The organism is Sinobaca sp. TMA16-18 (genome assembly GCF_059510535.1).
The window spans coordinates 1-57,310 of the sequence record NZ_JCAKFM010000008.1; the positions used below are offsets into that span (position 1 = coordinate 1).

Annotated in this window: 55 protein-coding genes and 1 pseudogene (1 of these 56 cut by a window edge); 34 read left to right on the plus strand and 22 right to left on the minus strand. The window is 46.9% G+C overall.

What is annotated here, in order from left to right; all coding sequences use genetic code 11:
* Positions 1–155: 155 nt before the first annotated feature.
* Positions 156–1,460 carry an Nramp family divalent metal transporter gene (locus tag AC5W14_RS13610; RefSeq protein WP_496194843.1) on the minus strand — a complete coding sequence of 435 codons (1,305 nt, stop codon included), beginning with the start codon at positions 1,458–1,460 and terminating at the stop codon, positions 156–158.
* A gap of 319 nt (positions 1,461–1,779) precedes the next feature.
* Between AC5W14_RS13610 and AC5W14_RS13615 the strand changes: the two genes are divergently transcribed.
* The 8 genes and pseudogenes from AC5W14_RS13615 to AC5W14_RS13650 form a co-directional block, all read left to right on the plus strand.
* Positions 1,780–3,720, plus strand: coding sequence for a BglG family transcription antiterminator (locus tag AC5W14_RS13615; RefSeq protein ID WP_496194753.1), 1,941 nt, complete (start codon positions 1,780–1,782; stop codon positions 3,718–3,720).
* Positions 3,721–3,864: 144 nt separating this feature from the next.
* Complete coding sequence (locus tag AC5W14_RS13620) at positions 3,865–4,176, plus strand: PTS sugar transporter subunit IIB (RefSeq protein WP_496194754.1); 312 nt, start codon at positions 3,865–3,867, stop codon at positions 4,174–4,176.
* Between the two features lie 101 nt (positions 4,177–4,277).
* The gene (gene celB / locus AC5W14_RS13625; RefSeq protein ID WP_496194755.1) at positions 4,278–5,621 is read left to right on the plus strand and encodes a PTS cellobiose transporter subunit IIC; all 1,344 of its coding nucleotides are present in this window, start codon (positions 4,278–4,280) and stop codon (positions 5,619–5,621) included.
* Positions 5,622–5,658: 37 nt separating this feature from the next.
* Positions 5,659–5,967 (plus strand): PTS sugar transporter subunit IIA, encoded by a 309-nt coding sequence (locus tag AC5W14_RS13630; RefSeq protein WP_496194756.1) that lies wholly within the window; start codon positions 5,659–5,661, stop codon positions 5,965–5,967.
* 15 nt (positions 5,968–5,982) lie between these two features.
* Entirely contained in the window at positions 5,983–7,371 is a 1,389-nt protein-coding gene (locus tag AC5W14_RS13635; protein WP_496194757.1) for a glycoside hydrolase family 1 protein, read from the plus strand.
* A 78-nt stretch (positions 7,372–7,449) separates the two neighbouring features.
* Positions 7,450–7,641: a hypothetical protein gene (locus tag AC5W14_RS13640; RefSeq protein ID WP_496194758.1), complete on the plus strand. Its 192-nt coding sequence runs from the start codon at positions 7,450–7,452 to the stop codon at positions 7,639–7,641.
* A gap of 268 nt (positions 7,642–7,909) precedes the next feature.
* A complete protein-coding gene (locus AC5W14_RS13645; RefSeq protein WP_496194759.1) occupies positions 7,910–8,338 on the plus strand; it encodes a hypothetical protein in 429 nt (142 codons plus the stop codon).
* 349 nt (positions 8,339–8,687) lie between these two features.
* A pseudogene (locus tag AC5W14_RS13650) lies at positions 8,688–8,846 on the plus strand (transposase); the annotation flags it as partial.
* Between the two features lie 130 nt (positions 8,847–8,976).
* Here AC5W14_RS13650 and AC5W14_RS13655 read toward each other — a convergent pair.
* The 9 genes from AC5W14_RS13655 to AC5W14_RS13695 all read right to left on the minus strand — a co-directional run bounded on the left by AC5W14_RS13655 (position 8,977) and on the right by AC5W14_RS13695 (position 20,776).
* On the minus strand, positions 8,977–10,128 hold the full coding sequence (locus AC5W14_RS13655; protein WP_496058114.1) for a M14 family metallopeptidase: 1,152 nt from the start codon (positions 10,126–10,128) through the stop codon (positions 8,977–8,979).
* A gap of 117 nt (positions 10,129–10,245) precedes the next feature.
* Positions 10,246–12,024, minus strand: a complete 1,779-nt coding sequence (locus tag AC5W14_RS13660) for an IucA/IucC family protein (protein WP_496194760.1) — start codon at positions 12,022–12,024, stop codon at positions 10,246–10,248.
* A gap of 38 nt (positions 12,025–12,062) precedes the next feature.
* Positions 12,063–13,247, minus strand: a complete 1,185-nt coding sequence (locus tag AC5W14_RS13665) for an MFS transporter (RefSeq protein WP_496194761.1) — start codon at positions 13,245–13,247, stop codon at positions 12,063–12,065.
* Positions 13,248–13,266: 19 nt separating this feature from the next.
* Positions 13,267–14,568: a lysine N(6)-hydroxylase/L-ornithine N(5)-oxygenase family protein gene (locus AC5W14_RS13670; RefSeq protein ID WP_496058111.1), complete on the minus strand. Its 1,302-nt coding sequence runs from the start codon at positions 14,566–14,568 to the stop codon at positions 13,267–13,269.
* A complete protein-coding gene (locus AC5W14_RS13675; protein ID WP_496194762.1) occupies positions 14,555–15,130 on the minus strand; it encodes a GNAT family N-acetyltransferase in 576 nt (191 codons plus the stop codon). Before AC5W14_RS13675 ends, AC5W14_RS13670 begins: the two co-directional genes overlap by 14 nt.
* Positions 15,131–15,147: 17 nt before the next feature.
* Positions 15,148–16,896 (minus strand): IucA/IucC family protein, encoded by a 1,749-nt coding sequence (locus tag AC5W14_RS13680; RefSeq protein ID WP_496194763.1) that lies wholly within the window; start codon positions 16,894–16,896, stop codon positions 15,148–15,150.
* Positions 16,889–18,406 (minus strand): pyridoxal phosphate-dependent decarboxylase family protein, encoded by a 1,518-nt coding sequence (locus AC5W14_RS13685; RefSeq protein ID WP_496194764.1) that lies wholly within the window; start codon positions 18,404–18,406, stop codon positions 16,889–16,891. Before AC5W14_RS13685 ends, AC5W14_RS13680 begins: the two co-directional genes overlap by 8 nt.
* Before the next feature lie 285 nt (positions 18,407–18,691).
* Positions 18,692–19,525, minus strand: coding sequence for a lipoate--protein ligase family protein (locus tag AC5W14_RS13690; RefSeq protein WP_496194765.1), 834 nt, complete (start codon positions 19,523–19,525; stop codon positions 18,692–18,694).
* 120 nt (positions 19,526–19,645) lie between these two features.
* Positions 19,646–20,776: an NAD(P)/FAD-dependent oxidoreductase gene (locus tag AC5W14_RS13695; RefSeq protein WP_496058106.1), complete on the minus strand. Its 1,131-nt coding sequence runs from the start codon at positions 20,774–20,776 to the stop codon at positions 19,646–19,648.
* A 168-nt stretch (positions 20,777–20,944) separates the two neighbouring features.
* Here AC5W14_RS13695 and AC5W14_RS13700 point away from each other — a divergent pair, with 168 nt between their 5' ends.
* The 3 genes from AC5W14_RS13700 (at position 20,945) to AC5W14_RS13710 (ending at position 23,400) form a co-directional block, all read left to right on the plus strand.
* Positions 20,945–22,111 carry an FtsW/RodA/SpoVE family cell cycle protein gene (locus AC5W14_RS13700; RefSeq protein WP_496194766.1) on the plus strand — a complete coding sequence of 389 codons (1,167 nt, stop codon included), beginning with the start codon at positions 20,945–20,947 and terminating at the stop codon, positions 22,109–22,111.
* A 129-nt stretch (positions 22,112–22,240) separates the two neighbouring features.
* Positions 22,241–22,639, plus strand: coding sequence for a DoxX family protein (locus tag AC5W14_RS13705; protein WP_496194767.1), 399 nt, complete (start codon positions 22,241–22,243; stop codon positions 22,637–22,639).
* Positions 22,640–22,842: 203 nt separating this feature from the next.
* Positions 22,843–23,400, plus strand: a complete 558-nt coding sequence (locus tag AC5W14_RS13710; protein ID WP_496194768.1) for a TVP38/TMEM64 family protein — start codon at positions 22,843–22,845, stop codon at positions 23,398–23,400.
* Between the two features lie 48 nt (positions 23,401–23,448).
* Here AC5W14_RS13710 and AC5W14_RS13715 read toward each other — a convergent pair whose 3' ends face one another.
* The 3 genes from AC5W14_RS13715 to AC5W14_RS13725 all read right to left on the minus strand — a co-directional run bounded on the left by AC5W14_RS13715 (position 23,449) and on the right by AC5W14_RS13725 (position 25,309).
* A complete protein-coding gene (locus tag AC5W14_RS13715) occupies positions 23,449–24,306 on the minus strand; it encodes a YihY/virulence factor BrkB family protein (protein WP_496058102.1) in 858 nt (285 codons plus the stop codon).
* A 55-nt stretch (positions 24,307–24,361) separates the two neighbouring features.
* Positions 24,362–24,781: a DUF948 domain-containing protein gene (locus AC5W14_RS13720; protein WP_496058101.1), complete on the minus strand. Its 420-nt coding sequence runs from the start codon at positions 24,779–24,781 to the stop codon at positions 24,362–24,364.
* Between the two features lie 150 nt (positions 24,782–24,931).
* Positions 24,932–25,309 carry a thiol-disulfide oxidoreductase DCC family protein gene (locus AC5W14_RS13725; RefSeq protein ID WP_496194769.1) on the minus strand — a complete coding sequence of 126 codons (378 nt, stop codon included), beginning with the start codon at positions 25,307–25,309 and terminating at the stop codon, positions 24,932–24,934.
* Positions 25,310–25,639: 330 nt separating this feature from the next.
* Between AC5W14_RS13725 and AC5W14_RS13730 the strand changes: the two genes are divergently transcribed.
* The 3 genes from AC5W14_RS13730 to bioB all read left to right on the plus strand — a co-directional run bounded on the left by AC5W14_RS13730 (position 25,640) and on the right by bioB (position 28,621).
* Positions 25,640–26,881: a dicarboxylate/amino acid:cation symporter gene (locus tag AC5W14_RS13730; RefSeq protein ID WP_496194770.1), complete on the plus strand. Its 1,242-nt coding sequence runs from the start codon at positions 25,640–25,642 to the stop codon at positions 26,879–26,881.
* Between the two features lie 130 nt (positions 26,882–27,011).
* Positions 27,012–27,611, plus strand: a complete 600-nt coding sequence (locus AC5W14_RS13735; RefSeq protein ID WP_496194771.1) for a biotin transporter BioY — start codon at positions 27,012–27,014, stop codon at positions 27,609–27,611.
* A gap of 14 nt (positions 27,612–27,625) precedes the next feature.
* The gene (bioB, locus tag AC5W14_RS13740; RefSeq protein WP_496194844.1) at positions 27,626–28,621 is read left to right on the plus strand and encodes a biotin synthase BioB; all 996 of its coding nucleotides are present in this window, start codon (positions 27,626–27,628) and stop codon (positions 28,619–28,621) included.
* Between the two features lie 37 nt (positions 28,622–28,658).
* Here the strand turns inward: bioB and AC5W14_RS13745 are convergent, their stop codons facing one another.
* Positions 28,659–29,675 carry a peptidoglycan-binding protein gene (locus AC5W14_RS13745; protein WP_496194772.1) on the minus strand — a complete coding sequence of 339 codons (1,017 nt, stop codon included), beginning with the start codon at positions 29,673–29,675 and terminating at the stop codon, positions 28,659–28,661.
* 305 nt (positions 29,676–29,980) lie between these two features.
* Here AC5W14_RS13745 and AC5W14_RS13750 point away from each other — a divergent pair, with 305 nt between their 5' ends.
* The 6 genes from AC5W14_RS13750 (at position 29,981) to AC5W14_RS13775 (ending at position 35,291) form a co-directional block, all read left to right on the plus strand.
* A complete protein-coding gene (locus AC5W14_RS13750; protein WP_496058093.1) occupies positions 29,981–30,310 on the plus strand; it encodes a hypothetical protein in 330 nt (109 codons plus the stop codon).
* A 150-nt stretch (positions 30,311–30,460) separates the two neighbouring features.
* The gene (gene nikA / locus AC5W14_RS13755) at positions 30,461–31,948 is read left to right on the plus strand and encodes a nickel ABC transporter substrate-binding protein (RefSeq protein WP_496194773.1); all 1,488 of its coding nucleotides are present in this window, start codon (positions 30,461–30,463) and stop codon (positions 31,946–31,948) included.
* Positions 31,945–32,883 carry a nickel ABC transporter permease gene (gene nikB / locus AC5W14_RS13760; protein WP_496058091.1) on the plus strand — a complete coding sequence of 313 codons (939 nt, stop codon included), beginning with the start codon at positions 31,945–31,947 and terminating at the stop codon, positions 32,881–32,883. Before nikA ends, nikB begins: the two co-directional genes overlap by 4 nt.
* Positions 32,883–33,722 carry an ABC transporter permease gene (locus AC5W14_RS13765; protein WP_496194774.1) on the plus strand — a complete coding sequence of 280 codons (840 nt, stop codon included), beginning with the start codon at positions 32,883–32,885 and terminating at the stop codon, positions 33,720–33,722. The genes nikB and AC5W14_RS13765 overlap by 1 nt, the downstream gene beginning before the upstream one ends.
* Positions 33,715–34,500, plus strand: a complete 786-nt coding sequence (locus tag AC5W14_RS13770) for an ATP-binding cassette domain-containing protein (RefSeq protein ID WP_496194845.1) — start codon at positions 33,715–33,717, stop codon at positions 34,498–34,500. Before AC5W14_RS13765 ends, AC5W14_RS13770 begins: the two co-directional genes overlap by 8 nt.
* Positions 34,497–35,291, plus strand: a complete 795-nt coding sequence (locus tag AC5W14_RS13775) for an ABC transporter ATP-binding protein (RefSeq protein WP_496194775.1) — start codon at positions 34,497–34,499, stop codon at positions 35,289–35,291. Before AC5W14_RS13770 ends, AC5W14_RS13775 begins: the two co-directional genes overlap by 4 nt.
* A 60-nt stretch (positions 35,292–35,351) precedes the next feature.
* Here AC5W14_RS13775 and AC5W14_RS13780 read toward each other — a convergent pair whose 3' ends face one another.
* Positions 35,352–36,449, minus strand: coding sequence for a 5-methyltetrahydropteroyltriglutamate--homocysteine S-methyltransferase (locus AC5W14_RS13780; protein WP_496194776.1), 1,098 nt, complete (start codon positions 36,447–36,449; stop codon positions 35,352–35,354).
* A gap of 459 nt (positions 36,450–36,908) precedes the next feature.
* Between AC5W14_RS13780 and AC5W14_RS13785 the strand changes: the two genes are divergently transcribed.
* The 5 genes from AC5W14_RS13785 (at position 36,909) to AC5W14_RS13805 (ending at position 41,604) form a co-directional block, all read left to right on the plus strand.
* The gene (locus AC5W14_RS13785) at positions 36,909–37,133 is read left to right on the plus strand and encodes a hypothetical protein (protein WP_496058087.1); all 225 of its coding nucleotides are present in this window, start codon (positions 36,909–36,911) and stop codon (positions 37,131–37,133) included.
* Positions 37,134–37,223: 90 nt separating this feature from the next.
* Positions 37,224–38,936, plus strand: a complete 1,713-nt coding sequence (locus AC5W14_RS13790; RefSeq protein ID WP_496194777.1) for an acyl-CoA dehydrogenase family protein — start codon at positions 37,224–37,226, stop codon at positions 38,934–38,936.
* A gap of 265 nt (positions 38,937–39,201) precedes the next feature.
* Positions 39,202–39,891: a Na-translocating system protein MpsC family protein gene (locus tag AC5W14_RS13795; protein ID WP_496194778.1), complete on the plus strand. Its 690-nt coding sequence runs from the start codon at positions 39,202–39,204 to the stop codon at positions 39,889–39,891.
* A gap of 79 nt (positions 39,892–39,970) precedes the next feature.
* Positions 39,971–40,390 carry a gamma-glutamylcyclotransferase family protein gene (locus tag AC5W14_RS13800; protein WP_496194779.1) on the plus strand — a complete coding sequence of 140 codons (420 nt, stop codon included), beginning with the start codon at positions 39,971–39,973 and terminating at the stop codon, positions 40,388–40,390.
* A 47-nt stretch (positions 40,391–40,437) separates the two neighbouring features.
* Positions 40,438–41,604: an MFS transporter gene (locus tag AC5W14_RS13805; protein WP_496194780.1), complete on the plus strand. Its 1,167-nt coding sequence runs from the start codon at positions 40,438–40,440 to the stop codon at positions 41,602–41,604.
* Here AC5W14_RS13805 and AC5W14_RS13810 read toward each other — a convergent pair.
* On the minus strand, positions 41,542–41,820 hold the full coding sequence (locus AC5W14_RS13810; protein ID WP_496194846.1) for a diguanylate cyclase domain-containing protein: 279 nt from the start codon (positions 41,818–41,820) through the stop codon (positions 41,542–41,544). The genes AC5W14_RS13805 and AC5W14_RS13810 overlap by 63 nt on opposite strands.
* Positions 41,821–41,888: 68 nt before the next feature.
* Between AC5W14_RS13810 and AC5W14_RS13815 the strand changes: the two genes are divergently transcribed.
* The 6 genes from AC5W14_RS13815 (at position 41,889) to AC5W14_RS13840 (ending at position 46,854) form a co-directional block, all read left to right on the plus strand.
* Positions 41,889–43,220 carry an HD domain-containing protein gene (locus AC5W14_RS13815; RefSeq protein WP_496194781.1) on the plus strand — a complete coding sequence of 444 codons (1,332 nt, stop codon included), beginning with the start codon at positions 41,889–41,891 and terminating at the stop codon, positions 43,218–43,220.
* A gap of 66 nt (positions 43,221–43,286) precedes the next feature.
* Positions 43,287–43,802: a YwgA family protein gene (locus tag AC5W14_RS13820; RefSeq protein WP_496058081.1), complete on the plus strand. Its 516-nt coding sequence runs from the start codon at positions 43,287–43,289 to the stop codon at positions 43,800–43,802.
* Positions 43,803–43,829: 27 nt separating this feature from the next.
* Positions 43,830–44,384, plus strand: a complete 555-nt coding sequence (locus AC5W14_RS13825) for a YwhD family protein (RefSeq protein ID WP_496058080.1) — start codon at positions 43,830–43,832, stop codon at positions 44,382–44,384.
* Positions 44,385–44,477: 93 nt separating this feature from the next.
* On the plus strand, positions 44,478–45,314 hold the full coding sequence (speE, locus tag AC5W14_RS13830; RefSeq protein ID WP_496058079.1) for a polyamine aminopropyltransferase: 837 nt from the start codon (positions 44,478–44,480) through the stop codon (positions 45,312–45,314).
* A gap of 11 nt (positions 45,315–45,325) precedes the next feature.
* A complete protein-coding gene (gene speB / locus AC5W14_RS13835) occupies positions 45,326–46,204 on the plus strand; it encodes an agmatinase (protein WP_496194782.1) in 879 nt (292 codons plus the stop codon).
* A gap of 65 nt (positions 46,205–46,269) precedes the next feature.
* A complete protein-coding gene (locus tag AC5W14_RS13840) occupies positions 46,270–46,854 on the plus strand; it encodes a hypothetical protein (RefSeq protein ID WP_496058077.1) in 585 nt (194 codons plus the stop codon).
* Here AC5W14_RS13840 and eutB read toward each other — a convergent pair whose 3' ends face one another.
* On the minus strand, positions 46,855–47,814 hold the full coding sequence (gene eutB, locus AC5W14_RS13845; RefSeq protein WP_496194783.1) for a hydroxyectoine utilization dehydratase EutB: 960 nt from the start codon (positions 47,812–47,814) through the stop codon (positions 46,855–46,857). It lies immediately after the preceding gene.
* A gap of 107 nt (positions 47,815–47,921) precedes the next feature.
* The gene (locus tag AC5W14_RS13850) at positions 47,922–48,266 is read right to left on the minus strand and encodes a YolD-like family protein (protein WP_496194784.1); all 345 of its coding nucleotides are present in this window, start codon (positions 48,264–48,266) and stop codon (positions 47,922–47,924) included.
* A gap of 124 nt (positions 48,267–48,390) precedes the next feature.
* On the opposite strand from AC5W14_RS13850, the gene AC5W14_RS13855 reads away from it, so the two are divergent.
* Both AC5W14_RS13855 and aroA read left to right on the plus strand, forming a co-directional pair.
* Positions 48,391–49,251, plus strand: a complete 861-nt coding sequence (locus AC5W14_RS13855) for a VOC family protein (RefSeq protein ID WP_496194785.1) — start codon at positions 48,391–48,393, stop codon at positions 49,249–49,251.
* A 143-nt stretch (positions 49,252–49,394) separates the two neighbouring features.
* A complete protein-coding gene (aroA, locus tag AC5W14_RS13860) occupies positions 49,395–50,741 on the plus strand; it encodes a 3-phosphoshikimate 1-carboxyvinyltransferase (protein ID WP_496194786.1) in 1,347 nt (448 codons plus the stop codon).
* Here aroA and AC5W14_RS13865 read toward each other — a convergent pair.
* On the minus strand, positions 50,738–51,826 hold the full coding sequence (locus AC5W14_RS13865; RefSeq protein ID WP_496194787.1) for a nitric oxide synthase oxygenase: 1,089 nt from the start codon (positions 51,824–51,826) through the stop codon (positions 50,738–50,740). The genes aroA and AC5W14_RS13865 overlap by 4 nt on opposite strands.
* A 99-nt stretch (positions 51,827–51,925) precedes the next feature.
* Here AC5W14_RS13865 and AC5W14_RS13870 point away from each other — a divergent pair, with 99 nt between their 5' ends.
* Positions 51,926–52,087: a hypothetical protein gene (locus tag AC5W14_RS13870; RefSeq protein ID WP_496058071.1), complete on the plus strand. Its 162-nt coding sequence runs from the start codon at positions 51,926–51,928 to the stop codon at positions 52,085–52,087.
* Positions 52,088–52,143: 56 nt separating this feature from the next.
* Here AC5W14_RS13870 and AC5W14_RS13875 read toward each other — a convergent pair whose 3' ends face one another.
* From AC5W14_RS13875 to AC5W14_RS13885, 3 genes are all read right to left on the minus strand, one after another.
* Positions 52,144–53,496, minus strand: a complete 1,353-nt coding sequence (locus AC5W14_RS13875; RefSeq protein ID WP_496058070.1) for an alkaline phosphatase — start codon at positions 53,494–53,496, stop codon at positions 52,144–52,146.
* Between the two features lie 351 nt (positions 53,497–53,847).
* Positions 53,848–55,779 carry a fructose-specific PTS transporter subunit EIIC gene (locus AC5W14_RS13880; RefSeq protein WP_496058069.1) on the minus strand — a complete coding sequence of 644 codons (1,932 nt, stop codon included), beginning with the start codon at positions 55,777–55,779 and terminating at the stop codon, positions 53,848–53,850.
* Between the two features lie 107 nt (positions 55,780–55,886).
* On the minus strand, positions 55,887–57,310 hold the 3' portion of the coding sequence (locus AC5W14_RS13885; RefSeq protein WP_496194788.1) for a BglG family transcription antiterminator. 490 nt of this gene lie beyond the right edge of the window; the window shows 1,424 of its 1,914 coding nt (coding positions 491–1,914); its start codon lies beyond the right edge, outside the window; its stop codon occupies positions 55,887–55,889.

Below are 57,310 nucleotides of genomic sequence, written 5' to 3' on the forward strand. Positions count from 1 at the left end.
TCTACCTCGCCAAACGGGCGGCTTAGAGGACGATTTTCTTCGGGGAAATCGAAAAAAAACGTGGATCGAACGATCCACGAAAAAAAACAACCTTGTTTCTTTCATTTCTCAACAACCTGAAAAAGGAGAGCCATGTGGCTCTCCTTTTTTTTTCGTTAAATGATACCGAAGATATCCAAAAAGACACGTACCGCTAGAAAACAGACTATTATCATCACGATGGTATAAATAATATTTTGAGACAGGGTATTAGCGTATTCTCCAAGAAACTTACGTTTATTACAAAGTATCCATATAGAGCCTACAATAGCAGGTAATAAGAGACCGTTTATCGCCTGTGCAGCCATAATCAGCTGGATAGGTGTTTGGCCAAACAGGTACACAATCAATATAGGCGTCAGAGCTGCAAGAAGCATCATGATCCGGTTGGGCAGGGCATTCACTTTTTCCGATGTGCCAAATGCCTGACCGAACAGAGCAGGCTGGACGGAAATATTAAAAAGGCCGGATGAGAAGCCGGCAGCCCACAAGCCTAAAGCAAACAGTACTCCAGCATACTGCCCTAAAAGTGGAGTGAGTTGATAAGCCATGTCGGCTGCTCCTTCAATAACAGCTCCTGTACCGAAAATAACGCTGCCGGCACAAATTAAAATAGAAATAGAGATGGTCGCTGTAATAAGAAGGTTTACCCTTAAATCAAAATGAGAAAGCTTGATCTTCTTCCAGGTCGGTGTGATCGTATCTTTTTCATATTTGCGTTTAATAAAAGCAGATAGTCCCAGTGCCGTATTGGGAGGCAGGGTAGTGGCGATCAGAGCCAGCACAAGCCAGTAGTTGCTTTCCGGTATTTGAAAGGAAAATCCGGTAGTAAAGACATCCGCAATACTGGGACCGGAGACAAATACCGTTAAGACGAAAGCCAGGACCATCAATCCGATAAAAACCCGGTTAATGTTTTCCAGAAGCTTATAAATACCAATCCAGGAAATAATTAGAGCACCAACAGCAAGAAAACTAACCCAGGCAAGCACAGGAATGGAAGGCAGAAAAAAGTTCAAGGCCAGGGCGGCACCGGTAAAGTTTCCTGCCTGAAAAGCAATAGCACCGAGAAGAAGGGCAATATACAAAGGAATGGACCAGCCTCGTCCCATATAGGAGCGGATGCCGTCCATAGCGGCCGTTTTGGTTTGAATTGTAAATTTCACAACCGGTTTTTGAAAAAAATAAGCTGTGAAACAGGCAATAACAAGAATCCACATGACTTGGAATCCATAAGTGGCTCCAGCCACTGACACCGTAGTAACGGTTCCCGGCCCTACTATACAGGCGGCTACTATCGCTGCCGGTCCAAGTGATTGAAGTTTTTCTTTCAGGGTTATTTTTTCATTGTCTTGGTTTACATTCGAATGTTTTACAATGATTTCTTTTTCTTTTTGGATAATAATCCCTCCTTTTCTTATTCAGTTTGATGTATTAATCAAACCACAGATACATGCTCGGGTCTGTGTAGATGGAAGATTATATACGAAACAAAAAAGAAGGACGGAGAAGAGAAGAATAAAACATAACAAAAAGCTAAATCAATTTAAGATAGCGTTTACATAACGTGCATAAGATTTCCGGTAGGAAGAGGAAATAAAGTATTGCCTGTTTAATGTAAAATTATAGTAAATTTATAGAAAGACCAGTGCGTGCTCAGCAGATGACTATCAAAAATAGAGAGAGATTACAACATGATAGCTGCCGGCAGAATCAAAAGAGAAAGGGGGATAACAATTAGTGGATACGAGAAGCGTTATTATTTTAAAAGAGTTAATGGCAGCTCAGGGACCTCTTACAAGCGAATATTTCGCCCAGTTGAACCGCGTTACCTCCAGAACGGCGAGAGAAGACGTGAAGCATATAAATGATAAATTAATGCAGCATGGGGCAGAAGTGCAGTCGTTAAAAGGAAAAGGGTACATTCTTACTATTGAAGATGATGCTGCCTTTAAATCATTTTTGGAAAAAGAATTTCAAACAGCTGCTGTATCATCTTCTTCTTTCCCGGATTTTCCTGAAGAACGGGTTCGTTTCTTGATTAAACGGCTGCTCCTGGCCAGCACATTTTTAAAACTCGAAGACCTGGCGGATGAACTGTTAATTAGTAAATCAACGATTCAAAATGATATTCGCATGGTAAAAAACATCTTTAAAAAATACGATATCACGTTGGAAAAGCGTCCGAATTACGGTCTTAAAGCAGTCGGAAGCGAATTTAAGATGCGCTTTTGTATGTCTGAGTACGTGTTTGCAGAACGAGAAGGCGTTACAAAAGATATATTCGACAGCCAGCTGCCCGGGCTTATTAAAGAGAATGTAAACGACATTTGGGACATTATTCTCGAAGAAAGCCAGGCCTCCAACATTACGTTATCTGATATAGCCATGAACAATTTATTTATTCATATAGCGATCACGTACAAAAGAGTCCAGTCCGGCCACCATGTGACGTTGTACCCTCGTGAATTTAAGGATATAAAAAGCAAGGAAGAGTATAAGGTAGCCGAGCGGATTGTCAGCCAGCTTGAGGCTAAGCTTCAGGTGACGTTTCCAGAAGTGGAAGTTGCCTATATTGCTATTCATTTATTAGGAACAAAAATGATTTCACAGGCCCATTTATCGGGACAGGATGTGGAAAAAGTACTGGACGCGCCGATTTATCAGCTGGCCCATTCCATTCTGGAAGCGATTGAAAATAAAATGGGACTCGGTATCCAGCACGATAAGGAACTTCTCGTCGGGCTGGGCCTTCATTTAAAGCCGGCAATGAATCGCTATAAATACGGGATGAATATTAGAAATACGCTGTTGTCTGATATCAAAATGAATTATCCGGTCGCCTTTGAAGCCGGCATTATTGCCGGACTTGTTCTGGAAGAATATACGGGTGTGCACATCGAAGAAGGAGAAATTGGATATATTGCCCTTCATATCGGAGCGGCAATGGAACGGAAAAAAGCGTATTCCGGTCCTAAACGGTGCATGGTTGTCTGCGCTTCAGGAGCTGGAAGCGCACAACTGATTTTCTACAAGCTGCAGTCCCAGTTCGGCAGCCGTCTCGAAGTGGCCGGCACTACCGAATACTACAAACTGGATCAGATATCTTTTGCCAACATCGATTTTATTGTGAGCACCATTCCAATAGCTGAAAAGCTCCCGGTACCGGTTGTCCAGGTGAAAACCATTTTGGGAGAAGGGGACCTGGAACGGATTGAAGGACATGTCGCGGAGCAGCACAGCAGTATCGCAGACTATTTAAAACAAGATTTGTTTTATTTTCAAAAACCCTTTTCCAACCGGGAGGAGGTTCTTGTTTTTCTTACAAAAGAGCTTCAGGAAAAAAACCTTGTACAGGACGACTACCTGGAACAGCTGATGGAGCGGGAAAATATTGCCCCGACCAGCTTTTGGAACCTGGTAGCGCTCCCTCACCCGGTGGCTACCCAGACCGATGAGACATTTCTGACTGTTTGTACGCTGCAGCGGCCGATCAATTGGGGAGAAAAGCGGGTCCAGCTTATCTTTTTATTAAATGTGGAAAAAGGAGACACACAGGATCTGCAGACACTGTATAAAGCTCTCCGCTACATTGTCGATAATATAAGTTTCGTGCAGCGTATTCTAAAGTGCCGCAATTATGAGGATTTTCTTAAAGTATTAAAAAACCAGCAGCCCTGAACCGGGGCTGCTTTTAATGTGATGCAGAACATTCGGAAATCACTTGTTTCCGCTTCGTAACGGAAAAAGTATGCGTTTTCATTTAGTCGATGCTCTCATACACTAAGATTACTCTTACAAAACAAATCAAGGAGGCAATACGATATGAAAAATATACTTTTGGCGTGTTCGGCAGGAATGTCGACAAGTATGCTCGTTTCAAAAATGGAAGAGGCTGCGAAAGAACAGGGTATTGAAGCGAACATTTGGGCTGTCTCTCAGGACAAAGCAATCCCGGATATGGAAAAAGCCGATGTGCTGCTGATCGGCCCGCAGATGCGGTTTATGAAAAAGAAGTACGCAGTCAAAGCAGAAGAAGTTGGCATTCCACTGGATATTATTGACCCGATGTCTTATGGACGGGTTGACGGAAAAGCCGTTTTATCAAGAGCAATGGAGCTTATCGAAAACAGGTAGCGTAAAGATTGTTTGGGAGAGGACTACACATAGAGACCTTCTCTTCCTCCTTTTTTAGTTAAAACGTGGAGAAGCATTTACTACATTTAGGAGGAGTTAAAATGAACAGCAACAGCAAGTTTATGGATTTGCTCGAACGGGTGCTTATGCCAATAGCAGAAAAACTAAACAATAACCGGTATTTGACGGCGCTTCGGGATGGATTTCTCGTAGCCCTTCCGCTTATTATATTCGGCTCGATCTTCGTGGTCCTGGCTAACCTGCCGTTTTTGGACCAAATGATCAGTGAAAGCGCCTTTGCCGCTTATCAGGAAGCTCTCGGTCCTGCTTCTGCTGCTACATTAAGTATTATGGCACTCTTTGTTATCATCGGAATAGGGTATAAATTGGTAGAACATTCCGGCGGCGAAGGTATTTATGGCGGGGTGGTGGCGCTTGCTGCTTTCTTAATTCTTACACCACAGATGATAGAAGAGACCCCCGGTGGAATTCCGACTTCTGCGTTAGGAGCGGAAGGATTGTTTGTAGGTATTATTACCGCGTTTGTTGCAGCAGAGGTGTACCATTTCTTCGTTAGAAAAGATTGGACGATTAAGATGCCGGCAGGCGTGCCGGGAGCAGTAACCCGCTCTTTCAGTGCACTGTTTCCGATCGCTTTGTCATTAACGTTATTCCTTCTAATCCGAATCGTCTTTACATTTACGCCGTTTGGAACGGTACAGAATTTCATCTATACCGTTTTGCAGGAACCGCTGACAGTACTTGGCGGAGGACTTCCAGCAACAATTGTCGCTGTCCTGTTAATTCAGCTGTTCTGGTTTTTCGGCCTGCACGGCCAGATTCTTGTGAACTCCGTTCTGGACCCGATCTGGTATACTCTCAATAATCAGAATTTAGAAGCATTTCAAGCCGGACAGGAGCTGCCAAACGTTGTAACTAAACAATTCATTGATACATTCATTGTAGGTATCGGCGGTTCCGGTATGACGCTGGCCGTTATTCTTGGTATCTTCCTTATCGGGCGCAGCAGGCAGATGAAGCAGGTAGGAAAAGTAAGTGCGCCTCCCGGCATATTTAATGTAAACGAACCGATCATTTTTGGACTGCCCATCATTTTAAACCCACTTGTTATTATTCCATGGCTGCTTGCTCCTGTTGTCGTCTGTGTTGTGGTTTACTACTCGATGCTTACAGGGCTGGTACCAAGGCCTGCCGGTATTATTGTTCCGTGGACGACGCCTCCGTTAATCAGCGGATTTCTGGCTACAGGAAACGCATGGCAGGGAGCAGTAATGCAGCTGGTCAGTATGTTCATTGTGTTTGTAATCTGGTGGCCGTTCCTGAAAGTGATGGATAAGCAGTACTACGAGCAGGAGCAGTCAGAAGAAGCGGCGATTGCAGTAGTAACAGAAGACCAAGAAGAGACAAGAGAGTCTTCCAACTAAATACCGCCAATATGGATACGGGGAAAGGAAAGGTCGTATGGAACAAATTACAGAAGTGGCGTTTCAAATTATATTGTACGCCGGAAATGGAAAATCAAGTGCGATGGAGGCTATTCAAGAAGCAAAAGTCGATAACTTTGAAGAAGCAGACAGGCTCATTGTAGAAGCAGGAGAAGAACTTGGCAAAGCGCATAAATACCAGACGCAGCTTCTACAGCAGGAAGCAAGTGGAGAAAAATCACCTATAAATGTGATGCTGATTCACTCCCAGGACCACTTGATGACATCAATGACCGTCCGCGACCTTGCTGTTGAGATTATCGAAATTTACCGCACCAGATTATAAAGGAGGATCTCTTGTATGACACTGCAGTATACATTCCCAAAAGAATTCTGGTGGGGGAGCGCTACTTCCGCCACACAGATTGAAGGTGCTGCCTCAGAGGAAGGAAAAGGCTTAAACATTTGGGACTACTGGTACAGCCAGGAACCTAACCGCTTTTTCAACGGCGTAGGACCGGAAACGACTTCTGACTTTTATCATACGTACAAAGAAGATATTCAGCGGATGAAAGATATCGGGCATAATTCATTTCGATTTTCCATTTCCTGGTCCCGTCTGATTCCAGGCGGAGAAGGGGACGTGAATAAAGAAGCGGCAGCATTTTACCAACGTGTGATTGATGAATTGCAGGCTCAGGGTATTGAACCGTTTATCACGCTATTTCACTTTGATATGCCGCTGGAGATGCAGGAAAAAGGCGGCTGGAAAAGCCGGGACGTGGTTGAGGCATACGCAGTTTTTGCAGAAAAATGCTTCGAATTATTTGGTGGGAAAGTGAAAAAGTGGTTTACGTTCAACGAACCGATTGTGCCGGTGGAAGGCGGCTACCTGTACGATTTTCACTATCCAAATGTCGTGGATTTCAAACGTGCGGTGCAGGTCGCGTATCATACCATTATCGCTCATGCCAAGGCCGTGGCAGTTTTTAAAAAGCTCGCTGTGCCGAATGGACAGATCGGTACTATTTTAAACTTGACCCCTTCTTATCCAAGAAGCCAGAATCCAGCGGATTTACGGGCGTCCCGCATTGCCGATTTGTTCTTCAACCGCAGCTTTCTGGACCCGATGGTGAAAGGGGAATTTCCGGAAGAGCTGACAGCCATTCTGCGTGAACATGGACAGCTGCCGGAGATGCTCGAAGGCGACAAGGAACTTATTAAGCATAATACGGCCGAACTTCTCGGCGTGAACTACTATCAGCCGCGGCGCGTGAAGGCAAAAGAGCACCTGCCGAACCCATATGGCCCGTTTATGCTCGACTGGTACTTTGATCTTTATGAAATGCCGGGCAGAAAAATGAATCCTTACCGCGGCTGGGAGATATATGAAAAAGGCGTTTATGACATTATGATCAACCTCCGTGACAACTATGGAAATATCGAATCGTTTATTTCAGAAAACGGAATGGGCGTCCAGGATGAAGAGCGGTTTATCGAAAACGGCCAAATTCAGGATGACTACCGGATTGACTTTATCCGGGAACATTTAAAGTGGCTGCACCGGGCTATCGAAGAGGGGTGCAATGCCAGGGGATATCACCTCTGGTCCTTTATGGATAACTGGTCCTGGATGAATGCTTATAAAAACCGCTACGGCTTCTTTTCGGTGAATATCGAAACGCAAGAACGTACCGCCAAGAAAAGCGCCGGCTGGATCACAGACGTTTCCAACAATAATGGATTTTAATGCATACAAAAACAGGGCCGGAGTTCCGGCCCTGTTTTCCAGGTTGTTGAGAAAGTTTTCTTGCTCGGCCGTTTTTTTGTGGGCAAGGGGCTGGAATGGTCGTATACTAAAAAGAAAAAGGACGATCCTAAGATGCTTGGCAAAGCCAAAAATCATCGACGCAATCAAGTAACTGTTTCTGTAAAAGAACTGGTGTCCGCTGATCACTTTCTCCGAACTATTGATACAATGATTGATTTTCAATTTATTGAAGAAAAACTGGCTTCGTAAGTTTTCTTTTATTTAATCTCTATATTCTCTAAACAACATCTGGTACACAATGTAGAGGGACACCAAAGAAGTATCATGCTTACAATAGTAAGAAAGATACTCAAGGGAGAGGTTGGTAAGCAAAAAGCGAGCAGCGAAAGGCATACATCGCCAAGAAAATGTAGCATGACGAGCTGTATACCAGTTGCTGCCGGCGCCGTTTGCGATGCCCCGGACAGAGAGTGCCCCCATAGCTGAAAAATAATTTGGAGAGCAAGGAGGAAAACAAGTGGAAGAAGAGAGCCGTAAAACCGCTGGCTGGCTTGTTATCGTATTGCCTACAGTGATTTATGGGGGAGTTAGTCTACTGCAAATGATTGTTTCCATGGACGCAGGTTATGTAGATAATCAAATTCGGCAGGATTTGTTTCGTGCAGGTCATGCGCATGCGGGAGTGCTCCTTATCTTGGCGTTGGTCGTGCTGTTATATGTGGATCATACTTCCTACGGACCGGGACCGAAGCGCTTCATCCGGCACAGCATTCCATTATCGGCCATTCTGCTTCCGGTTGGTTTTTTCTTTTCCGTATTAGATCCGCAGGCCACAGAGCCGAATGCTTTTATTTATACTGCTTACGCTGGGGCTGTCCTTCTTGCCGCCGGTTTATTGACGCTTGGCTTTGGCTTGGTGAAAAATAAAAGTAGAAACAGAGACTAACACGTCCTTCTTGTTTTAACTCATAGAAAGTAGATGAGTATGAAGATTTAAATGGGTGTATGTATATTCCTGTTTCTTAAATGTTCCAGTATGATGCATTAGTGTCTTATCCTTGTCAGAAGTATGATTTTTGCCTGAATATACGTTTCCAGGAAAAAAGAATCCTGGTAGGGTTTTCAACACCATTTTTAGGGGGGGAGCGATACTAGAAGTAATTGCTTTCTTTAGTGCTTAAATGAAAACTATCTAAATTTTAAAAGCTGTCGAGAAAGGTTTCTTTCTCGGCAGTCTTTTTATGGGTAAGGGACTGGAATGGTCGTATACTGAAAAGAAAAGGGGCGATCCTAAGATGCTTGGCAAAGCCAAAGACCATCGACGCAATCAAGTGACTGTTTCTGTGGAAGAGCTGGTGCCCGCTGATCACTTTCTTCGAACCATTGATAGGATGATTGATTTTCAGTTTATTGAAGAAAAACTGGCTTCCTATTATTCGCCGACCACCGGTCGGCGTAAAGGATGATTTTTTTCGGAAACAGCGAAAAAAGAACGTGGATCGAACGATCCACGGAAAAAAACAACCTTGTTTCTTTCATTTCTCAACAACCTGAAAAACAGGACCGGAGTTCCGGCCCTGTTTTCTATTGGTTTTCCGGCAGAGTAAGGCCTGCTTCTTTTTCCAGCACTAAATCAAAAGCCGTTTTTCCTTTTTGCAGAACGGAATCCCGCCATTCTTCATCCTCGGGATAAAAGAGACGATCCATGTCTTGTTTAATTTTGTCAATATCGTCCCGCTTTTCAGCACCTTTCCAGTAAAAGTGGTTTTCATTGATAACGGTCTGAAGTGCTTTGATCTGGTCTTTTAACGAGTTACCGAGCGTTCCGAATTCAAACAGGGTTGAGAAGATTCGTTTCTGCGGAAAGCGCCGGCTGAATACATCCTGCACATATTCTGCATCTTCGCCCTTAATACGCTTTACATCGGTTTTCTGCACATCATTTACATTGGAAGAGGAGAACTGCTTTTTCATTACTTTTTCTTTCCTCGGCTCGGAATGGGGCACTTGAATCCAAAGCTTATTGGCTGGTCCGAGTCCGGTATGAATATCTATAAATATGACATTTTTATAGGGGCGGATCCATTCTTCCATATGGGAAAGCAATGTGGATACGGGTTCGTCATAGTCCCGGCCTCCGTAAAATATGCCGCGTGGATACTGGTACTGCCCCATGGTAGCTGCTGTTTCCATTCCGTTTTTTCCCTGGCGGAGAAAACTGCGCAGCAGCATTTTATACAGCTGCTTATTCTGTTTTTTTAAATCAGAAATCGGATGCTCAGGCAGAAAAAGGTCCTTCTCTTTCTCAAACCGTTTGTTTAAATGCGCCGGTACGTTACTCCAGTCTTTAATAAAGTTCCGGTTTAAGTCTATGTTGTTTTCGCTGAACCGGCGCCTGTGTTTCATGCCCCACGGGTTCACGGCATGAACGAGACGCAGCCCGGTTGTATTGGGGTTGAGCTGGGGCAGGTAGTGCTCGATAAAGTAGTTCAGCAGGGCGGTGCCGGCATAGCCTTCAATACCGTGAACGCCTGTCGTAATAATGATTAAGTTTTCCTTATAAAACTGGCCGTCTGCGCGAATAACATCCGTGGTGTTGTTATCTTCCAGCTTGCCAATAGGATACGAAAGCAGGTCGGCTTTCCGCCAGATTTTCTGTACAAACGGCAGTTCTCCGATAAACCGGTCCCGGGACTGTTCATATGTTTCCGAAAAATAGTGACTTTGCTGCTTCATGTAAAACGCTCCTTTTTGAGATTCTCTCTTCTTCTATTTCCAATGGGAAGCGGAGTTAAACGATAATAAAAAACCACCCTTTCCTACATAACGATAGAAAAGAATGGTTAAAGTATATTAATAAAGGACCGGCACATCCGCGAGCGCATTATTTACTGTTCCGTATTCAGAGGCGTGCGGGCGGTCATCGCTGTCTTCATAGCCGTAATCGATCATCCGGTTACGGTTGAGACACAGCTTCGTAAGTTCCGGCTGAAGCAGGTCGAACAGTTCAAAGCGTTCCTGCAGCTCAGGAAAGCGTTTCTGGTATTCGACGATCACCGTTTTCACAGAGCTCCAGAATGCGGTTTCCCCAAGCAGATTGTCTTCTTCGAACAGCTCAGCCAAGTAGCGGTAATGGCAGATAAACAGCCCGGTGAAGACGAACTGTACGAGGCCTTCCGGAGGCTCACTGCGGAGTACGGTTTTCATTCGTTTGCTGATCGAAGTAAGCTCCGGCAGCGGCTGGTCGCTGATATTAACGTCATCTACAAAATCTTTCATGATCAGGCGCTTGGGCCGGCCGTTTTCCAGCACGATAATAGTATTCTGCCCGTGCGGGGAAAAGACGGTACCGTACTGGTACAAGTAATGAAGCAGAGGAGGGAGCACGGCCTGATGAAGAGCGGCTGTCCACTCTTCGGCGTTTAATCCGGACTGCTTCATCCAGACGGAAACGAGAGACGTGCCGGCGTTGTCCCGATGGAGCAGCGAAGCTAACGTAACCGCCTGTTCGCCAGGCTTCAGTGCTTTATAAATGCTTTCCCGCCAAATGGCGCCGAGCATTTCTTTGTATTGGTAAGGGATGCCCTCGACGCTTTCATAAGCAGGGTTATCGACGTGAATGCTTACTTCTTCTCCCAATAGATAAAGCCCGCATGTCGTGTGCAAAAACTCGTCTTTTTCCCAGATGTTTTTAATAAAAGTGGTGACTTCCGGTGCGATACGCGTTCTTTCGCCGGGAAGTCCCCGGTAAACGAGCGTATTTAAAATACTCATAGGAAGTTTCACATGGTATTTTTCTTTGTCTGATTGATTAACAAACGTACGGACGGACTGCTGGGGCAGGTAAAGGTCTTCCCCGTCGCCGAGAGGGACAATCTGCCGCATGGCAATTTCCTCGGCAAATGCCGTAATCAACACGTTTTCCCACTGCCAAGGATGAACGGGCAGAAAGACATAATCTGCCGGCTCAAGCTCATAGGAATAAAGCTTGTGTTCAAACTCTTTCCATTTGGCAGGACCGCATTCTTCTTCTAAAAAAGAAGAGGCTTGAATATGCTCGAGCTGCTGCACGTGGGCCAGTTCGGACTTTACAGCAATCCAGTGCAGGCGGACCGTCTGCTTTTGTTCCGGTGCATACTGCAGGTAGTCTTCGTAGTTGAAGCCGATGCGTCCTTTGTTATAAGTAATCCACGGGTGGCCGGCCATTTCGCCTTCCAGGTCGCTGTAATCCATGTCCGCCATTGTTTCTGCTGTAACTGGACGGGCGAGTAAGTGGCAGTCCGCCAAAAGAGTATGCTGGTACTCTTTGATTAAATGCCCGACAGTCGTGCTGCTCATCGGCAGCATCTGCTGAAGTTCGAGCAGAAAGCTGACCGCACGAATCGGTTCGGCGGCTGGTTCTTTGGACAGGGAATCAGGCTTTACAGTATAGCTGTCGAAAAGACGCGGAACAGCCTGGAACCAGTAGGTGGACGTTCCTGCCGAAAGCTTCCGCCAGTGTCCTTCCCCGGCTTCAGGCTGGATCATGTCTTCGTACATAAATTCCTGAAGCATTTTGGCAGTAAGACGCCGATTCGCTTCTTCCCATAAATGCGGCTGAATATGCGTGCTGATAGATGCTTCATGTTTCATAGCAATTCCTCCGATCAACTTAATTTAATATCATATCGTTATGAGCTATCCTCCTGAAGGTGCACGGTTTTCGTCCTGGAAACGGACTGCCTCTGCCGCGAAAGCGTACCGGCCCCGAGCAGCAGAATCAAGGCGCAGGCGAGCAGCACAGCGGCTGCGGCAAACGGAGCAGACAGCCCGTAGCCTTGAATGACCATTTCTGCTGCAAAAGGGGCGGTCAGCAAAGCACTGTTTTGAAAAAGCGCATAAAAGCTGTAGCTTCCGCTTCCGGCAGCGGGGCCCATCATTTGAAAAAAGGACGCATCGAGACCGGCATGGCCGATGGTTAAAGCAAGTCCGTAAAGCACTCGCACGAGTACGAAAGCCGTAAAAGCAAGCGGGAGCGCCTGCAGCAGAAGAGAAATCGTTAAAAGAGCGATAGCGGCAAGAGCAAGGCCATAGGTTTTTTTCTCATTCCAGCCTTTAAATAAGAGAGGCAGCGTCAAAAGAGCCACAGCGCTCGGCAGCATAAACAAAAATCCGGCGGTGGCAAGGTCCATGGAGTACACCTGCTGCGCAAACGTCGTAAAATACGGTCGGACCATCTGATTGCCTAAATGAAAAGCAAGCGCGGCCAGGCCAAAAATAGAAACGAGCAGCATCATTGAAGGAGCGGCTGGTCCGGGTCCTGTGTCTGCTTCCGCAAGAAGAACGGACCGGGACGCGTTCCGGAGCTTTTTTGCCAGCAGCAGTAAGAAGACGTCAAATACGGCCAGTACAAGAAATATCGCAGCCGGCCAGCTTGTCATCATAACCAGAGCCCCCGCTGCAGTGGAAAGCAGCAGTGCACCGTGAAAGACAAACTGGTAGGAAAGCGCGTGGCGTCCGGGTTGATGGCGGGAAAGCTGCACCGCTTTCGGATAAAGCAGCAGCATACTGGTTTTTAAAAACACTAAAATAATAGAAAGCGCAAAGAAAATAGATGCCTCCGGCGCAAACGCCATGGCAGTGAACAACAGTGGGGAAACCGTCAGGCAGCGTACAACAATATCGGTAATATCCCGCTTTTTGGCCAGCCGGCCCCAAAAAGGAAGCGCGGTAATGGCAGCCGCCCGGCATCCAAAAATATAAACAGCAGTAAAGCCCAGGCTTTCCCGGCCAAACGCTTTCTCAAAAAACTGAGGGTAAAACGGAGAAAGCATCACTTCAGCGAAAATCATAAAAAATAAAAGTGTATAAATCATCCGGGAAAGAGAGCGGCTGTTATCCGAAGTGTTGAAAGACATTTTCCCTCTTCAGGTTGTACACGTCGCGGCCGAGTAATGCATTAATGATGGCTGCATTGCGGAACGCCCCCAGGCCTAAGTCCGGCGCACCGGGACCGTGGGTGTGCATTTCTGCATTCTGCACATAGACGTTCCGCGATGTGGCACGGGTCTGCTGCACGCTGTAATCTTCATTAATGCAAAGCCGGTCATAGCCGTCGCGCTGCCATTCGCTTTCTGCTTCTGCCAGAAATTCAGGAATGCGCTGCTTATAGCCCGTAGCGAGAATAATAATATCTGATTCGCACGTGAACGTTTCTTCTTTTTCCCACTGAGTGAACGTTAAACAGTTATCTGCTTCGGTTCCGGTCTCACATTTAGAGAGCTCGGAAAGAGGCTGCATATGAACGTTCAGGTCGGCTCCGCCGATCGATTTTTCATACAGCACATCATAAATGTTGGCAATGGTTTCCGTGCTGATCCCTTTATAGAGAAGATCCTGCTTCGCAAGCGTCCGGTCTTTCGTTTCCTGGGTCAGGCTGTAGAAATAGTTCGTGTAATCCGGTGAAAAGTGTTCCAGGCCGAGTTTGGAATATTCCATAGGGAAAAATCCGCGGGAGCGCGTAAACCAGTTCAGCTTCTGCTGCCCGCTTTTATTTTCAAGAATCGTTTCAAATATTTCAGCCGCACTCTGCCCGGAGCCGACGACCGTAATGGAACGTGCGTCCCGGCACTCCTGCTGTTTATCAAGAAACGAAGCCGAATGAAAGACAGAGTCGTTGTTTTCCAAACCTTCTACCGGAGGAAAAGATGGTTTTGTTCCAATGCCCATAACAATATTTTTGGCTTCGTGTATTTCGACAGCGCCGGAATCAATGGCGCGGACACGTACCGTCCACCATTCATTGTCCTTGGGGGAGACAGCTTCTACGTTCCAGCCAAACCGGCAGGAATCCAATTGGGAAGCAGCCCACTGGCAGTAATGATTGTATTCACGTCTCGGAATATGGAATTTCTCATAAAAATAAAATTGATAAAGCCGGTTCTTTTCGTTTAAATATTCCAAAAAAGAAAAGCGGCTGCGTGGGTGAACCATCGTAACAAGATCAGCCAGAAAGGGAACCTGGAGAGTAGTGCCTTCGATCAGCATCCCTGGATGCCATTCAAAAGCAGGTTTGGCATCAAAGAAAACAGACTGTGTGTCCGGGTGTTCGTCCAACAGGGCTGCAAGGCCTAGATTAAAGGGGCCCAGCCCTATGCCGAGAAGGTCCCACTGCTTAACTGGTTTATTGTAATCCATGTGTTTCAACCGCCTTTTTAAAAGAATCTCTCCGGCAGGCCATCAGCAGGCCGGTTTTGACAGGAAGCTGTATCGGCTTAATCGGTTCATAGCCGCATTTGCGAAAGATATGAATCATTTTTTCGTTGCGGATATCCGGTTCCGCCATTACTTTACACGTCTCCGGATGATCCAAAAACAGGCGTTCTGTCATAGCAGCAAGAAAAGGAAGCGCCAGGCTCTTTCCCAGGTAGGTTTCCGGGCCGAAAAGCAGATGTACGCCTTCATCTGCAGGATGGGAGTGATAGAAGCGGGCAATAATATCTTCCCGCGCCTGATAAGTTTCCCAGTAGCTCATCGGCTCGCCTTCGTATAACCCGATCCAGAGCTGCTGGTGGGTGTCAGACAGTGCTTTATCCAGATGTATAGAGAAAGCTTCTTGTGATAGATCAAGGTGCCAGTATGGAACCACGTGGGGTTGATGCATCCACTCCAGCAGCATCGCTTCATCTTTTTGGCGTTCAAAAGGACGAAACGTAATGGCCGTGGAAGAAATAGATAGGTTGGAACTAGATGCTGTCATACGATCGCCTCTCTTTTTTAAAGAATTGGAACAGACTGGTCTTTGCTGTTCGCAGCTAAAGGGTTTGTTACATTCGTGTAGACAGATTGTTCTTCCAGCGTTCCGGTAAGCTCATCCATATTGCGGAAGGTGGTAAGAAGGTTGGCTTTGCACGGAAGGGCAGGTTCCTCCAGCAGGCTTTCAATCAGACGGGAGGAAGACGACTCTGCGACCGGCTTCATTTGTTTCAGCTGCGTTCTAACGGCCTCAAGCAGCGGCTCTTCGTCGATAAGACCGCTCGTGCCAAACGCGTTGATGAGCCCGAAAATATGATTGTAGAAAAAATAATAACGAAGCCGTTCGTCGACAAGGGCATCTGAGCAGACGGTATGGCTTTTATCTTTTAATTCCGGCACAAACGACTCAAGGTAGGTTTCTTTAGAGGCAGCAAAATAATAGCCCTGGTTGTCACGGTAGTAAAAATGCTTCGGCCAGCCCTGCTCCCTCGTGAGAACAGCATTCTGCTGATGAGCCTCTAAAGCAATGCCATGGGTGAAATAAAGCCAGAGAATCGGCTGCAGGGAAATAGACAAATAGCGCTCAAACCAATCCAGGCTGACGTCCTCCAATGTCCGGTTCTCCTGCTTGGAGATAGATTCTATCACCCGGTATAAGTGGGATTTCTGTCCTTCCACCGGGTCCTGGCAGAGTCCGGCTATTAATGAGGTGTTTTCTTTGTTTTTTCCTTTGAACGGATTCTCCCGGATCACGGTTTCAAATCCGCTTTCGGTTTCTCCCTGAACATTGAGATAGGCGGGGTCTTTTGTAATAGAAAACCCGGGAAAGTAATCGTGAAGCTGTCCGCCGACAGCGCTGTTAAGTATGTCATGAATAACGAGTCCGCGTTCGAGTTCCATCCGTTTGTTCACACGAAGGGAATTGGTCACCTTCACAGGGATGGAAAGTTTGAGCATAATATCGCTTTCTTCGTTATACAACGTCCGGATGGAAGATGTCGCCGCAAAAGCAGGGCCCATCCGTCCGGCATCTATTATTTTTTTGTCATGCAGCCAGGCTTGTACATGAGGCTGTTCAAGCAGCGTAGAAGCCTGCAGGGGGTGAACCGGGATTAATGTATAGTCAGCGTACTTTTGCCACTTTCGGCGTTCGTCCGCCGAAAACAGGCTGAGAATTTTCTCTTCCGCCGATTCGCCGTCGGCGCTTTTTGCTTCAGCGAGGGAAGCGTGCACCCAAAAGTAGTGAAGAGTGAAGCGCCCTTTTGTTTCCGGTGAATACAGCAGGGTTTCCTGTTCGTTCATCCCCTGCCGGCTTTTCGGCGTCGGGTGAAACAAATGTCCGTACAGGAGGGACTGCTCGGATTCGATAAACGAGCGGCCGGCCCGGTAGAGGCTGGGCGTATCGGCGCTCCGGTTTTCCAGAAAGAAAGCAATATTTTCATAGCTTAAAAGAATCCGCTTCATTGCTTCCGGGACATGCCGGCTTGTTTTGTATTCCAGGGCAAGCTCCTTTAATAAGAGATTCGAAGCTGTTACTAAATCAGCATCGAGCCACTGCGCCTGCCGTTTTGCTTTATAAAGCAGCGGAAAGGAAAACAAATGCCTTCCCGTAAGTGATGCATAGTGAAGAGGAGCCATAAGCTCCATCTCCTGATGCGGCAGGTCAATATAAAGACGGCCGGCTTTCTGCTCTCCGGCTCCTGTTTCTCTGATGTAGCAATTTAAAAAGCTCTGCAGCGTAACTTCTTCCGCTGTTTTTGTGTTATCCATGCGTTTCTTCCTCCTTTAAACGACGGCCGATCTTAAGAATAGAGCGGATCAGCGTAATAATCTGGTCTTCGGAAATGCTCGGATTTAACAAGGTTACTTTCAAATACTGCCTGCCTTCCAGGCGTGTTTTGGCTAAAATGGCCGTACCGTCAAAGAAAAGCTCTTCTTTAATGCGACGGTTCCATTCGTCTACAACAGCCGGTTCGCTTTCGTCATCGCGGTAGCGGAAAACAATCGCATTGGACGGCGGCGCGACGGGAACGTCTAATTCTTCCAGAGGCTGCATTTTTTCATAAAGAAACTGAACCGCTTCAATGGTCTGGTCAATAATGCCGCCCAGTGCTTTGGTACCGGTGCAGCGAAGCGTCATCCAGAGCTTTAAAGCGTCAAAGCGCCGGGACGTCTGAACAGATTTTCCGGCAAGGTGCACCATGCCCGATTCCTCATCCTCCGGAGGATTCAAATAATCGGCGTAATGGCTTGTATATTGAAAATTCTTTCCGTCATTGATTAGGAACGCGCCGCAGCTGACCGGCTGGTAAAACAATTTATGAAAATCAATGGTCAGGGAATCTGCTTTTTCTACTCCTTTAATCTGGCCGGCGTGCGTCTCGCTTAAAATTAATCCGGCCCCGTAAGCGGCGTCGACATGTAACCAGATATCTTCCTGATAGGCGAGAGAGGCCAATGCATCGAGCGGATCCACGCTGCCATAATCAGTGGTTCCGGCCGTAGCGAAAATGGCGATAGGCAGGAGTCCGTCCTGCTTGGCCTGCTCTAAAGCCCGGCGGCATGCTGCGGCGTCCATTTCCTGCTTATCATTAACCGGGACGGTGATAACAGAGTTTTCGCCTAGTCCAAGCTGAGAGGCGGCCTGTTTTACCGTGAAGTGGGCCCGTTCCGACGTGAAAATGCGAAATCGGGAAGCTTCCGGCGGCAGTCCATCCTGTTTGATGTTGTGATGCAGCCTGTTGCTTGCATATTGATTACGGGCCATAAGAAGCCCCATATAATTTGATTGGGTACCTCCGCTCGTGAAGACGCCGTCCATTTCCGGAGAAAAGTCGAACAGCTCGCCGAGCCAGGAAATAAGCCGTTCCTCGGTAAACGTTGCAGCCGGACTCTGGTCCCAGGAATCCATGGACTGGTTTAACGTATTCAGAATAATTTCGCCTGCGAGTGCCGGAATCATAGGGGCACACTGGAGGTGAGCCATGCAGTAAGGATGCTGAACCATAACGGACTGTTTAATGACTTTTTCTTTTATATCTTCCAATACATCGGCAAATGGCTCTCCGTTAACGGAAGCCGGGGGAGAGGCGGCCAATGCATGTTTTATATCGTCAGGGTGGCTGCCGGAATACGGCTTATCCGTTTTCCTCAGCACGTCCGCCATTTCTGCGACGGTGTGATGCAGATCTATTTCAAAGCGCTCCAGACTGGAAGGGTCCAGGTGAAGCAGTGTTTGTTCTGTTGTATGCTGAAGCGTCTGATCTTTCATTAGTACCATCTAACAAGCCCCTTTCGATTTTTGATAATGAAAATCATTATCAATGGAGTGAGATAAAAAAAGCGCCTGACAGCGCGCCGATTTTCTGTAACGTTACCTAATGTATGCTATGAAAAATAATCTGTCAATCTATATGCCCGGAATCGGTAACAATCTATCATATTAGTAGAAATAACAAACAATTACTGGGAAAAAAAGAAGGCAGATAGACATACAAAAAAACAAAAGGACTAAAAAAAGCACCTCTATCGTTGAGCGATAAAGGTACCAGCTGGTGCAGCCATGCTATGTGAGGGCTTTGTCGTTTCGATCCACGACCCGCTGATAAAGCGAGTCAAACTGCTGGAGCTCTCTGGATGTGAGGGTCGACGTTTGGAGTCTGGCCCCGTGCCCGTAGACGACAGTGGTCAACAAACGCTTTGTGACGTCCTGGATGTCGAGCGGTCTGTCGTATAGTTCAGAAAGAGAGGACATGACCTTCGGGTTAATCCTCGGCCATTCATAGCGCACCGATTCGCCGTTAACAACGATGGAATAGAATTCTTTCAGCAGTTCCGCCCGTTCTTCGCCGTATTCGGTGACGGCCAGGTAAATTTGGACGGCGATTCCGCCGCGGATGCGGCGCTGGGAAATGCCGGCAAACTTCCGGCCTCCCATACTAAGGTCATATGTTCCGGGGCAGTAGGAGCCGACCACTTCGTAAGCTTCAATAGGAAGCGGCGCATCAGAAAACACTTCTTTCATCAGCTCCCACATAAAGTCGTAGCCGCTGTTAATGGAAATACCGCGCTCTTCTTTCATAATAAGAGAAAGATTGTAGATGCCTTCATCGAGCACGACCGCAAGGCCGCCTGAATTCCGTACAATAACGCGGTAGCCCTGTTCTTCCAGATAACGGCATCCTTCCATAATATGTGGGAGGCGGCTGTCCTGAATCCCCAAGACAACAGTAGGAGAATGAACCCAGGACCGCATTACCGGGTCGGAGAGTCCTTCTCCGACGCTTGTACAGAGTGTGTCATCAAGCGCAAAGGACTGCAGCGGGTGATATTGAAGACCGGAGCTGGAATGATCGATCCAGCGCCAGTTTTGTCCGTTCCATTTATCATGCACGTTCATGTGACTATCTCCGTTTCTATAGTACATAAAGCAGGCAGCTGCTTTACTATTTATCTACTCAAATTCTCCTTATTATAGCAGACCGAAAGAGTGGATAAAAGCCAGCCGTGGCCGGGTTGTTTATATACGGGCAGCGGGCTGTATGGCTCCTTCTATGCTGTAGTCTTCCAGAGACAGGCTGATCTCCTGGTCCATCGCAAGTCTGGCCAGCTCGGCTCCAAGAAACGGGCCGGTTGTTAATCCGGAAGCGCCCAGGCCGTTAGCGGCCAGAAGTCCTTTTGTTTCCGGTACAAAACCAATTACCGGCAGAAAGCCCGGCGTGGAGGGACGGAAGCCGACACGAACTTCTTTAATCATGCTTTTTCTCAGGCCCGGTGCCATGTGAAGGGCACTTTCAAGAAGCTCGAGGTAACCTGCAGCCGTAGGCTGGGCGGTGGTGGCATAATCTTCGTGAGTAGCACCGACAACAATATGGCCATTGGAAAAAGGCACCATATAATGAGGGCCGGAAGGGATAACGACCGGCCAGTTTTCCGTGGCGGTATTTTCGATCTGCATATGCATAATCTGGGCCTTCTGGGACTCTACCGCAAAAGAAAGGCCGAGCGGCTCCAGACATTGATCCGCCCAGGCGCCGCCTGTAAGAATCACGCGGTCTGCATAGTAGTTCTCATTGTTCACGGTGACGCCCTGTACCGTACGGTTATCATGAATAAGAGACGCTTCTTCTCCCTGCACCCAGGAAGCTCCCAGCTGGCGGGCCGCTTCCAGCAGTGCCAGACGGAGAGCGCGGCCGTTTACTCTCGCTCCTCCGCTTACATAAACAGATTGGTAATGGTCTGCTAAAAGAGGAAAGGCCTGCTTTGTTTGTTTTTCATTTAATGAGAAAACGTGGCCGATTTCCGGCGCCTGTTCCCGACGCTTGATGGCTCTTTCCGCGGTTTTTGCTTTTCGGTTGCCATCCCGGTGCAGGCTTAAGGCACCCGTGCTTTTATAACCGGTATCATGCTGGCCCAGTGCCTCCAGCTGTTTAATCAAATCCGGGTAATAGGCAGCGCCGTTCCGGGCCAGAAAATACCATGGTTTGTTTCTTCTTTGAGAAAGCCATGGGCATACGATACCAGCACCCGCATCAGTTGCCTGGCCGGCATGCGCCCGATCCACTACAGTGACGTTTGCTCCGGAAGCGGCCAGGTGATACGCTGTGGAAGCACCGAGAATTCCTGCTCCAATGACAATGTAATCAGACATAATGTATCTCCTTTTTGTATCGTTTCTTCTGCTAGCTTACATGATTTCAGCGTGTGTTTCACGAATTCTTTCCTTATAGATCAATACAATTGCAGAAAAAATGAAACAAAACGAATTATTCGCTCGTAAAATAAAAGAGGCATAAAAATGAACGTACCAGGGGGTCACATGAAAGCAAAACCAGTTGAACGTTATGATGTGAATATGTGGTTTTTATTGTTTTTATTTGGTGTCTTCAGCTGCCTGGCTATTTTTACAGCCCAGGAGATGGCGCAGTATGAAAATAATTTCATGATAAGGCAGGCCGTTTTTTTTCTGCTCGCTTTTGCGATTACCTTTGTTGTCCAGCATATTGATTTTGAATACTACTTAAAAATGTCCTGGGTACTGTATGGGTTTGGATTATTTCTTCTCATCGTCCTATTATTTGCGCCGGAAAGTATTGCACCAACCATTAACGGGGCTAAACGCTGGTTTACGCTGCCCGTTGTCGGTAATTTTCAGCCTTCTGAATTAATGAAAATATTCGTTATTTTGTTATTAAGTACAATTATCTATAATCATAACCGTATGTACCAGGAACGTACGATTCAAACGGACTGGAAGCTGTTCGGTAAAATGGCTATGGTGGTTATTCCTCCGGTTCTTATTCTCACCCAGCAGCCGGATATGGGAATGATCATGATGACAGGGGCTATTTTTGCGGCGCTTCTTATTGTATCTGGTATAACGTACAAAATTCTCATACTATTATTTGGAATCCCGATACTTGGAATGGCTTTGTTTTTATTCGCCTTCTTCCGATTTCCGGGCGTAGTCGAAACGGTTTTGTTTGCTAATTTATCTGATTATCAGGTGAGCCGCTTTTACGGCTGGCTGAATCCATTTGAATATGTGGATGAAGGATTTCAGGCAGCACGCGCTATTTCCTTAATAGGAACAGGCGGCCTTACAGGAAGCAACGAAAATATCTATCTGCCTGAGGCGCATACCGATTTTATTTTCGCTGTTATCAGTCATAATGCCGGATTTCTTGGAGGCGCACTGCTGCTTATTTTATATTTTGTTCTGCTTTATCTCATCATCATGATTGCCTTTAGATGCCACCACACCTACGGCACATTAATATGTGTAGGCATTGTTGGAATGCTTGCATTTCAGGTGTTTCAAAATATCGGAATGAACGTTGGTTTTCTTCCTGTGACCGGGTTTACGCTGCCCTTTATCAGTTATGGAGGCAGTTCTCTTGTTACGACTATGCTGGCAGTAGGCATTGCCCTGAGCGTCCGATTTCATAGTAAGCAGTTTATGTTTTCAAGCAGCGATTCGGAATAAAAAAGAAGACTTATAATTCAAGAGGTTTTTACACTTGGCTGTGTTACCCACAGTAAGGATGGCATTTCGCACCTTCATTTACTGAAGGTGTTTTTGTTACGGAAGCAAAAAAAGGAGAGAAAAGTAGAGATGATGAATTTTTTTCGTATTTTCTTTTTATGCAGTATTCGGCTGGTACTGGGATTAGTTATGATTGCTGCCGGAGTGGAAAAGGTTTGGGATATCAGTACATACTTAAACGTGTTTGATACCTCCCCGTTGTTTTCTTCCGCTGCCCATCTGACAGCTATTATTGAAATGCTCGCGGGATTAATGATTATTGCTGGTTTCTTTATTAGAAGCTCCGCTGTTTTTCTGCTTCTGCCATTGTTTATCGCTTTGTTAATTATCCCTTATCACCCGGGCTGGTTTATTAGCGACTACACCCAGGTGGCTGTACTATTTGTGCTCTGCTTCGTACTGATTGGTGTAAAAAAACATCCGTTTGCGATACCCATCGTCATATCGCCGGATCCCTTATCTTCGTAAAAAAATATGGGCCGTGTGCTTGTTGAGGAATACATAAGAATCAAAAAAGAGCTGCTGTTGGAGCGGCTTTCTTTTTTGGAAAAAATACGGGCGGAGCGCCCGAGGGAATGTGATATAGTAGAGAAACGTGATTTTACGAACGGTTGAACCTTTGCCGAACAATGACTGCTTTAAAAATATTCTATGAGAGAGGAGGGTATTTGTTGGATTCTCTACATGGCTCTATACAATCTATTATTGAAGAAGCCGGGTGGCTGGCGCCTATTTTATTTATTCTTCTTCACCTGATAAGACCGATGTTATTTATACCGGTGCTGCTCTTATGTATGGCAGGCGGCGTGTTCTTCGGATTTCTTTACGGGACACTGTATTCGGTGATTGGCTTATCTTTATCAAGCCTTATCTTTTACAAGCTGATCCATGTTTTTCCGAGCCTTCACCGTAAGATTACTTCATTGAAAGAGAAACTGATCGGAGACAGGAAAGTAACCGTCGGACAGGTTATGGTCCTCCGTCTGCTTCCGTTTATGCATTTTTATTTGTTATCCCTCTACTTAATAGAAATGACAAAGTCTTTAAAAGAATATATGTACTATTCTACAGCCGGTATCCTGCTGCCCTCCATTATTTACACTGCTTTTGGCCGGGCCATAACGGAAATGCCCTGGTACCTCTCTGTTCTTATGGCAGCATTTCTGCTCGTTGTATATAAATTGTTCGGAAAAAGCCGGGAGCCGGAGCCGGAAGGATCAAGTATTTAAAAAAACCGGGAGGCCCTGTACAGGACTTCCCGGTTTTTTGCTGGGCATTTATACAATTCCTTTAGGAAAGCCATCTTTCTCGGCTTTCTCGCGTATTTTTCTACGATGGATAATAACGTTAATTTCCGCGCCTACCATGAGAATAATACCAATCAGGTAGAACCACAGCATTAACACAATAATACCGCCGAGGCTTCCGTACGTCGCGGAATAATTGGCGAAGTTGCTGACATAAAAAGAAAAGCCTAAGGAAATGACCTGCCAGAGCACCGCCGTTATTAAAGCGCCGGGAAGAATTTCCTTGAAAGGATACGTTTTGTTTGGGGCAAAATGATATAGTGCCGACAATACAATAATCATGGCTGCAATACTAATCACCCAGCGCAGAATTTGAAATAAAATGGCTGTCTGTGTCGGAAGATTTACTACTGAATTAATAAAATCAATAATGACGTTACCAAAAATAGGAAGAACCAAAGCGATCACAACAGCTAGAATCATTCCAATAGTAAGGGCAAGAGACATCAGTCTTACTTTAATAAATGATCTCGTTTCCTCCACGTCATACGCCTGATTGGAAGCCTGGATAAAGGCGTTAACACCATTGGAGGCAGACCAGAGTGTTCCAATGATACCAATACCGAGAAGACCGCCCTGCGGTGTTGTAACGAGACTTACAATGTTTTCTTCAAAAATAGCGGCCATTTCGCCGGGGATTACATTTTCTACTACTTCCATTGCTCGATCCGGTGCAATATTAAAATAAGGAAGAAGCGACAGCAGCAGAATCATCAGCGGTACAATAGCAAGAAGATAATAATAGGCCTGGGCAGCACCGAGCAGGGTGACGTTATCTTTTTTGAATTCCTGGCCAAGTTCTTTCGCATATCCTTTTAGTTTGTTCATATAGGCCTCCTTTCCGAATGGTTCACATTATGTAAAAAAGAAAGAAAATAGTACGCTATTTTCTTTCTTTTTTCGTTGCAAACTTGGAATACAAATCAATTGCTGTATTGCCCCAGTCAAGCATTCGGTTTACTTCGTAAGAGTAAGAAGCTTTTGCTTCCTCTTCAACCATATTGGTCGTACGTACATTGTGCTGCAGGGAACGCAGCGACGGTTTTGTTTCTTTAAAAGAATCAAGCAGAACCTGTACAGATTGCTTTTTGTATTCAATATCTTCATTGATAAGCTCTGTCTTCTGCTGAATTCCCTCCGCTTTATCAGTTAATGATTCAATACGTGATTGAATCCGACCACTGACGGTATTGAGTTCTTTGATCGTACTTGTCGTGTTTTTGAAAATTTTAATAGCATAAATAGCAAGAAACACAATTGCCAGTACAACGATAGCGATACTGACATATAAAAGCCATATCATTAACTTCACCTCCTTTCTGTTGTTTACCCTGATTTGAAAGCTTTTAAAACGGTATTCTGTTTATCACTCTATATAGAATGTATAATAGCGTAGATAGAAAAGAGTAAAACATATAAACACCTTCGGGGTTTAAGCCTCGAAGGCGTTTTTTTATTCATTAATCCGGGGCGGGTCATATTGTCCAAACCACTTAAATCTGCTTTTGGAAACGTATAAATAGAGCGGCGAGCCCACTTTATCTATAAGGGGTAGATACAGGAGAGCTCCTGGAACCCTTACTCCGGGGAGTTCTATTAATAGGCGGCGGATAGCATAAAATCCTTTCATCACTACACCCTGGCTGGTTAGCATATGAATTTCTTCGTAAATGTTTCTGCCCTGCAGATAAGGATAAGCATCCGGTTCCTGTTCTGCCGTTTGGGCTGCGATCCAGCGCAGCTTGTTATTTTTATCCAGTTTATTTAAATTTTTCTTTAAATGATAACAGAGCGGGCAGGAAGCGTCATAAAAGACGAAATGCTGTGTCATGCCGGTTCATCTCCTTTTTCTTCTCATTCACTACTTCCGTTGAAAATAAACCCGCTCCCTCTTATGAGTCCCTTGGCAGAAAATTTTATTGTTATAGTAAAGAGATTATCTGCCAGGAAATTTATCTTATACATCGGAATAATGAAATAAATCCTGAAAAAGAACGGATATTTTTATGCAAACAGTATATAATACATGTATATTCTTCTTTTTTTCAACAGTTCTTTTTAAGATGAGAAAATCCATTCATACGCTGGGAAAGAGAAAGAATAAATGAAACACTTTCATTATACCGACATATTATATTGTAAAAGGAGGTTGCATGAAACCATGCAGAATTTAACAAGAAACATATTAATTGCACTTGTTCTCGGACTAATTGTAGGTCTTGCCTTAAACTACGTACCGGATAATGTGTTTAGTACTATTGATACTTATATTTTGACCCCGGTCGGCCAGATTTTCCTTAACCTGATTACGATGCTCGTTGTTCCGATTGTATTTATCTCTATCGCTTTAGGAACAGCCAGTCTGAAAGATCCCGTTCAGCTGGGCAGAATTGGTACTAAGACCATTACGTTCTACATTACGACAACGGTTATTGCCTTGTTGATCGGTCTTTCTTTAGCTTATCTTATCCAGCCGGGACAGGCCGGAATATTCGATACAGCAGCTGCTGAGTATGAACCGGAAGCCGCTCCACCGATTATGGATACACTTTTGAATATTATTCCAAGCAATCCTGTGGAAGCGATGGCTAACGCAGAAATGCTTCAAATTATTGCTGTTGCCCTATTCCTTGGAATCGCCCTGGCACGCCTTGGCGATAAGACAGCAGGCATTCAAAAGTTACTCGAACAGGGTAACGATGTAATGATGTTCCTTGTTAATATCGTAATGTACACAGCACCGTTTGGTGCGTTTGCTTTAATTGCGTCCGCTCTTGGAGACGCAGGAATTGATGGACTTCAGTCTATGGGCATGTACATGCTCACTGTTATTGGGGCATTGATACTTCATGCAGCCATTACGTACAGCATAGCTATTGCGTGGCTTGGGAAAACAAACCCGCTTACGTTCTTCAAAAACTTCTTCCCGGCTATGACCGTGGCGTTTAGTTTGTCCAGTTCAAGTGGTGCCCTGCCGATTTCGATGAAAACGGCGCAGGAAAATCTGGGAGTCAGTAAACCTGTCAGCAGTTTCGTCCAGCCGCTCGGTGCCACCATCAACATGGATGGCACGGCCATTATGCAGGCAGTAGCTACCATCTTTATTGCTCAGGTATACGGCGTGGAATTAGGCGTCTCCCAATTGGTAATGGTCGTTCTTACGGCTACGCTGGCTAGTATTGGAACCGCCGGTGTGCCGGGTGTTGGCCTGATTATGCTCTCGCTGGTCCTTCAGCAGGTAGGTCTGCCGGTCGAAGGTATTGCCTTGATCCTTGGTGTAGACAGACTGCTTGATATGCTTCGTACAGCCTTGAATATTACAGGTGATGCTACATGTGCCTACGTAGTAGATAGAGGAGAAAAAGCAAAAGAAGGAAAAGCCACCGGGCTGCCTGAATCATAATAAATAAAAAGAACAGCCGTTTGGTGCGGCTGTTCTTTTTTGTATATATTGTAAACCTTTTATAATAATAGGTTTACAATACATATTCATTTTGTATATACTAAGACATATTGAATAGGGAGGAAAGAAAATGATTGTTCGTTCACATTTACATGGAATGATTTTAGCATCTTTTTTTGCAGCGATGATGATGATTGGAGCCAATATTACATCGATGGTGCCATTTTTAGTAATTGGAGGGGTGCCAATCACCCTGCAGACAGCCGTAAGTGTGTCTGCCGGTTTATTCTTAGGAAAAAAATACGGGGCGCTTGCGATTGTTATTTACGTATTGATTGGACTGGCAGGTATGCCTGTATTCGCTCAATGGTCCGGAGGCATTGGTACCATTTTCTCACCTACATTTGGATTTATACTATCTTATATTGCAACAGCGTACATAGTCGGAAAGCTGACCGAGCATAACCGGACGTTTAAACGGTTGGCTGCGGCCGCTCTATTGGGTACAGCGGTCAACTATCTTATTGGCACAAACTGGATGTATATGGCTTACATGCTTTGGTTTGCTGCCCCGGAAGCGTTTTCTTATTGGATGGCCTGGGCCTGGATGATGGTGCCGCTGCCTAAAGATATTGTATTGGCCTTTCTCGCCGCCTGGTTCAGCCTGCGGGTCTACCATTCAATGTATGCGAAAAAGCGGATGCCTTCCACAAAAGGCGGAGTCGCTTAGTGGGAATTTCCTGGATGGGACGGGCGGACCGAATTATAAAGGACCGCGACCAGCTGACAAGAAAAGAGGCGCTCGCATTTTTACAGGAAGACGATACAGAAATACTGGGCCAGCTGAATGCAGCTTATCAAATTCGTTATTACTATTACAAAAATGAAGTAAAGCTCAACTCTTTAATTAATATCAAATCAGGGCTCTGCCCGGAAAACTGCGGGTACTGCTCTCAATCCAAAGACTCGGCCGCGGTTATTCCTAAATACAAAATACGGTCTAAAGAAGAAATCGTGGAAGGCGCCAGAGAGGCAGATGCCAGAGGAGCCGGGACTTATTGTATTGTAGCAAGCGGCAGGGGACCGGCTAAAAAAGAACTGACTGTTGTGATGGAAGCGGTGCAGGAAATTAAAGCGACGACCGGCCTGAAGCTTTGCGCCTGTCTCGGCCTTTTGGAAACAGAGCAGGCCGAGGCGCTTCATACGTCCGGCGTGGACCGGTATAACCACAATATTAATACGTCCAGCCGCTTTCATGAAAATGTCGTAACCACTCATACCTTTAAAGATCGTACAGATACCATTCAGGCGGTAAAACAGGCTGGGATATCTCCGTGCTCCGGTATTATCGCAGGAATGGGGGAAACAGAAGAAGACATAGTAGACATGCTGTTCTCCTTAAGAGACATCGATGCCGATTCTGTACCGATTAATTTTTTGCATGCTATCGATGGGACGGCTTTCGAAGGCAGGGATCTGCTGACTCCCTTGCGCTGTCTACAGATAGCGGCTCTCGCCCGGTTTATCCTTCCTGCTAAAGAAATCCGTATTGCCGGCGGGCGTGAGGAGAAGCTTCGTTCCCTGCAGCCGATGGCTTTATATGCGGCCAATTCTGTATTTCTCGGTGATTACTTGACGACAAAAGGCCAGGAATGGGAAAAAGACATCGCTTTTATTAAAGATGCAGGTTTTACGGTTGAAGCTTCCGCATACAACAGAAGTGCAGAAATGTATTCATAAAAAAAGCCATCCGCCGCGGATGGCTTTTTTGCGTTATTTAAAAGGAAATGTACTTTCTAGGGTTAACGACGTTTGATTTGCTGACGTTCCAGCTGCCTTCGTGAATTTCAAAATGCAGGTGCGGACCGGAAGAACGGCCGGTGCTGCCCATAATTCCGATCGACTGGCCCTGACGGACGCTTTGGCCGGCGGATACATTGAATGATTTCAAATGGGCATACAGCGTATTAAAATGTCTGCCGCCAATCGTGTGGGAAACAATAACTGTATTTCCGTATCCAGTCATAAATCTTGCAGACGTTACGGTTCCGGAAGCAGAAGCTGCAATGCTTACATTTGAACGATTGCCTTGAGCTACATCAATTCCATGATGAGAAGAACCGTTCCTTGACCCGAACTCTGAGCTGATTCTGCCGCTTGCCGGTACAATGAATCCGCTGGAAGCAGGAGCAGGTGCCTTAGTACTGGAAACCTGTGTGCTGTTTCCGGAAGAAGAGGCTCTTATATTGCCTTTAAGGGCGTTGAACGTTCTTGCGCCGGCTACCCCGTCAACGGAAAGCTTAGCGGCTGATTGAAATGAGCGGACCGCGCTTGTAGTGCGGGCACCGAATACCCCGTCAGCGGTTCCGCTGTTAAAACCTTTGCTGTTCAACGACTGCTGAAGGGTCTTTACGTCATTTCCACGGCTGCCCTGACGAAGCACTCTGGATAAAGCGCTGCTGCTCGTGGAAGCGGCAGGAGCCTTTGTTACATTAGACGAAGAAGAACCGGAAGAAACTTTCATTTTGCTGAATGTTTGTGGACCGGCAATGCCGTCAGCACCTATTCCTGCACTTCTCTGATAGGATTTTAAAGCATTCCCCGTTTGGGCACCGAATATTCCATCGGCTGCGCCGGCCTGAAAGCCTTTGGAACTGAGCCATTGCTGCAGCTCAGACACATCAGAATGCCTCATTCCCTGTCGAAGGGTCTGGTCTCCGAGAGCGGCATCAGCCATAGTCGGGGTGAAAAGTAGAATCGCAGCGAGCATCGTAGATATGGCTATTTTCTTCATTGTATCTTGCGTTACGCTGCATCATGATAGGTGTCAGTGAAAATTAGTATGTATGCTCATGCGAAACTCAGCTTTCTAACGCAATGTTCACCTCCAGAGTAATTTTGTATATGTTGAGTATATAGGGGACTTAAGTCTTAAACAATAGGTCGGATACATATGTTATGAAAATGTAACAATGTGTGAAAAAATGGTACTTGTGTGAAAATGTGTGTAACTGTGAAAGAAGGAACAAATCGTAACCACTTTGAATAAGGAATTTTCAGATAAAAAAATGATACGATACTAAAAAAGGAGGAATATTTATGGAACATCATACGCACGATAATCATTCTCACAAACACAGCCTTGCCTGCGGTCATACGAAGATAAAGCATAACGGCCATGTAGACTATCTGCACGGCAGCCACCTTCATCACGGACACGAAGACCACTGGGATGAGTGTAAAATAGAAGTGACAGAAGAAAACCCGTCAGAGTGTGTACAGGTTGAATCGCCGTGTGATCATAATGAAGACTGCGGCCATGAATTAATTCCCCACGGTGACCATTACGACTATCTGGTTGACGGCAGGCTGCATCACAAACATGACGACCATGTGGATGATCACGGTCCTGTAGAAGTGATTGGATAACGAAAGCGTAAGCCTTCCTGGAAAACCCGGGAAGGCTTTTTTGTATAAAAAATGTTTCTGCTTGACGAATAGTAATGATTACGATTTAATTAATGGGATGTACATGATAAAATGCACTATATACATAGACAGCTGAGAGGGGTAAGTGACGTGAAAAAATGGCCGGTTTACTTAGCCGTTTCAAGCCTTGTGCTTTCTGCCTGCCAGGCTCCGGGAGCAGATGAACAGAAGTCTGAGTCCTCTGTTACCTTTGCTTTTCATTACCCTACCGAAGTATTGAACCCGGCAGTGGATGCCAACTATACGTCTGTACGGATGGGGATAGCAGAAACGCTTGCCTATACTGGAGAAGAAGGCATCGAGCCGTGGCTTGCAGAATCATGGGAAGACACTGGAAATAACACATGGACCTTTCAAATAAAAGAAGATATTACCTTTCAGGACGGCACAGCGCTGGATGCGGAAGCAGTCAGGGCTTCTTTAGAAGAAACAATAGAGCAGAGCCCGGCAATGCAGGAAGCGCTTGGCATTTCTTCAATGGAAGCAGAAGGGCAGGAGCTTACCATCACGACAGAAGAAACCAATCATTTTCTTCCTTCAGAACTTGTTCATCCAAACACAGCTATTTTTAAAGAGGAAGAGGACGTTATAGGGACAGGACCTTTTGAAGTGGAATCGTTCCGGGCCAATCAAGATCTCGAATTAACCCGTTACGATGAGTATTGGGACGGGGCGGCGCAGGTGGAGGAAGCGACGGTTCTATTTAATGAAGATGCCAACTCGCGGATGGCCGCCCTTCGTTCAGGAGACGCTGACATTGTGTATAGACCGCCTGTAGAGGAAACAGAAGCTGCAGCAGAGGAGTTTCAGGTGAATACTGTATCAAGCCTCCGAACGCATCAGCTGCTCTACCAGATGGACAATCCTGCCCTGCAGGATGAAAACGTGAGAGAGGCGCTGGATATTCTGATTGACCGGGAAGCTGTTGTAGAAGCAATGAATGGAGAAGCGGAAGAAGCACTGGGGCCATTCCTCGAAGATTTCTCGTTTGCCGCAAATAAGGAAGAAAACGAAAACAGAATCGAAGAAGCTTCTGCCCTGCTGGAAGAGGCAGGTTATACTCTGGAAGACGGCAGAGTGGTAAAGGATGGAGAAGCGCTCGAATTTTCATTAGTCACGTATTCGGCAAGACCTGAACTTCCGATAGCGGCGCAGATTCTGCAGGACCTTGCGGAACAGGCCGGCATAACGATTGATATTCAATTAAATGAGCAGATTGATGATTACCTCATGTCGAACGATTCTTGGGATCTTGCTCTCTACAGCTATGTAACCGCACCAAGGGGAGACGCCGGCTACTTTTTAAATACAGCCTACACTGCTGACGGCGGACTTAATTTCGGAGGACTGGAGGACCCACAGCTGGCAGAGATCATTGACTCATTTAATGCGGAGTCGGATCCGGAAGCAAGAGATGGCTACGCCGTGGAAGCGACAGAGCTGATACTGGACAAACATTATCATTCCTTTATTGTCCATCCGTCTAACAGTGTTGCCATGCAGGAAAACATAACGGGATGGAAAACGAGCCCGAGTGAGTATTATATGCTGACAAATGAGGTCGGGGTGGAAGAATGAAAATAATCGGCAGACAGGCCGTCAGCTTTTTGCTTTTTCTATGGATCTTTTCAACGATCAGCTTTCTGCTGATTAATCTCGCACCGGGAGATCCGGCCTCTACTATTCTCCGCGCAGAAGACGTTGCAGTCACCCAGGAACAGCTCAATGAGGTGCGGCAGGATCTGGGAATGAATGACTCCATTTTTGAACAGTACACCACCTGGCTCGGCAGTTTTATTCTGCTCGACTGGGGGGCCTCTTATGTAACACAGGAGCCTGCCTTTACGATGATTATGAGGGCGCTTCCCGCCACCCTTTATATGAGCGCAGGAGCATTTTTGATTGCTGCCGTGATCGCTGTTCCAACCGGAGTAGCGGCCGCTCTTTCCCGGGGCTCCTGGATAGACAAATCTGCGAGGCTGCTTGCCGTGACAGGGGCTTCTGTGCCCAACTTTTTAATTGGGCTGATTTTGATTCAGCTTTTTGCAGTACAGCTGGGATGGCTTCCGGCGATTGGAGCCGGGACGTGGTGGCATCTGCTGCTGCCTTCTCTGACGCTTGGACTCGGAATGGCCTCCTTTTATATCAGGCTGATCCGTTCAAGTTTTCTGGAGGCATTGGAAGAGCCTTCACTTCGTGCGATATCCGCGCGCGGTATTTCAAGTCGGAAGCTGCGCTGGAAATATACGTTCCGGGCGGCCCTTGTTCCGGTGATTTCCGTGCTGGGAGTCAGCATAAGCAGCTTAATCGGCGGCACTGTTGTGATTGAAGTCGTCTTCGGCTACCCGGGAGCAGGCTCACTGATTGTCGATTCGATTACGAGACGGGATATCCCGGTCATTCAGGGCTATACGGTCCTGATGGCGGCCGCAGTTTCGCTGATTCAGTTAAGCAGTGATCTGCTGCTGAAATGGATAGCACCGGGGCGCAGAACAGAGGGGAGGACGTTTTAATGAAAAAAGCTCTTTCCTCCCGAATATACTTGTGGTTATTTCTTTTCGTTTTCTTTATTCTTATCCTTTCCTGGCTCTGGCCTGTCAGCAGTTCCACCGTGTCTGTACCGGATCGTCTCCAGGGCCCGTCAACCGCGCATTGGCTTGGCACCGACCAGCTTGGCAGGGACCTATTGGCCCGAATGCTCGAAGGCGCCTCCTATACGATCGGTTTCAGCCTACTCGCGATTCTTTTAAGTGTAGTTCTTGGTGTGCCGGCAGGGATACTTGCAGGAATAAAAGGCGGCTGGATGGACCGGCTGTTTACCCGTATCGGAGACTCTTTTCTGGCTTTTCCGGACTTTCTTTTGGCACTGTTGTTAAGTGCTGTTCTTGGACCCGGCCTTTTTAATGTCGTTATCGCGGTAGTGCTCGTTAAATGGATTCAATACAGCTACCTTGTAAGAGGAATAACCAGGGAAGTCACTCAGGGGCAGGCTGTACTTTTGTCTATTATCAATGGAAGCTCGACGGCCGCGATTATTAAAGCGCACGTGCTTCCTGCAGTACGAAGTCATCTTTTAGTCATGTCTACGACTGATGTAGGAAAAGTAATGCTTCTGATTGCTTCGCTTTCCTATATCGGACTTGGTGCCCAGCCGCCTTTACCGGAATGGGGCGCTATGCTCAATGAATCCAGAGCTTATTTTGCAGGTTCTCCAAGGCTGTTGATCATTCCGGGTCTTGCTGTTGTAGGAACAGCCTTGTTGTTTCAAAGTGCCGGGGATAAGTGGCGTGATAGTTTTTTGAAAGAAGAAACAGAAGCAAAGGAGGAGAAGGAGCGTGCTGGAAATGGATAAATTGACCGTTGCATCAGCTTCCCAGCAGCTGGTCAAACAGGTTTCCTTATCGGTTAAAAAAGGAGAGTGGCACGCTATCGCGGGTCCGAGTGGAGCCGGCAAAAGCCTGACGGCTCTGTCCGTATATCCGAATCTTCTTCCTTCTGCTTTGAGCATTTCTTCCGGGGCTGTCCTCTTTCAGGGGGAGGATTTAATCCAGTCTCCGGACAAGCTGCGCCGGCACATTGTCAGCCGTCATATGGCATATGTTTTTCAAGATGCACGCTCTTCCTTTTTTCCACTTCTTTCTATTTATAAACAGTGGGAGGACATCTTGAAAGTGCAGCGGCCCGGTCTGAAAAAGAAGGAGCGGCGCAAAAAGATGGAAGAGGCACTGGACGTCGTGCTGCTGCCGGCATCGATATTAAAGCAGTACCCGTCGGAGTTAAGCGGGGGACAGGTGCAGCGGGTTGCTTTAGCAGTCGCCTGGCTCACCAATCCTGCTTTGATTATTGCAGATGAGCCTACCTCGGCGCTGGACGTGTTAACATCGGCTCATATTATGGAGCTGTTTCAAACGCTGCAAAAAGAAAAAGGCTGTGCCATTCTAATGATTTCCCACGACTTAAGAGAAGTGCTTCGATTTGCCGACAAGGTTTCGATTATGGCCGAGGGCGAAATCGTAGAATCCGGCAGGCCTGACAGCGTGTTAACGACTCCAAAGCATGAAGTAACCCGCGGTCTCTGCCGGGCAGTGCCCGTGCTTCGTTCTTCCATTAGAAGGGAGGGAGCACAGTGAAACCGTTGTTTGAAATGAAAGATGTCTCCTATCACTACCCGAAAACAGAAAGCGGCGTCGAAGGGATAAGCTTTAAACTGTTTCCGGGAGAAACGATTGGTATAGCCGGGGAAAGTGGTTCGGGAAAAAGCACGCTCGTAAAACTGGCGCTGGGGCTGCTTCCAGCCGGGGAAGGGTCCATTACCTTGAAGGATATGTCGGTTCTATTCGCCGGAAAAGCTGAAAAAAGAAGGTTCCGCCGGCAGACACAGGCTGTTCTGCAGCATGATGTGCGCAGCTTTTTGCCCGGAAAAAATACGCTTCACACCCTGCTGGAACCAGTTCTTAATCTTCCTGAACGAGGAAAAGAATACACGAATGGCAGGGAACGGCACTTTGCCGAAGAATGGATGATACGGGTCGGTCTAGAGCCGGATATGCTGGACCGGAAGCCGGAAGCACTGTCCGGAGGGCAGCAGCAGAGAGTACACATTGCCAGAGCGCTCAGCATTAATCCGGCCTTTCTGCTGCTTGATGAGCCTACTTCTAATTTGGATACCGTGTCTCAGGCCGAGGTCCTGCATCTTTTGCAGCATGAAAGCGCTGATCCGGACCGGGGAGTACTCTGCATCAGCCATGATATAGCCGTCCTGCATCAGCTGGCAGACCGGATTCTTGTGATGAAAGAAGGACGGATCGTAGACGATTTTTATAAAAGTGAGACCTGGAGCCGGAACCGCCACAATTATACGAAGGCACTCATTCAGGCAAGCGAATGGGACGGTCTGAAAGAACAGGGGAAAACAGTATAGGCTGTTTTCTTTTTTGCATAGAAAACCCCCGGGTCCATATAGGATCGGGGGTTATTACTATTATTTCCAGATGTCGTTGGCAATGGTTACAACGTGCTCGAGCTTTTTCCATTGTTCGTCTTCAGTGAGTACGTTGCCTTCTTCGGTAGAAGCAAACCCGCACTGAGGGCTGAGGCAGAGCTGGTCACGGTTTACATACTGTGCTGCTTCCTCCACGCGTTTTTTTATGTTTTCGGCTTCTTCAAGCTCTCCGCTTTTAGAAGTGATTAATCCTAAAACGATTTTCACGTCGTCGCGGTTAATATAACGGAGCGGCTCAAAGCCTCCGGCCCGGTCGCTGTCGTATTCGAGGAAGAATCCGTCCACCATGACTTCTCCAAAAAGAATGTCGGCTACCGGCTCATAGCCGCCGGATGACACCCAGGTGGAGCGGAAGTTGCCGCGGCAGATATGCATCGTGATCGTCATGTCTTTGGGACGCTTGGCGATCGCGTCGTTAACAGCTTTGGCATAAAGTTTCGTAAGCGCCCGGTGATCCACGCCGGCTTCCTTCATGTTTGCAATTTGTTCTTCGGAGCATAAGTAGGCCCACGACGTATCGTCAAGCTGCAGGTAGCGGCAGCCGGCATCATAAAAGGCCTGAATTGCCTTCTGATAAGCTTTTGCCAGATCTTCCATCAGCTCTTCTTTCGTGCTGTAGACATTCTCATCCACTTCGGAACGGAAGTGAAGCATGTTAGGGCTTGGAATCGTCATTTTAGCCATCGTATCCCCTGTAATGCTCTGCAGGTATTTCACATCATCGATCATTGGATGGCTTGTGAAATCAAGCTTTCCGGTCACTTTAATGCCGTGGGATTTTGTTTTTACTCCTTGAAACTGAATGCCTTCTTTTGTTTCATATCCTTCGACACCATCGAGCTGTTCAAGGAAATCGAAGTGCCACCATGCCCGGCGGAATTCCCCATCTGTGACGGCCTTTAAGCCGATATCTTTCTGTTTCTGGACGATGCGCTTAATCTCCTTGTCTTCGACGGCGTGCAGTTCTTCTGCAGACAGGGAACCATTCTGGTACTTCTCCCTGGCTTCTTTCACCGCTTCTGTACGAAGAAGGCTTCCTACATGGTCGTATCGAAAAGGGGCTGCTTGATTTGTCATGATGTCTCTCCTTTGAATGGAAAATCAGATTATTCTATAAAGAATATGATGAGCGTATCAAATATGAAATAGGAAGTAAATGGAAAGCAGTGCAGACTTTTATTCGAAGCGAATGTCTTCTCCGATTAAAAAGGTTTTAATGAAAAAGCCGTTATGCTCTTCTTTAATCGACGCATCTCTTCCTCCTTAAGGAAACAGTATTTTCGTTACCATAAGGGTTGATGGTTTTATATAAAAGTCGGCTGCAAACACCATATTTCTTGGTTTACATTATACGCCCGACAACGGCGGAATTAGTATACTATTTAAAATAAATTAAAAAGGGAATATTTATATTAAAAAATATTAAATAATACCTGAATATTATCTTTTGCTGGTTTTATGTAGTAAAATAATAATGCCTGGAAATTGGAAAATATTAATAAAAGGAAGACATTCCCACACTTAAGGAGCTATTTAATGAAGTATATTGTAGACCATACGAAAAAAAGCTTTCATCGTACGGCGTTTGCTAAAGATGAATGCGGATTTCGGGAAACACCGATGGATGAAAGAGAAGGCACATATGATGATTCTTACTTAAAAAAATTGGAAAAAGAAGGCTATATAAAGTGTGAACACTGCTTTAAGCCGAGCTTCCAATATTTGAATTCCGTTTTACTTGGAAAACTTTTCAAAAAATAATGAACGGTTATTCACTCCCTTTATTTGTAAACGTTTTCTGATAAATAGTATAATAGATATATCATCAGAAAAACAATATGGAGGGGTACTATGACAACGAATCATCAAGCGCAGCTGCCCATTAATGCTTTTACCGATAAAACCCTGAATTGGGAACAAATAATGACCCCGGAAAAATTAACGGAAGACCAGCGTGCCTGGAAAAAGAAAACCGCCCAATTCGTAGAAGAAGAGGCCCGTCCTGTTCTTCCCCGGATCGAAAACCAGCAGTTCGAGCCTGTGTACGGCCTCATGAAAACACTCGGTTCGATGGGGCTGTTGGGCGCGTTTATTCCTGCGGAGCACGGCGGAACCGCTATTGATAAGGTGGCGTATACGGCCGTTATAGAAGAAATGGGAGGCGCGCGCTCGTTTTCGGTTTCTTACGGAGCGCAGGTTGGCATAGGGTCTCTTCCTATTGTTTATTATGGAACAGAAAAACAGAAAGCCGCCTACCTTCCGAAAATTGCCGCAGGAGATATGATTGGCTCCTACGGGTTAACAGAGCCCGGTGCCGGTACTGATATTGCAGCCGTGCAGACGACAGCAGAAGCATCGGAAGATGAGTCCATCTATACGCTCTCCGGAGAAAAACAGTGGATTACCAACTCTTCGTTTGCCTCTTACTTTATTATATTTGCCAAGATTGACGGCAAAAAGCCGACCGCTTTTATCGTAGACCGTGATTCAGAAGGTTTTACCGTTGGCAAAGAAGAAGACAAGATGGGAATAACCGGCTCTTCGACCTGCCCGCTTTACCTGGACAATGTAAAAGTTTCAAAAGAAGCGATTGTTGGAGAGATAGGCAAAGGCGCACGAATTGCCCTGAGTATTTTAAATCTGGGCCGTCAGAAAATTGCGGCAAGCTGCATTGGAGCTTCTAAACGGGCATTGCTGCTTTCAGCGGAACATGCCCAGACGCGTCGCCAGTTCGGCCATCCGCTGTCTGAAAAGAAAATGATCCAGAAAAAGCTGGCAGCGATGGCAGTCTGGACATTTGCTTCAGAAAGCATGGTCTACCGTACCGCAGGCGTTCTGCAGACGGGAACAGAAGCTGCAGAGAACGCCGGCATTCCGTTTGCCGATATTCTGAAAAACTTTGCCGTTGAGTGTTCCATTAATAAAATTTTTGCCTCAGAAGCATTAAGCGACATCGTTGATCACGGGGTACAGGTGCACGGCGGTCAGGGGTATATGAGAAAAAATGAAATAGAAACCTTGTACCGTGATTCACGCATCAACCGTATTTTCGAAGGAACGAACGAAATTAACCGCGTGGTAGTAGCTTCCATGCTGTTTGAAATGGCAGGGGAGCTGGCAGCTAAAAAAGAAACCGCCTCTACCGGCGAAGGCATCCTGAATACGGAAAGGTCCTATATGGAAAAGCTTCGGGAGCTGCTGGTGGAATTAGTAAAAGAAACAGCCGGCGTGTTTGAAGCACCGGAAGAAGAACAGGAACTGCTGGAATGTGTAGCGGAAACAGCTAAATCCGTCTATGTCATGGAAAGCGTCTGGAGCCGGGTGCAAAAGGACAGCTCACCGGACGGGCTGATGACCAAAATGGCCTCCGTCTATATGAATGAAGCGGTAGACCGGGTGCTTCCTCTTTTGAAAGAAGCAGCGGACTTTCTGGAGTCGGACAACATGCTTCAACAGATTAAACAGCTCGCTGCAGACAAGTCGGCTGAGGTCGATCACTCTATCGTATACAGAAGAAAAATAGCCGAAGCGGTGATCGAGCATCATGGCTATCCCCTCTCCTAGTAAGAGACATACAATAAAAATGTTGCAGAATGAAGCAAAATTTTGTAAAATCCAGGAGAACGGAAGATAAAAAGCTAACGTTTAAATAATCGCATTTACCTTGATGAATACAATACTAAATAATGCAATACCGCTGTTTTAACCAAAGACGGAAATGAACTGGAAAATAAGCCAGGCATAAGTCGAAAAGGAGAGTTCTCCTTTTCGGCTTTTTTTATGTTTGAGGAAGGCAGCTAACTACATTTCAATGAAAAGGACTGTCCTCATGAATAGAAAAGAACAGGAAAAAACAATAGCCAGCTATACGGGAAGGGTGCTGCGGGAGCAGTTTGGCAAAGGGCCGGAAGCCGTGTATGTAACGGTAGCACCTCCTTACGTCACGATTTATTTAAAAAAATTCCTTTCCCCGATTGAGAAAACGATAATGGAAGAAAAGCATGAACACAGCATATATCAGCTGAGAGACCATCTCATGACACGGGTGCTCCCGGACCTGCAGTTGTATATACATAAGATCACAGGGATTTACTTAAAAGATATTTATTACGACTGGGAATTTGCCAACCGCTCCGGCATTATTGCAGGCACCAGCTTTCATGCCGAGACTTTAAAAGAAAGGCAGCCGGACAGGGAAGAAGCCAACGTGCTCGATCTCGTTGCAGCCCATACAGAAGTGCAGCCGGAGCGGACAGCCTGCCAGAAGATCAATCACAGAACGTTTCTTGTCTACCGGGAGGAGTGCCTGCTTCAGGTTGAACTGGAGTTAATCCGGCTGGGCTGTGAAGAAATACTGGAGCGGGCAAAAAGGCAGGTGGAAAAAAGGCGCTTTTACACCTCAGAACCGTTTCTTTCTTTATTCGACGGGGGTGTGGAAGATGTATTTATAGGCTGGAACTTTGAAAAAAATACGAGCATCATTGTGATCGTGACAAACAATCACAAACCTTTTGTATAACAGAGGAAACAATCCCGGGACAGGAGCGGGGCAGAAAAATCTGTTATGATAAAATCACGATAAAAAAGGGGGAAGACCAATGATGGAACATCTTCCCGTTTTTGTTTACGGGACGCTCTGCAGCGGCCTTCACAACTATGAAAAATACTTAAAAGGCCACACAGAAAAGGAAGTACCGGCGGTGACAGCCGGAAAACTCCATGCCGCAGCGCACAATCAATATCCTTGTCTGCTGAAAGAAGGCGAACTTCCTATTGCGGGAGAACTGATGTATGTTCATGCCTCCCGCTACCGCGAAGTGATGAAGCATCTGGACCGGCTGGAGGGGTATGATGAACACGACCGGGAAAACAGCGACTACGTCCGGGAAAAAATAAACGTCGCGACAACAGAAGAAAAATGGGTGACGGCTTATATTTATTACTGGAATCAGCCGGATGATTTAGGCGTATGGATAGAAGAAGGCAGCTGGCGGAAGTATATAGCCGCAGATGCTTAGAAGACAGAAGGTCCGATGGTCGTTTTGTTGAAGAAAGCAGGGATACAGTGGGATTAAAGCTTGCTATATTGTCGATATCACTCATTACCGTAATGGCTGGAGCAGCAGTGGCTCCAGCTCTTGGTTCGATTTCGGAGGCTTTTCCAGATGCGGATGCGACCACTATTAAATTAATCACCACGCTTCATGCTTTTTTTATTATTCCTTTTTTGTTTGTTACCAGTTTTCTGGCGAAAAAATATGCGAAAAAAACGCTTCTTATTATTGGTCTATCTCTTTACCTGGTCGCTGGCACGGCTGGAGGGTTTGCAGACAGCATCGGCTGGCTGTTAGCTACAAGAGCCCTTCTCGGTGTATCTGTCGGTTTGGTTATGCCGCTTTCCACTTCCCTGGTTTCCGATTTTTTTACAGGAGAGGAACGGACTAAGATGATGGGAAGGGTCGGTTCTTCGATCAATCTCGGGGGCATGGTTTCTACTATTCTGGCCGGGGCGCTTGCTGCAATAAGCTGGCGCTATACGTTTGGTGTCTACGGCCTGGCACTGCTTATTTTATTATTTGTTATTTTGTTTCTTCCTTACGTAAAGCCGGAAAAGCCGACTTTGGAAAAAGGGGAAAGCAAAAAGCCCAAACCTGCACCGATTCCGGCCGCTGTCTACGGGCTGGGTGGATTAATGTTCGGACTTTTTGTCGTATTTTTTTCGATCCCATCCAACATGGCGATTTACCTGCAGGAAAATGAAATTGCCACTGCAGAAATTGCCGGCCTGGTGATTGCATTGGGGACGCTGGGCGGCTTTACGGCCGGTTTTCTTATTACGAAAACCCAGGCCTTTTTAAAAAACCTATTTCTGCCTGTGATGCTTGGTTTTATGGGTACGGGATTTGCGCTGATTGCATTTGCCCCGTCGCTTGCGGCGATTGCTCCGGGCGTTATTATTCTGGGATTTGGGTTCGGCTCGATTCTGCCTACCTTGTTTGACCGGGTCTCCATTATCGCTTCCGGCCGCCAGATGGTACAGGCGATGGCGATTGTACAAAGCTTCTTATATCTCGGTCAGTTCGTATCCCCGCTTGTACTAGACGGCCTCAGCGCCGGCATGGGGGATGGTTCCACTCAATTTGTTTATATAATGCTGGCTGTGTGTTTATTAGGTCTTGGCCTGCTGCTGTTTATCTTCAGCGTGAGCCATCGTATTCTCCGAAAAAGCTGAAAGAGGGCTGTCCGTTGTAAAATCCGGATGGCGCTCTCTTTTATTTTCGTACATTCCTGTATCAGCTGCTTTTAACAGCTCCGCGATGGTGCTGCCGTCTTCAGGATAGCTGCCTATTCCAATGCTTGCCTGAACAGAAATAGTCTCATCGGTTAAAAGGAAAGGCTGATTAAGCTCTTTAAGCAGCCTTTTTTCCGCGGTATCAGGTAGGAATATCGTTTTCGCGGCGGGATTGGTATAATATAAAGAGACGAAATGGCAAAGAAAAGAGGCGGTCCCTTATAATGGTAGAAGGAAATAGACGACTAAAAGAAGAAAAGGTCTTCAAAGACCCGGTTCACCGCTATATTCATATTCGGGATGAGCTTCTCTGGGATTTAATAGGAACGAAAGAGTTTCAGCGGCTGCGCCGGGTGCGGCAGCTGGGTACAACATTTTTAACCTTTCACGGGGCAGAGCATACCCGTTTTAACCATTCGCTTGGCGTATATGAAATCACAAGACGTATTGTAGAAGTCTTTGAAGGCAGGCCTTTCTGGAAAGATGAAGAGCGGCTGCTTACGTTAAGCGCGGCGCTTCTTCATGACGTAGGCCATGGTCCGTTTTCTCATTCGTTCGAAAAGGTTTTTCAAACTGACCATGAATATTGGACCAGGGAAATTGTCATGGGAGATACGGAAGTAAACACCGTATTAAGACGAATGGGCGATGATTTTCCGCAGAAGGTTGCGGAAGTAATTGAAAAAACATATTCCAATAAACTGGTCACCAGTTTGATATCAAGCCAGATTGATGCCGACCGCATGGATTACCTGCAGCGCGATGCGTTTTATACAGGTGTGAGCTACGGCCATTTTGATATGGAGCGTATTCTACGCGTCATGAGGCCGACGGAGGACCAGGCAGTGATTAAGTATTCCGGCATGCACGCTGTCGAAGACTATATTATGAGCCGCTACCAGATGTACTGGCAGGTGTATTTTCATCCGGTCACCAGAAGTGCAGAAGTGATCTTAAGTAAAATTCTACAGCGGGTGAAAGTGCTGTTTGAAGCTGATTATACGTTTTTGTATCCACCGGAACCTTTCACAGGTTTTTTTACCGGTGAGCTTACACTGGCGCAGTATTTGGAGCTGGATGAATCGGTCACAATGTATTACTTCCAGATGTGGCAGAAGGAAGAAGATGTTATCCTGCAGGATCTCTGTCAGCGCTTTATGAACCGGCGGTTGTTTAAATACGTGGAATTTGATCAGCATGTCCATATTAACGACTGGCTGAAACTGCTGGAACTGTTCAAAAAGGCGGACATGGACCCGGACTACTATTTAGTCGTGGATTCCTCCTCGGACCTGCCGTATGATTTCTACCGGCCGGGTGAGGAAGAAGAGCGTATTCCGATTCATCTGCTGATGCCCAATGACAAACTGCGGGAACTTTCGCGGGAGTCGGACGTAGTGGAAGCCATTTCCGGTAAAAAACGGACGGACCACAAGCTGTATTATCCGGAGGAGTGGCTTTATACAGAAGGATTTGAAAAAGAGAAAAAAGAAATACGTTCGATTTTGAAATCATCCAAAGAAGAGACAGCCTTTTCCGGTGAAATAGAGGAATAAAATCCTCTTACATAGCTGCGGGTTTAGACTGTATGATAGAACAAGAACAAAAGGGGGATTTTTTACGTGCTGCCTGATCACGCAAAAGTTATGGCTCTTATTCATGGAGCCGAGGAAGTTATTGGACGGAAAAAACTGCAGAAAATCGTTTATATAAGCAAGAAAGCCAACCTGCCGCTGAGCGAAAAATACACCTTCCGTATGTACGGTCCTTATTCCGAGGAATTGACGCTGCGGGTGGAGGAATTGTGCGATCTCGGGCTGGTCTCGGAAATAAAAGAAGAAAAAGCCGGGTATTATCAGTACCGATATAGGGTAACAGACCAGGGAGAAGACTTTTTAGCTAAATTTCCACAGGAATGGCCGTATAATGAAGCAGAGGAGATTCTTCATTATTTAAATACATGCACTTCAAAATTTCTGGAGCTCGTATCTACAATGCTCTACTTTGACCATTTACCGCCGGCTCAGGTGGAAGAAAAAGTCTCCACGTTAAAGAAAAGCCAGAATTACACGAACGATGATATGGCGAAAGCCTGGGCATGCATTGAACAAATCAAAAATCACCAAGTGCCGCACTAATACTTGGTATAAAAGGAGCGGATAACGTTGGATTTATTTGAAGACTATAAAAAGAAAAACAGCAAGCCGTCCAAAAAAGGCTCTGGATTTAATATATTAAGTGGAGATTCTACAGGCGGACACGGGGGCTATGGGGTTGGAACATTAAGCCTTGATAATATTACGCCCGTGTTTATTGATCCGGAAGAAGCCACCAGCTTTATCGATATGGGAGCCCTTCACGCCCGCTCTGCGGTGGAAAAGCGTATCAAGTTTTTGAAAAATAAAGAAGAGGTACCAAACGGCAAGCTGTACTGGCTCGTCTGGGTGACGACAGATCATAAAGACGGCCGTCCTTATTACGCAGGCGTCGCCGCCTGTGAAATGACAGTGGATACAGAAATCCGCCGTGGCTACAAAAGCCTGCCTGAGCATGTAAATAACATGGACCGGTCGCTGAAGCGCCGCATTATTGTAGACAAAATGGATGATACATCCAAGAAGCTGTTGGCCGAATTCCTGAAAGATTTTGATGAAGACATGTGGCATGCGTCAGAAAAGGAACTGCATGAAGGACTAACACCGTTACACGAAAACGAATAAAGCCACACGCATATGCATCCACCTCCGCAGGAAACTGTGGCAGGGGATGTTTTTTGCCGGTACAGGCTTTAAAATAAGGGAGACACGATAACGATGGGACTTTGGTTTACAGAAAAACAGACAAATCATTTTGGCATAACCTTTGAAATAGAAAAGACCCTGCATACCGAACAAACGGAATTTCAGCAGCTCGATATGGTGCAGACGAAAGAATTCGGCAGAATGCTTCTGCTCGATGATATGGTGATGACAACGGAAAGAGACGAATTTGTATATCATGAAATGATCGTCCACGTGCCGTTATTCACCCATCCGGAACCAAAGCATGTGCTTGTGGTCGGCGGCGGAGACGGGGGAGCGATTCGTGAAATCCTTAAGCACCCAAGCGTGGAAACAGCAACGCTTGTAGAGATTGACGGCAAAGTGATTGAGTATTCCAAGCAGTACCTGCCAAGTATCGCCGGAGCGCTTGACGATCCGCGGGTGGAAGTGAAGGTAGCCGATGGATTTCTGCATATAGCAGAAAGCGAGCAGGCCTACGACATTATTATGGTCGACTCGACCGAACCGGTTGGTCCTGCCGTAAAGCTGTTTGAAAAAGGATTTTATGAAGGCATCTCCCGGGCGCTGAAAGAAGATGGCATTCTGGTCGCTCAGACAGACAACCCCTGGTTTCAACATGACCTTTTAAAAACAGTCTATCGGGATGTGAGCAGTATTTTCCCTGTATCCCGGGTCTATACAGCCAATATTCCTACGTACCCAAGCGGGTTGTGGACGTTTACGATGGGATCAAAAAAACATGATCCGTTGGCTGTGCCGCAGGAGCGTTTCCATGATATAGATACAAAATACTACACGAGGCAGCTTCATCAGGCCTCTTTCGCGCTGCCCCGCTTCGTGCTGGACGGCGAAAATCCGAATGAATAAGGAGAAAAAACATGTTATTTGATGAAGCTTACTCTGGAAAAGTATTTATTGGGAGCCGCACGTCCTACACAGATGCGGATGTTGTATTATTTGGCATGCCGATGGACTGGACGGTCAGCTTCCGTCCGGGGTCCAGATTTGGTCCGGGCCGTATCCGCGAAGCTTCTGTAGGGCTTGAGGAGTACAGTCCTTATTTGGATAAGCATTTGGAAAACGTCCGCTACCACGATGCCGGAGATCTTCTGCTTCCGTTTGGCAATCCCCAGAAAAGCCTGGACATGATTGAAGAAACGATGGATGTGTTCCTTCGGGACAACAAGTTTCCGATCGGCATAGGCGGAGAGCACCTCGTCAGCTGGCCTATAATAAAAGCCATGGCCCGGAAATACGAGGACCTGGCGATTATTCATATTGATGCTCATACGGACCTTCGTACCGACTACGAAGGAGAAGTATTGTCCCACTCTACGCCTATGCGTAAAGCGTGCGAGTGGATCGGCCCGGAGAATGTGTTTTCATTTGGCGTACGTTCAGGGGAAAAAGAAGAGTTTTTATATGCGCGTACCTCCGGCATGAATTTTCATCCTTTTGAAGTAAACGAGCCACTGCAGCGTATTCTTCCGGAGCTGCACCAGCGTCCGGTTTATGTGACGATTGATATTGATGTATTGGATCCCGCGTATGCGCCCGGAACCGGAACCGCAGAGGCCGGGGGCATCACTTCGAAAGAGCTTCTGCAGGCCATTCATTCGATCAGCCACTCTAGTGCGTTTATTGTAGGGGCGGATCTGGTTGAAGTGGCGCCGGTCTATGATCACGCGGAAAAAACGGCGATTGCCGCATCAAAATTTATCCGGGAAATGCTTCTCGGGTTTCCTAAAGCCAGATAAGTTGAGCTCTGCTTCTTTTCTCTCTACAATAAAGACAGATAGAAACAGGTGAAGGGTGAGGTGCTATGGTAATTCATCGCTCATGGTCATGCAAATGGAACGAATTAACGTGTCAGCGCCTGGTCCGTTGGGAAGCTTTGGAAAAAGACCACAAAGGGTTTCACACGTTTGAGCAGCGCCTGCCTTTTTTTCAGGAAGCCCGCAGGCAGAAATTCTACATTCATGAAACCGTCCGCCACATTGAACACCGGGCCTCTCACCTGGCAAGAGAGGGAGAAAAAACAAAAGAGCTGCTGCGGCGCCAGAAAACGTGGCACCGCCATGCAGCGGACAGACTGTTTACTATAGATTACGATTTACTGCTTTATAAGCGTCTTTATGAAGGAGATCTTCCGTATGTCCTCATGTCGCCCCGGCAGATGGAGGCCTGGATCCGGAAGGAAAAGGAGTACAACCTGCAGCTCGTACATCTGATCGAAAGCGGGGGCGGCCCGCTGCAGAGCCTTTATTTTCTGGAGCAGGTGCTAAAGCCGAAGCTGTTTAAAAAATGGTTGAAGTCCTATGAGCTTCCGCTGAAAAAGAAAGCAGACAAACTGGACCTGCTTTCGGTGATTCCTTATGGGTTTGCCGATAAAAGAGACAGCCGGTAGCTATAAATAAGGTGTAACGGTCTCATAATGCACCGCCGGATCAATACTGTTTCCGGTAATAACAACGACTGTCGGACCGTCCGGCTGGATAATTTGTTCAAGCAGCGCCGAGACACCTACTGCAGCACCGCCTTCTACAATCAGGCGGTGCTTTTTGTATAGAAAGGCCATGGCTCGTGCAATGGCTTCTTCTGAAACTGCACAGCGTATGTCAGTGTAGCGCTCGATCATTGCCATCGTGTACTGGTTATCAAGACCGATGCCTCCAAGGAGGCTGTCTGCCAGCGTTGGCGTTTCCTCTACTTCAACAGGGTGTCCCGCTCTCAGGCTTTCCTGCATAGCGGCTCCCCGGCGGATGGTGGCGCCGTGCACCTGGATGGAAGGGTCGGTCATTTTCATCGCCAGTCCAAGGCCTGACAACAAACCGCCTCCAGAGAGCCCGGCAATCACTGCAGAAATATCCGGCAGTTCCTCCAGCAGCTCGAGGCCGATGGTGCCCTGGCCTGCAATGATCGATGGATGGTCAAACGGAGGAATTAAGGTAAGGCCTTCTGTCTGCACAAGCCCGGCACTGATTCTTCCGGCTGCGTCTTGGCTTTTTCCTTCTATCCGAAGTTCTGCCCCGCTCTGCTGCAGGGCTTCTATTTTGGCACGGGTTACGGTTTCCGCCACACAGATTACAGCGCGGATGCCGTGTGCGGAAGCGGCCCGTGCGACAGCAAAGCCGTGATTGCCGGTGGAAAAGGTGACAACGCCTTTTTCTTTCTGGGCGTTCGTTAAAGAGGCAATCATATGCGTCGCGCCCCGGAGCTTGAAAGAACCGGAAGGCTGAAGCTGTTCCAGTTTTAAATAAACGGGAACCCCGGTAAGGGTGCTTAGTTCAGCCGAATGCATTAAAGGCGTGGGAGGGAGCTCTTTTTTTATAACAGCACGGGCTTTCCAAATGTCGCGAAGATTCATCGTACATCATCCTTTCTTCACAGGCGCCCCCGTTGGTCGGTGAGCGGTCTTTATTCTGTATGAAGCGTATTTTTTTCATCGTAGCATACAGCGGGTACAGCGAATATTCATTTTTCTGTGATATCAACAAGAACATCAAAAGAAATATAGATAAAGTCCTCGTCGTTTATTAAATGCAGAAGCTGCCGGGCGGGAAGAATAGACTGGCAGCGGCCGGAAAACGTGTGGTAGTCCCCATCCTCCCAATAGGAAAAGCAGTACTCCTGCGGGCTGCCGGTAATTTGTTCGAGCGTCCAGAGCAGTTCCTGCATGCGTTGTTCATCGAGTAACGGTTTTGGCCGGCGTCTGCCGGAAGCACGGCGTTTATTCCAGGCCTCCCGATGTTCCGGAAGAATCATCCTGGACGATTCCCAGCGCATGTTGGACCCGGGCGTCAGCTTGTTTTCTGTCATACGAATCATCTCCTTCTTTCTTTTTATCATATATAAGAACATGTGTTCTAGTAAAGGGTTATTTTTGACTTACGAAAAGTAATGAAGTAGATTTAAAGTATTATAAGAAAAAAAGGAGCCGATTATGTCCTATCGCATACATGAAAAAACGAAAATAGGTCATGTGGAATTGCTGATTTCCAATTTGGAAGCGTCTTTGGAATTTTACCTGGAGGTATTGGGGTTTGAAGTGAAAAACAGGGAAGGAGCTCGTGCAGCATTAGGGCCTCGTGGAGAAGATAACACTCTTTTGATTCTGGAAGAAAAGCCGGAAGTGCGGCCGAAACAAAAGACGAGCGGTCTCTATCATTTTGCGGTGTTAGTGCCGGATCGGGTGAGTCTCGGTTTATCCCTTAGCCGCCTGCTGGAGAAAAACTATCCGCTGCAGGGAGCGTCCGACCACCAGTTCAGCGAAGCGGTATACCTGGCAGATCCGGATGGCAACGGCATTGAAGTGTACCGCGACCGCCCGGAGCAGGAATGGAAAAGAAATGCGCACGGAGAGATTGCGCTTCAAACGCTTCCAATGGACGCAGACAGCGTGCTGCAGGAAGCAGCCGGCCGACAGTGGAATGGCCTTCCCGCCGGTACCGTAATCGGGCACATGCATCTTCATATCTCTGATTTCGAAAAGTCCGCTCATTTTTATACCGACGTGCTCGGCTTTAATACGATGATTTCCATTCCGGGAAGCGCTTTGTTTGTTTCCGCTGGAGGATATCACCACCATATCGCCGTCAATCTCTGGGCCGGCAGCAATGCCCCGGCGCCTGCAGAAGATGCCGTTGGCCTGATATATTACTCGATCGTTCTTCCTAATGAAGAAGAAAAGCAAAAAGCAGCTGCCCGCCTCATCGAAGCGGGCACCCCTGTAAAGGAAGAAGGAAGCATCATCTGTTTTCAGGATCCTTCCGGCATCTGGGCGAAGCTCGTTGCTGCTGTATAAGCTGTAAAAAAGCAGATGTCCCCGGGGACATCTGCTTTTAAACGTCTGCCTCCTTCCTGCAGGCTTTGATTTTATGGCATAATAGGGAGACGAATAGATAACAAAATCAAACCACGACTACGATAAAAGGATGGATAGATACTATGAGTACACCGGATTTGAAAGCACGATCGCCCTGGTCGGCGTTAAATGATGTAGACAATGTAACGATACATCCGCTGAATGGCAAAAAAGTATCGGTGGATATGACGGTGCCGGGGAGCAAAAGCTTTACGAACCGGGCGCTTATTTTAGCGGCCCTTGCAGAAGGGACCTCTACTCTTTCCGGCCTGCTGAAAAGTGACGATTCCTACTGGTGCCTGGATGCCCTGGAAAAGCTTGGTGTGCCGTCGCGGGTCACCGGAGACAAGGTGGAAATAGACGGATGCGGAGGCAGCTGGCCGGTTAAGGAAGCGGATCTCTACATTGGTGCAGCAGGAACGATTGCACGGTTTCTGCCCGGAGCGGTTGCAGCAGCCAGCGGAGGGAGCTACCGGATCGAAGCGAGCAGACGAATGAGCGAACGGCCGGTAAAGCCTTTAATGGAGGCGCTTGAACAGCTGGGGGCGCAGATCGAATACGAAGACAAAAAAGGATTTTATCCGCTTGTCATAAAGCCATCGGGGCTGAACGGCGGAGAGGTAAGCATTTCCGGCGCCGTCTCGAGCCAGTTTATCAGCGGGCTGCTTATTTCCGGCGCGAATCAGCAGCAGGATCTGACGGTAACCATACCAGATCATATTGTGCAGCACGCCTACGTAAAAATTACGCTTGATCTTATGAAAGAATTTGGAGTAACGTCCGTGTACAACGAAGAATTAACAAAAATGACCGTGCCGGCTTCTGGATATAAAGCCAGAGAGATGGCTTTGGAAGCAGACGCTTCGACAGCAAGCTACTTTATGGCACTGGCTGCTATTTCCGGCGGCAGGGTTCGTATTAATAATCTGCCGACCCAAACAAATCAGCCGGATATCGGCATGGTGGATTTGTATGAAAAAATGGGATGCACCGTAGAAAAAGGAGCATCCTATGTAGAAATTCAGGGCCCGGAACAGCTCAAGGGCGGTCTGGATATCAGCATGAAAGAAATGTCGGACCAGACACTGACACTGGCTGCCATTGCACCATTTGCAGATGGACCGGTGACGCTTCGGGACGTGGAGCACATCCGTCACCACGAATCGGACCGGATTCATGCGATCTGTACAGAGCTTGGAAAGCTGGGCATCAAAACAGATGAATTCGCAGATGGTCTGACGGTGTATCCCGGTACGCCGAAAGGTACTTCTTTATTGTCTTATGACGATCACAGAGTAGCGATGGCATTGTCTCTTGTTGGAGCAAAAGTGCCGGATGTCACCATTGCCGATCCGGGCTGCGTATCAAAAACGTGCCCATCTTATTTTGAACTGCTGAAAGCAGCAGGCGTAGACGTAACCTACAGCTAGTAGAGCCGGTCCTGATAGAAATAGTTCGGCTTATTAATATGATTATTGTATTCTTTATGAAAAATAGAGGTGGTGGCAGGTGATACCGGCGGAATCAGCCACGTCCAGTCGCCGGTGACTTCTCTGCCGGCCTGGGCTTCTTTTTTTTCGAACCGTTCGAATTGAGAGGCTGCCGTATGGTGATCGACCATGCTGACTCCCTGCTTTTTAAAGGAATACAGCACGGCCCGGTTTAATTCAACGAGCGCCCGGTCTTTCCACAGGCTGGAGGCAAAGGAAGTATCAAGGCCCGCAATCTCCGCCATTTCCGGCAGCAGGTTATAGCGGCTGGTATCGGCGAGGTTTCTGGCACCAATTTCTGTTCCCATGTACCAGCCGTTAAATGGAGCAGCCTGGTACATAATGCCGCCTATCTCAAGCTTCATGTCCGAAACAATCGGTATGGCGTACCATTTGTATTGTTTCTCAGCAAACGCTTCGTATTCCGGGTGCTCCAGCGGCACTTCAAGAATAAAGGAGGAGGGGATGGAGAACCATTCCGGTTCCTTCTCTCCAAAGCTTATTAAAATAGGAAGAATATCAAAATCTGTTTTAGGCCCCTGCCAGCCGAGTTCCAGGCATTTATTCGTAAAATCAATTGAGTCCGGATCGCCGATAATTCTCTTTTCCGTTTGATAACCCGCATAACGGATCAGCTGATAATTCCAAATCCGTATTGATGGCCGGTCGGAAGAGGCAGGGGCAAATAAAGAAATCACCGGCAGAATTCTGCCTTTATTCGTAGCGTAGTGAATATGACGGAACAAAGACTGAGCGACCTCTTCTTCTGTGCTGTCTGTCCGGCAGTCGAGCACGTGAAGCGATTCCCAGAAGAAACGGCCGATGCAGCGGTTGCTGTTACGCCAGGCAAGCTTTGCTCCGATTCGTAGTTCTTCCAATGTGTGGGTGTAGTGGCCGGTGTCGGCAATTTCTTTTTCAATCTGTTTCCAGCGGGCATCACGCATGCTGCTGTTTTTTCCGGATTCCATATAAGCTATATCAATAAACGTCTTTGCTTCTTCTGCCAGCTGCTTCTTATCCTGCATAGGGACACCTCATTGCGTAGTTTGAATATATACAGTATAAGACAGAAGAGGACCGGATTCTAATATTGGAAACCGGACCAGTGAAGAGAGGAGAACGCTATGCTGTTTTTAGCCGTTTTTTTAACTTTGTTTTTACTGCTGCTGATGGGACTCGGTACAGCCAAACTGCTGTTGTTCCGGGAAAAGCCTTTTTCTCTCGGCCACTGGCTCAGCTTTTCGGCAGGAGCATCGCTGGCTTTAAGTGTTCTTATTACGATGTAAAAACCCCGCATCTGCCTCTAAAAAAGGCGAATGCGGGGTTTTTGGCTGTATCTGAATTATTGACCGATAAGCTCGCTCATTTTCTCAGGGAGCTCTGTATTGTCCATTAACCCGGTAAATTCTTCAGATCCGGCACCGTATGCGTATACTGGCACATCAGTTCCGGTATGCTGGGAAGTCGTCCAGCCGACATAAGAATATTCGCTCACAATAGAGTTGATTTCAAGCGCACGTGCTTCTTCATCGCCGGCGTTTTGAATGCGTTCTGCTTCTTCGTCGGTAATATCAATACCGGCAAACGTAGAAACGACGTCAGCTGCATTGGAAGCATCCTCATTAAGCTCTGCTGCCATTTTATCTCCTGTAGCAGTCACGTCACGAAGGACATCCGGCTTAGACATGTATTCATCATAGCCGCCAACGCTCATGCCGCCTGTTTCGTGATCACCGGCTACAACTACCAGTGTGTTGCCTTCTTCTTCAGCGTAATCTACAGCTTCCTGCACGGCCATTTCAAACGCTTCCGTGTCAGTCATCGCCCAGGCAGCATCGTGTGCATGGCCGGCCCAGTCAATCTGGCTGCCTTCCACCATTAGGAAAAATCCATCTTCATCCTGCTCCAGTGACTGGATCGAGGATGTGGTCATTTCAGAAAGGCTTGGCTGATCTTCCGGACGGTCTAGCTCCGGGGATAATGCTTCATCATGAAAGAGGCCGAGAATTTTTTCCTCTTCAGAGGCTTGGATCTCATCCAGGCTTTCGGTATACGTAAATCCATCTGCCTGTGCTTGCTCTATAAGATTTTCCTGCTCCTGCTCGCCGCCTTCTGATTCAGGCAAGAACATATTGCGGCCGCCGCCCATCAGGACGTCTACATTTTCAAGCAGCTGTGGGGCAATAGCGGCTTCATTGTTGCGGTCTTCTACACTTGCACCAAAGACAGCCGGAGTAGCATGTGTAATTGTGGACGTTGCGACAAGACCGGTGGATTTACCGGCGTTTCCTGATTTCTCAAGAATACTGTCCGGAGAGTCGCCTTCCGGTGTCATGCCGATCATGCCGTTTTCCGTTTTGACTCCGCGGGCCATTGCCGTACCGGCTGCAGCAGAATCGGTTACAAGGTTATCTGCTGAATCTGTTTTCATCATGCCGGTAAGAAATTCATCCCACACCGGTGTTTCTTCACCTTTATAATTACGGTAATTTGTAGCGTACGCAGCGTCAAAACCATCCGGGATCATGTAAATGATGTTTTCTACTTCTTCCTGTTTTTCTTTCTGGGAATGTTCCGGGGCTTTTCCATTGTCATCAGGGATGCTGGCATAGGCTCCTGTTCCGGAGGAAAGAATAATCGACGTTCCAAGTCCAAGTGCGGCAACGCTTTTAAGTCTGTTGGGAATAGATTTCATGTTTTACTGACCCCTTTTCTGATTATGTTTTACACTTTTAACTATAAAGAATAGTTGTTAAGGAAGTATAAAGCTGATTTAAAGACAGACAGAAGGGGAGGGGACTATTCTACTTTAAGTGCTTATAGCATGTAAAAAAGTTATTTTTATAAGAATTTCTACATAAATATGCGGCATTATGAAGGAGAAACCATATAAAGGACTCTATTTATTGGAAAATTGCGAAAGATAAAACAGGTACTTTTGACGTGCTGGCAATGTAAAAATTGTTAATTCCAGGTAAAGAAAATATCATTTATATTATGCGAATATAGAAAAAAAGCATGCCCCGGCCGGGCATGCTTTCCAACTTTATATTTCATCAAGCAGCTGATAAATCTGCTGCTTGTTTTCCGCCTGAATTAATTGTTCCCGGAAATCTTCGTCCATCAGCTTTCTGGAAAGCATCTGCAGAATGCGTAAATGATCGTCGCCGGCCCGTTCCTGCGGTACCGCAATCATAAATATCAATTTCGCCTGCGTACCGTCCAGGCTGTTCCAATCAACCCCCTGCCGGTGAATGCCGAAAGCGACCGCCGGCTTTGTCACGACATCGGCTTTACCGTGAGGAATCGCCACATTCATGCCAAGGCCTGTAGACCCCTGAGCTTCCCGCTCCAGAATGACCTGCTTAAATGCGCTGTTGTTGGTTAGTACATTGCTGCCGGAAAGCGTCCGGATCATTTCATCCATCACATCTTCCCGGGAATCTGCGGTCAAGTTGGGAATAATCAGATCTTTGGAAACAAGATCCGTCAGCTTATTAAATGTTGTTTCCTGTTCGTCGGTAGCCTGACGGGCAGAAGCAGCTTCGCTTTGTACAAGAGGCTCTTCTGCGCCGCCAGCCGGAACCGCCGCCGCGGTCACATCACGTTTAATTAGATTGACAATAAAGGCGGTAATAAGGGAACCAACCAGAATGGCGATAAAAAACATCGTTACATTCGTTACAGCTCCGAGAACACCGACGATCGGCCCGCCGTGGGCCACCTGATCGCCGACGCCGCTCTGCATGGCAATGACTGCAGCTGCCATCGAGCCGATCATGATGCTTGGAATAACGCGCAGCGGATCTTTGGCAGCAAAAGGAATAGCGCCTTCTGTGATGCCGAAAAGTCCCATCGTAAAGGAAGCTTTTCCTGCTTCAATCTCCGGCTGTTCGAATTTCTTCTTGTTCATAAAGGTCGCAATACCAAGGCCGATAGGAGGGACAGCGATGGCCGCAGCAACGGCTCCCATAATAGCGAAGTTGCCCTCGGTAATCATTGCGGCACCGAATAGAAAAGCTACTTTATTTACAGGGCCTCCCATATCAAAGGAGATCATCGCCCCTAAAATCAAGGCAAGCAGCACGGTGCTCGTTCCTTCCATACCTGCAAGCCAAGTAGTCAGGCTCTCAAAAATAGCGGCTACTGGTGCGCCGATCAAAAAGGAAAAAGAAAGACCGACGATAAGAGATGCTAATACTGGAATAATAATAATAGGCATAATAGGCTGCAAGGCCCGTGGGACTTTCCATTTTTTAATCCATAATGCTACGTAACCGGCCAGAAAACCGGCGATAATTCCGCCGATAAACCCGGCAGCGGCTTCACTGCCGTAAAAGCTGCCGTTTGCCGCAATGTAGCCGCCGATCATCCCCGGCGCAAGGCCCGGACGGTCAGCTATGCTCATTGCGATAAAGCCGGCGAGAATAGGGATCATGAATGCAAACGAACCGGCACCAATTGCTTCAATAGTGCTCCAGATTGAATCCTCTGGAATGATTAAGCCTTCCGCTGACGGTACTCCTCCAAGAGATAAGGAAATCGCAATCAACAGTCCACCGACTACAATGAAAGGAATCATAAAGGAAACGCCGTTCATCAGATGCCTGTAAATAGGGTTTTCTTTTTTCTTCGTTTCATCCTGCCGTTCTACAGATCCGGAAAGCATTTCCCCTTTTCCATCCAATATGTTTTGAATGAGCTGCTCCGGCTTATGGATGCCGTCCTGAACGCCCGTCTCTACAATTTGTTTTCCATGAAATCTGGATTTGTCGACATTTTTATCGGCTGCAAATATAACGCCTTCTGCATCCCTTATGTCTTCGTCTGTCAGGATATTTTCCGCTCCGACTGACCCCTGGGTTTCTACTTTGATCTCCACTCCGAGCTGAGCGGCGGCCTTTTGTAAGTTCTCAGCTGCCATGTACGTATGGGCGATCCCTACAGGGCATGCAGTAATAGCGACAATTTTTTTCATGCTGCCTCATCCTTTCCTCTTTTCTTTCTATATTCAGTATAGACAAAAAAGAAAGAAATAATGAAAGCGTTATCTTTCCGGAAGATACGGTAAAACGGCATTAATTATTAAAACAGAGTAAATACCGCTTCTTTCTCAGACAGGCTTTTTATGTGAGCTACCCGGTCAGGAGAGTCAGAGAGCTTTGATATTTCTTCGAACAGCCTTTTTACTTTCCCGCCTTCCTGTAGATCAGCCGCCAAAAGCAGAACGATGGCGGTGGAAGAACCGTTCCAGTCGATCGGTTCCGGAAAAATCCCAACGGCGATGGAAGGAACTTTGATACAGGAAGGGTCTCCATGGGGGATGGCAATGCCGCCGCCGATAAACGTTGACGACCTGCGCTCCCGTTCAATAGTACTTTCTACAAAAGAAGGCGTCACTTTCCCGGTTTCGTCGAGAAATTCCGCTAAGTATGTAATGACTTTGATCGGATCCCGCTCCCTGGGAAAATGGATATGGTCTGGAGTGGAAATCAGCTCCTGCAGGATGTTCTGGCTTTTTTCTTTTAACCTATGCATCATTCTTCGTATCTGCTGCTGCTCCTCTTCTTTTAAAAAAGGAGAGACTACAACGACCGGTATATCTGTTCGTTGAAGCGGGACAGTGGAAATGATCATGTCGATCCTCGTTTTATCGAATTGTTCGGCTTCTTTTACGGCGACGCAGTCTTCTGTTTGAAGGGAGTGGAACTTTCTTTCCAGTTTTGTCTGCAGGAGACGGGACATGCCGATCCCCATAGGACAGACAAGCAGGACCGGCATATAGTCGGCTGAAGCTTTTTTGGAGCGCTCCAGAGAAACCTGAAAGTGAATAGTCAAATAGGCTACTTCTTCAAGCGGCCATTCTTTCGCTGGTTCTAAATCGGCAAGCGCTTCTATAATCATTTCGAACAAATAAGGGTACATTATTCTTATTTCGGAAGCCATCGGGTTATGGTGGCTGAACTGATGGTCGATTCTGGCTGTGCTGCTGTGAAGGTGGGCTGCTGTATCACGGAAAAGACTGCTGTCTTTGTTATAGGGGTGGCCGGTGACAGCAGTTACCGCTTCAATTAAACGATGAGTAAAACGTATCGTTTCCGGATCTACCTGAAGCTGTTCAAAAACATTGGAGTGTTCTTCAGAAGAGGTTTCCAGCCTGGCGCTGCGAAGATGAATAGATAGATAATACACTTCGGCCGCGGGCCAGGCCATTTGAAAGTAGGCCTCCAGCTCTTTAGCAAGCCGGGCCGCTTTTTTTCCTTCTATTCTGTTCAAATCGAGCGAATCTGACGGATAGGCAACGCCGCGTTTCCACATGAGTCGTTTCACAGCAAGCAGTACATGAATGATTAACGTTTCCCGGGATAGTGAAGTATAGGAAAAAGAAAAATGGTGTTCGAGTCCTTTAATCATTTTGTTTACTGCTTCCCAGTCAAAAGGGGAGAACCATTCTTTTACAGGCTGGTTTTGTCCTAAAGAGCGGCGGACCAGCTCCGCAATGGCCGCCC

Bases quoted from the DNA above. Each gene is read 5' to 3' on its own strand.
- AC5W14_RS13695 (WP_496058106.1), bottom strand. From the start codon at position 20,776: ATGTCTGATTACATTGTCATTGGAGCAGGAATTCTCGGTGCTTCCACA.
- AC5W14_RS13655 (WP_496058114.1), bottom strand. From the start codon at position 10,128: ATGAAGCAGCAAAGTCACTATTTTTCGGAAACATATGAACAGTCCCGG.
- AC5W14_RS13795 (WP_496194778.1), top strand. From the start codon at position 39,202: ATGAATAGAAAAGAACAGGAAAAAACAATAGCCAGCTATACGGGAAGG.
- AC5W14_RS13665 (WP_496194761.1), bottom strand. From the start codon at position 13,247: ATGATTTATACACTTTTATTTTTTATGATTTTCGCTGAAGTGATGCTT.
- AC5W14_RS13715 (WP_496058102.1), bottom strand. From the start codon at position 24,306: ATGAACAAACTAAAAGGATATGCGAAAGAACTTGGCCAGGAATTCAAA.
- AC5W14_RS13745 (WP_496194772.1), bottom strand. From the start codon at position 29,675: ATGAAGAAAATAGCCATATCTACGATGCTCGCTGCGATTCTACTTTTC.
- AC5W14_RS13635 (WP_496194757.1), top strand. From the start codon at position 5,983: ATGACACTGCAGTATACATTCCCAAAAGAATTCTGGTGGGGGAGCGCT.
- AC5W14_RS13850 (WP_496194784.1), bottom strand. From the start codon at position 48,266: ATGACAGAAAACAAGCTGACGCCCGGGTCCAACATGCGCTGGGAATCG.
- AC5W14_RS13725 (WP_496194769.1), bottom strand. From the start codon at position 25,309: ATGACACAGCATTTCGTCTTTTATGACGCTTCCTGCCCGCTCTGTTAT.
- AC5W14_RS13685 (WP_496194764.1), bottom strand. From the start codon at position 18,406: ATGGTACTAATGAAAGATCAGACGCTTCAGCATACAACAGAACAAACA.
- AC5W14_RS13815 (WP_496194781.1), top strand. From the start codon at position 41,889: ATGGTAGAAGGAAATAGACGACTAAAAGAAGAAAAGGTCTTCAAAGAC.
- celB (WP_496194755.1), top strand. From the start codon at position 4,278: ATGAACAGCAACAGCAAGTTTATGGATTTGCTCGAACGGGTGCTTATG.
- AC5W14_RS13765 (WP_496194774.1), top strand. From the start codon at position 32,883: ATGAAAAAAGCTCTTTCCTCCCGAATATACTTGTGGTTATTTCTTTTC.
- AC5W14_RS13855 (WP_496194785.1), top strand. From the start codon at position 48,391: ATGTCCTATCGCATACATGAAAAAACGAAAATAGGTCATGTGGAATTG.
- AC5W14_RS13620 (WP_496194754.1), top strand. From the start codon at position 3,865: ATGAAAAATATACTTTTGGCGTGTTCGGCAGGAATGTCGACAAGTATG.
- eutB (WP_496194783.1), bottom strand. From the start codon at position 47,814: ATGAATCTTCGCGACATTTGGAAAGCCCGTGCTGTTATAAAAAAAGAG.
- speB (WP_496194782.1), top strand. From the start codon at position 45,326: ATGTTATTTGATGAAGCTTACTCTGGAAAAGTATTTATTGGGAGCCGC.
- AC5W14_RS13880 (WP_496058069.1), bottom strand. From the start codon at position 55,779: ATGAAAAAAATTGTCGCTATTACTGCATGCCCTGTAGGGATCGCCCAT.
- AC5W14_RS13800 (WP_496194779.1), top strand. From the start codon at position 39,971: ATGATGGAACATCTTCCCGTTTTTGTTTACGGGACGCTCTGCAGCGGC.
- AC5W14_RS13730 (WP_496194770.1), top strand. From the start codon at position 25,640: ATGCAGAATTTAACAAGAAACATATTAATTGCACTTGTTCTCGGACTA.
- AC5W14_RS13735 (WP_496194771.1), top strand. From the start codon at position 27,012: ATGATTGTTCGTTCACATTTACATGGAATGATTTTAGCATCTTTTTTT.
- AC5W14_RS13770 (WP_496194845.1), top strand. From the start codon at position 33,715: ATGGATAAATTGACCGTTGCATCAGCTTCCCAGCAGCTGGTCAAACAG.
- speE (WP_496058079.1), top strand. From the start codon at position 44,478: ATGGGACTTTGGTTTACAGAAAAACAGACAAATCATTTTGGCATAACC.
- AC5W14_RS13750 (WP_496058093.1), top strand. From the start codon at position 29,981: ATGGAACATCATACGCACGATAATCATTCTCACAAACACAGCCTTGCC.
- aroA (WP_496194786.1), top strand. From the start codon at position 49,395: ATGAGTACACCGGATTTGAAAGCACGATCGCCCTGGTCGGCGTTAAAT.
- AC5W14_RS13670 (WP_496058111.1), bottom strand. From the start codon at position 14,568: ATGGATTACAATAAACCAGTTAAGCAGTGGGACCTTCTCGGCATAGGG.
- AC5W14_RS13720 (WP_496058101.1), bottom strand. From the start codon at position 24,781: ATGATATGGCTTTTATATGTCAGTATCGCTATCGTTGTACTGGCAATT.
- AC5W14_RS13675 (WP_496194762.1), bottom strand. From the start codon at position 15,130: ATGACAGCATCTAGTTCCAACCTATCTATTTCTTCCACGGCCATTACG.
- AC5W14_RS13790 (WP_496194777.1), top strand. From the start codon at position 37,224: ATGACAACGAATCATCAAGCGCAGCTGCCCATTAATGCTTTTACCGAT.
- AC5W14_RS13690 (WP_496194765.1), bottom strand. From the start codon at position 19,525: ATGAACGTGCATGATAAATGGAACGGACAAAACTGGCGCTGGATCGAT.
- AC5W14_RS13630 (WP_496194756.1), top strand. From the start codon at position 5,659: ATGGAACAAATTACAGAAGTGGCGTTTCAAATTATATTGTACGCCGGA.
- nikB (WP_496058091.1), top strand. From the start codon at position 31,945: ATGAAAATAATCGGCAGACAGGCCGTCAGCTTTTTGCTTTTTCTATGG.
- AC5W14_RS13840 (WP_496058077.1), top strand. From the start codon at position 46,270: ATGGTAATTCATCGCTCATGGTCATGCAAATGGAACGAATTAACGTGT.
- AC5W14_RS13660 (WP_496194760.1), bottom strand. From the start codon at position 12,024: ATGAAACATGAAGCATCTATCAGCACGCATATTCAGCCGCATTTATGG.
- AC5W14_RS13785 (WP_496058087.1), top strand. From the start codon at position 36,909: ATGAAGTATATTGTAGACCATACGAAAAAAAGCTTTCATCGTACGGCG.
- AC5W14_RS13700 (WP_496194766.1), top strand. From the start codon at position 20,945: ATGAAAGCAAAACCAGTTGAACGTTATGATGTGAATATGTGGTTTTTA.
- AC5W14_RS13705 (WP_496194767.1), top strand. From the start codon at position 22,241: ATGATGAATTTTTTTCGTATTTTCTTTTTATGCAGTATTCGGCTGGTA.
- AC5W14_RS13780 (WP_496194776.1), bottom strand. From the start codon at position 36,449: ATGACAAATCAAGCAGCCCCTTTTCGATACGACCATGTAGGAAGCCTT.
- AC5W14_RS13875 (WP_496058070.1), bottom strand. From the start codon at position 53,496: ATGAAATCTATTCCCAACAGACTTAAAAGCGTTGCCGCACTTGGACTT.
- AC5W14_RS13865 (WP_496194787.1), bottom strand. From the start codon at position 51,826: ATGCAGGATAAGAAGCAGCTGGCAGAAGAAGCAAAGACGTTTATTGAT.
- bioB (WP_496194844.1), top strand. From the start codon at position 27,626: ATGGGACGGGCGGACCGAATTATAAAGGACCGCGACCAGCTGACAAGA.
- AC5W14_RS13870 (WP_496058071.1), top strand. From the start codon at position 51,926: ATGCTGTTTTTAGCCGTTTTTTTAACTTTGTTTTTACTGCTGCTGATG.
- AC5W14_RS13680 (WP_496194763.1), bottom strand. From the start codon at position 16,896: ATGGATAACACAAAAACAGCGGAAGAAGTTACGCTGCAGAGCTTTTTA.